Origin of the sequence: Desulfitobacterium chlororespirans DSM 11544 (assembly GCF_900143285.1) — a bacterium.
Lineage (GTDB): Bacteria > Bacillota > Desulfitobacteriia > Desulfitobacteriales > Desulfitobacteriaceae > Desulfitobacterium > Desulfitobacterium chlororespirans.
On sequence record NZ_FRDN01000022.1, the window covers coordinates 1 to 57,671 of the forward strand.

The 57,671-nt window shown below is 48.6% G+C and carries 61 protein-coding genes and 3 tRNA genes (1 of these 64 running past the window's edge); 13 read left to right on the forward strand and 51 right to left on the reverse strand.

Annotated elements, in window-relative coordinates; genetic code table 11:
* The 15 genes from BUA14_RS25485 to BUA14_RS25560 all read right to left on the reverse strand — a co-directional run.
* Positions 1–899, reverse strand: an 899-nt coding sequence (locus tag BUA14_RS25485; RefSeq protein ID WP_072775158.1) for an FAD-binding oxidoreductase, incomplete at its 3' end; no start/stop codon positions are given.
* Between the two features lie 19 nt (positions 900–918).
* On the reverse strand, positions 919–2,211 hold the full coding sequence (locus BUA14_RS25490; protein ID WP_072775159.1) for an FAD-binding oxidoreductase: 1,293 nt from the start codon (positions 2,209–2,211) through the stop codon (positions 919–921).
* A 53-nt stretch (positions 2,212–2,264) separates the two neighbouring features.
* Entirely contained in the window at positions 2,265–3,509 is a 1,245-nt protein-coding gene (locus tag BUA14_RS25495; RefSeq protein ID WP_072775160.1) for a (Fe-S)-binding protein, read from the reverse strand.
* A 211-nt stretch (positions 3,510–3,720) separates the two neighbouring features.
* The gene (locus tag BUA14_RS25500) at positions 3,721–4,359 is read right to left on the reverse strand and encodes a hypothetical protein (RefSeq protein ID WP_072775161.1); all 639 of its coding nucleotides are present in this window, start codon (positions 4,357–4,359) and stop codon (positions 3,721–3,723) included.
* 226 nt (positions 4,360–4,585) lie between these two features.
* Complete coding sequence (locus BUA14_RS25505) at positions 4,586–5,359, reverse strand: IclR family transcriptional regulator (protein WP_072775162.1); 774 nt, start codon at positions 5,357–5,359, stop codon at positions 4,586–4,588.
* 348 nt (positions 5,360–5,707) lie between these two features.
* Positions 5,708–5,783, reverse strand: a tRNA-His gene (locus BUA14_RS25510).
* Positions 5,784–5,798: 15 nt separating this feature from the next.
* A tRNA-Arg gene (locus tag BUA14_RS25515) sits at positions 5,799–5,875 on the reverse strand.
* 52 nt (positions 5,876–5,927) lie between these two features.
* A tRNA-Pro gene (locus tag BUA14_RS25520) sits at positions 5,928–6,004 on the reverse strand.
* Positions 6,005–6,074: 70 nt separating this feature from the next.
* A complete protein-coding gene (locus tag BUA14_RS25525) occupies positions 6,075–6,683 on the reverse strand; it encodes an XTP/dITP diphosphatase (RefSeq protein WP_072775163.1) in 609 nt (202 codons plus the stop codon).
* Between the two features lie 14 nt (positions 6,684–6,697).
* Positions 6,698–7,441, reverse strand: a complete 744-nt coding sequence (gene rph, locus BUA14_RS25530; protein ID WP_072775164.1) for a ribonuclease PH — start codon at positions 7,439–7,441, stop codon at positions 6,698–6,700.
* Positions 7,442–7,547: 106 nt separating this feature from the next.
* Positions 7,548–8,432 carry an alanyl-tRNA editing protein gene (locus BUA14_RS25535; RefSeq protein WP_178371813.1) on the reverse strand — a complete coding sequence of 295 codons (885 nt, stop codon included), beginning with the start codon at positions 8,430–8,432 and terminating at the stop codon, positions 7,548–7,550.
* 111 nt (positions 8,433–8,543) lie between these two features.
* On the reverse strand, positions 8,544–9,194 hold the full coding sequence (locus BUA14_RS25540) for an O-methyltransferase (protein ID WP_072775165.1): 651 nt from the start codon (positions 9,192–9,194) through the stop codon (positions 8,544–8,546).
* Positions 9,195–9,359: 165 nt separating this feature from the next.
* Positions 9,360–10,583 carry an HD-GYP domain-containing protein gene (locus BUA14_RS25545; RefSeq protein ID WP_072775166.1) on the reverse strand — a complete coding sequence of 408 codons (1,224 nt, stop codon included), beginning with the start codon at positions 10,581–10,583 and terminating at the stop codon, positions 9,360–9,362.
* A gap of 68 nt (positions 10,584–10,651) precedes the next feature.
* Complete coding sequence (locus BUA14_RS25550) at positions 10,652–11,899, reverse strand: globin-coupled sensor protein (RefSeq protein ID WP_072775167.1); 1,248 nt, start codon at positions 11,897–11,899, stop codon at positions 10,652–10,654.
* A gap of 573 nt (positions 11,900–12,472) precedes the next feature.
* The gene (locus BUA14_RS25560; protein WP_084078875.1) at positions 12,473–13,198 is read right to left on the reverse strand and encodes an ATP-binding protein; all 726 of its coding nucleotides are present in this window, start codon (positions 13,196–13,198) and stop codon (positions 12,473–12,475) included.
* 196 nt (positions 13,199–13,394) lie between these two features.
* Here BUA14_RS25560 and BUA14_RS25565 point away from each other — a divergent pair, with 196 nt between their 5' ends.
* A complete protein-coding gene (locus tag BUA14_RS25565; RefSeq protein ID WP_072775169.1) occupies positions 13,395–14,465 on the forward strand; it encodes a 4Fe-4S dicluster domain-containing protein in 1,071 nt (356 codons plus the stop codon).
* A complete protein-coding gene (locus BUA14_RS25570; RefSeq protein WP_072775170.1) occupies positions 14,446–15,201 on the forward strand; it encodes a formate dehydrogenase subunit gamma in 756 nt (251 codons plus the stop codon). Before BUA14_RS25565 ends, BUA14_RS25570 begins: the two co-directional genes overlap by 20 nt.
* Positions 15,202–15,295: 94 nt before the next feature.
* Here the strand turns inward: BUA14_RS25570 and BUA14_RS25575 are convergent, their stop codons facing one another.
* The 12 genes from BUA14_RS25575 to BUA14_RS25630 form a co-directional block, all read right to left on the reverse strand.
* Positions 15,296–15,853, reverse strand: coding sequence for a Fe-S-containing hydro-lyase (locus BUA14_RS25575; RefSeq protein WP_072775171.1), 558 nt, complete (start codon positions 15,851–15,853; stop codon positions 15,296–15,298).
* A 2-nt stretch (positions 15,854–15,855) separates the two neighbouring features.
* On the reverse strand, positions 15,856–16,725 hold the full coding sequence (locus tag BUA14_RS25580; RefSeq protein ID WP_072775172.1) for a fumarate hydratase: 870 nt from the start codon (positions 16,723–16,725) through the stop codon (positions 15,856–15,858).
* Positions 16,726–16,781: 56 nt separating this feature from the next.
* Positions 16,782–17,582 carry an acyl-CoA dehydratase activase gene (locus tag BUA14_RS25585; protein WP_072775173.1) on the reverse strand — a complete coding sequence of 267 codons (801 nt, stop codon included), beginning with the start codon at positions 17,580–17,582 and terminating at the stop codon, positions 16,782–16,784.
* Positions 17,583–17,628: 46 nt separating this feature from the next.
* Positions 17,629–18,636: a 2-hydroxyacyl-CoA dehydratase family protein gene (locus BUA14_RS25590; RefSeq protein ID WP_072775174.1), complete on the reverse strand. Its 1,008-nt coding sequence runs from the start codon at positions 18,634–18,636 to the stop codon at positions 17,629–17,631.
* Positions 18,637–18,745: 109 nt separating this feature from the next.
* Positions 18,746–20,014 (reverse strand): methylaspartate ammonia-lyase, encoded by a 1,269-nt coding sequence (locus tag BUA14_RS25595; RefSeq protein ID WP_072775175.1) that lies wholly within the window; start codon positions 20,012–20,014, stop codon positions 18,746–18,748.
* Positions 20,015–20,036: 22 nt separating this feature from the next.
* The gene (locus tag BUA14_RS25600; protein ID WP_072775176.1) at positions 20,037–21,491 is read right to left on the reverse strand and encodes a methylaspartate mutase subunit E; all 1,455 of its coding nucleotides are present in this window, start codon (positions 21,489–21,491) and stop codon (positions 20,037–20,039) included.
* A gap of 13 nt (positions 21,492–21,504) precedes the next feature.
* The gene (gene glmL / locus BUA14_RS25605; protein ID WP_072775177.1) at positions 21,505–22,884 is read right to left on the reverse strand and encodes a methylaspartate mutase accessory protein GlmL; all 1,380 of its coding nucleotides are present in this window, start codon (positions 22,882–22,884) and stop codon (positions 21,505–21,507) included.
* Positions 22,885–22,896: 12 nt separating this feature from the next.
* The gene (gene glmS, locus BUA14_RS25610; protein ID WP_072775178.1) at positions 22,897–23,307 is read right to left on the reverse strand and encodes a methylaspartate mutase subunit S; all 411 of its coding nucleotides are present in this window, start codon (positions 23,305–23,307) and stop codon (positions 22,897–22,899) included.
* Positions 23,308–23,338: 31 nt separating this feature from the next.
* Complete coding sequence (murI, locus tag BUA14_RS25615) at positions 23,339–24,226, reverse strand: glutamate racemase (RefSeq protein ID WP_072775179.1); 888 nt, start codon at positions 24,224–24,226, stop codon at positions 23,339–23,341.
* A 94-nt stretch (positions 24,227–24,320) separates the two neighbouring features.
* Entirely contained in the window at positions 24,321–24,881 is a 561-nt protein-coding gene (locus tag BUA14_RS25620) for an HD-GYP domain-containing protein (protein WP_072775180.1), read from the reverse strand.
* A gap of 102 nt (positions 24,882–24,983) precedes the next feature.
* Complete coding sequence (locus tag BUA14_RS25625) at positions 24,984–25,490, reverse strand: MarR family winged helix-turn-helix transcriptional regulator (protein WP_072775181.1); 507 nt, start codon at positions 25,488–25,490, stop codon at positions 24,984–24,986.
* A 315-nt stretch (positions 25,491–25,805) separates the two neighbouring features.
* On the reverse strand, positions 25,806–26,507 hold the full coding sequence (locus BUA14_RS25630) for a GerMN domain-containing protein (protein ID WP_072775182.1): 702 nt from the start codon (positions 26,505–26,507) through the stop codon (positions 25,806–25,808).
* Positions 26,508–26,722: 215 nt separating this feature from the next.
* Between BUA14_RS25630 and BUA14_RS25635 the strand changes: the two genes are divergently transcribed.
* Positions 26,723–27,523, forward strand: a complete 801-nt coding sequence (locus tag BUA14_RS25635) for a LytR/AlgR family response regulator transcription factor (RefSeq protein WP_072775183.1) — start codon at positions 26,723–26,725, stop codon at positions 27,521–27,523.
* Positions 27,524–27,611: 88 nt separating this feature from the next.
* On the opposite strand, the gene spoIIR is transcribed toward BUA14_RS25635, so the two are convergent.
* Positions 27,612–28,262 (reverse strand): stage II sporulation protein R, encoded by a 651-nt coding sequence (gene spoIIR / locus BUA14_RS25640; protein WP_178371817.1) that lies wholly within the window; start codon positions 28,260–28,262, stop codon positions 27,612–27,614.
* A gap of 136 nt (positions 28,263–28,398) precedes the next feature.
* On the opposite strand from spoIIR, the gene BUA14_RS25645 reads away from it, so the two are divergent.
* The gene (locus BUA14_RS25645; protein WP_072775184.1) at positions 28,399–29,133 is read left to right on the forward strand and encodes a ZIP family metal transporter; all 735 of its coding nucleotides are present in this window, start codon (positions 28,399–28,401) and stop codon (positions 29,131–29,133) included.
* Between the two features lie 73 nt (positions 29,134–29,206).
* On the opposite strand, the gene BUA14_RS25650 is transcribed toward BUA14_RS25645, so the two are convergent.
* The 10 genes from BUA14_RS25650 to BUA14_RS25695 all read right to left on the reverse strand — a co-directional run bounded on the left by BUA14_RS25650 (position 29,207) and on the right by BUA14_RS25695 (position 39,981).
* Positions 29,207–29,893 carry an SGNH/GDSL hydrolase family protein gene (locus BUA14_RS25650; protein ID WP_072775185.1) on the reverse strand — a complete coding sequence of 229 codons (687 nt, stop codon included), beginning with the start codon at positions 29,891–29,893 and terminating at the stop codon, positions 29,207–29,209.
* A 98-nt stretch (positions 29,894–29,991) separates the two neighbouring features.
* A complete protein-coding gene (locus BUA14_RS25655; RefSeq protein WP_072775186.1) occupies positions 29,992–31,047 on the reverse strand; it encodes an Ldh family oxidoreductase in 1,056 nt (351 codons plus the stop codon).
* 39 nt (positions 31,048–31,086) lie between these two features.
* Positions 31,087–31,809, reverse strand: coding sequence for a FadR/GntR family transcriptional regulator (locus tag BUA14_RS25660; protein WP_072775187.1), 723 nt, complete (start codon positions 31,807–31,809; stop codon positions 31,087–31,089).
* Between the two features lie 197 nt (positions 31,810–32,006).
* Positions 32,007–33,749: a methyl-accepting chemotaxis protein gene (locus tag BUA14_RS25665; RefSeq protein ID WP_072775188.1), complete on the reverse strand. Its 1,743-nt coding sequence runs from the start codon at positions 33,747–33,749 to the stop codon at positions 32,007–32,009.
* A gap of 150 nt (positions 33,750–33,899) precedes the next feature.
* The gene (locus BUA14_RS25670; protein ID WP_072775216.1) at positions 33,900–34,898 is read right to left on the reverse strand and encodes a tripartite tricarboxylate transporter substrate binding protein; all 999 of its coding nucleotides are present in this window, start codon (positions 34,896–34,898) and stop codon (positions 33,900–33,902) included.
* Between the two features lie 41 nt (positions 34,899–34,939).
* On the reverse strand, positions 34,940–36,436 hold the full coding sequence (locus BUA14_RS25675) for a tripartite tricarboxylate transporter permease (RefSeq protein ID WP_072775217.1): 1,497 nt from the start codon (positions 36,434–36,436) through the stop codon (positions 34,940–34,942).
* 67 nt (positions 36,437–36,503) lie between these two features.
* A complete protein-coding gene (locus tag BUA14_RS25680) occupies positions 36,504–37,016 on the reverse strand; it encodes a tripartite tricarboxylate transporter TctB family protein (RefSeq protein ID WP_072775189.1) in 513 nt (170 codons plus the stop codon).
* Positions 37,017–37,133: 117 nt separating this feature from the next.
* Positions 37,134–38,408 carry a nickel-dependent malate racemase, LarAH5 family gene (gene larAH5, locus BUA14_RS25685; RefSeq protein WP_072775218.1) on the reverse strand — a complete coding sequence of 425 codons (1,275 nt, stop codon included), beginning with the start codon at positions 38,406–38,408 and terminating at the stop codon, positions 37,134–37,136.
* A 132-nt stretch (positions 38,409–38,540) separates the two neighbouring features.
* Positions 38,541–39,695 carry a UxaA family hydrolase gene (locus tag BUA14_RS25690; protein WP_072775190.1) on the reverse strand — a complete coding sequence of 385 codons (1,155 nt, stop codon included), beginning with the start codon at positions 39,693–39,695 and terminating at the stop codon, positions 38,541–38,543.
* On the reverse strand, positions 39,685–39,981 hold the full coding sequence (locus tag BUA14_RS25695; RefSeq protein ID WP_072775191.1) for a UxaA family hydrolase: 297 nt from the start codon (positions 39,979–39,981) through the stop codon (positions 39,685–39,687). Before BUA14_RS25695 ends, BUA14_RS25690 begins: the two co-directional genes overlap by 11 nt.
* Positions 39,982–40,188: 207 nt before the next feature.
* Here BUA14_RS25695 and BUA14_RS25700 point away from each other — a divergent pair, with 207 nt between their 5' ends.
* From BUA14_RS25700 to BUA14_RS25710, 4 genes are read left to right on the forward strand one after another with little or no spacing between them, the layout of a single operon-like run.
* Complete coding sequence (locus BUA14_RS25700; RefSeq protein ID WP_072775192.1) at positions 40,189–40,698, forward strand: YlbF/YmcA family competence regulator; 510 nt, start codon at positions 40,189–40,191, stop codon at positions 40,696–40,698.
* Positions 40,699–40,709: 11 nt separating this feature from the next.
* A complete protein-coding gene (locus BUA14_RS28830; RefSeq protein WP_282433399.1) occupies positions 40,710–40,835 on the forward strand; it encodes a hypothetical protein in 126 nt (41 codons plus the stop codon).
* A gap of 19 nt (positions 40,836–40,854) precedes the next feature.
* Complete coding sequence (locus BUA14_RS25705) at positions 40,855–41,442, forward strand: hypothetical protein (protein WP_072775193.1); 588 nt, start codon at positions 40,855–40,857, stop codon at positions 41,440–41,442.
* On the forward strand, positions 41,439–41,648 hold the full coding sequence (locus BUA14_RS25710; protein WP_005816973.1) for a hypothetical protein: 210 nt from the start codon (positions 41,439–41,441) through the stop codon (positions 41,646–41,648). The genes BUA14_RS25705 and BUA14_RS25710 overlap by 4 nt, the downstream gene beginning before the upstream one ends.
* Before the next feature lie 92 nt (positions 41,649–41,740).
* Here BUA14_RS25710 and BUA14_RS25715 read toward each other — a convergent pair whose 3' ends face one another.
* From BUA14_RS25715 to BUA14_RS25765, 11 genes are all read right to left on the reverse strand, one after another.
* The gene (locus tag BUA14_RS25715; protein WP_072775194.1) at positions 41,741–42,766 is read right to left on the reverse strand and encodes a hypothetical protein; all 1,026 of its coding nucleotides are present in this window, start codon (positions 42,764–42,766) and stop codon (positions 41,741–41,743) included.
* 109 nt (positions 42,767–42,875) lie between these two features.
* Positions 42,876–43,736, reverse strand: coding sequence for a cell wall hydrolase (locus BUA14_RS25720; RefSeq protein WP_072775195.1), 861 nt, complete (start codon positions 43,734–43,736; stop codon positions 42,876–42,878).
* 204 nt (positions 43,737–43,940) lie between these two features.
* Complete coding sequence (locus BUA14_RS25725) at positions 43,941–44,279, reverse strand: MazG-like family protein (protein WP_072775196.1); 339 nt, start codon at positions 44,277–44,279, stop codon at positions 43,941–43,943.
* Between the two features lie 51 nt (positions 44,280–44,330).
* Entirely contained in the window at positions 44,331–45,995 is a 1,665-nt protein-coding gene (locus BUA14_RS25730) for a S41 family peptidase (RefSeq protein WP_072775197.1), read from the reverse strand.
* 87 nt (positions 45,996–46,082) lie between these two features.
* Complete coding sequence (gene mutY / locus BUA14_RS25735; RefSeq protein ID WP_072775198.1) at positions 46,083–47,309, reverse strand: A/G-specific adenine glycosylase; 1,227 nt, start codon at positions 47,307–47,309, stop codon at positions 46,083–46,085.
* 93 nt (positions 47,310–47,402) lie between these two features.
* Entirely contained in the window at positions 47,403–48,290 is an 888-nt protein-coding gene (locus BUA14_RS25740) for a D-amino acid aminotransferase (RefSeq protein WP_072775199.1), read from the reverse strand.
* Positions 48,291–48,382: 92 nt separating this feature from the next.
* Positions 48,383–48,559, reverse strand: coding sequence for an aspartyl-phosphate phosphatase Spo0E family protein (locus BUA14_RS25745; protein WP_005816981.1), 177 nt, complete (start codon positions 48,557–48,559; stop codon positions 48,383–48,385).
* A gap of 258 nt (positions 48,560–48,817) precedes the next feature.
* Entirely contained in the window at positions 48,818–50,743 is a 1,926-nt protein-coding gene (locus BUA14_RS25750) for a methyl-accepting chemotaxis protein (protein ID WP_072775200.1), read from the reverse strand.
* A gap of 32 nt (positions 50,744–50,775) precedes the next feature.
* Positions 50,776–51,078 (reverse strand): STAS domain-containing protein, encoded by a 303-nt coding sequence (locus tag BUA14_RS25755; protein WP_072775201.1) that lies wholly within the window; start codon positions 51,076–51,078, stop codon positions 50,776–50,778.
* Positions 51,079–51,097: 19 nt separating this feature from the next.
* A complete protein-coding gene (locus BUA14_RS25760; protein WP_072775202.1) occupies positions 51,098–51,547 on the reverse strand; it encodes an ATP-binding protein in 450 nt (149 codons plus the stop codon).
* Positions 51,548–51,600: 53 nt separating this feature from the next.
* Entirely contained in the window at positions 51,601–52,659 is a 1,059-nt protein-coding gene (locus tag BUA14_RS25765) for a SpoIIE family protein phosphatase (RefSeq protein WP_072775219.1), read from the reverse strand.
* 349 nt (positions 52,660–53,008) lie between these two features.
* Between BUA14_RS25765 and BUA14_RS25770 the strand changes: the two genes are divergently transcribed.
* The 4 genes from BUA14_RS25770 (at position 53,009) to BUA14_RS25785 (ending at position 56,568) form a co-directional block, all read left to right on the forward strand.
* Complete coding sequence (locus tag BUA14_RS25770) at positions 53,009–53,353, forward strand: LapA family protein (RefSeq protein ID WP_072775203.1); 345 nt, start codon at positions 53,009–53,011, stop codon at positions 53,351–53,353.
* A gap of 30 nt (positions 53,354–53,383) precedes the next feature.
* Positions 53,384–54,310, forward strand: a complete 927-nt coding sequence (locus tag BUA14_RS25775) for a M23 family metallopeptidase (RefSeq protein ID WP_072775204.1) — start codon at positions 53,384–53,386, stop codon at positions 54,308–54,310.
* 4 nt (positions 54,311–54,314) lie between these two features.
* Positions 54,315–54,878 carry a bactofilin family protein gene (locus tag BUA14_RS25780; protein ID WP_072775205.1) on the forward strand — a complete coding sequence of 188 codons (564 nt, stop codon included), beginning with the start codon at positions 54,315–54,317 and terminating at the stop codon, positions 54,876–54,878.
* Positions 54,879–55,053: 175 nt separating this feature from the next.
* Entirely contained in the window at positions 55,054–56,568 is a 1,515-nt protein-coding gene (locus tag BUA14_RS25785; protein ID WP_072775206.1) for a VanW family protein, read from the forward strand.
* A 105-nt stretch (positions 56,569–56,673) separates the two neighbouring features.
* On the opposite strand, the gene BUA14_RS25790 is transcribed toward BUA14_RS25785, so the two are convergent.
* Positions 56,674–56,907, reverse strand: coding sequence for a helix-turn-helix domain-containing protein (locus BUA14_RS25790; protein ID WP_072775207.1), 234 nt, complete (start codon positions 56,905–56,907; stop codon positions 56,674–56,676).
* A 150-nt stretch (positions 56,908–57,057) separates the two neighbouring features.
* On the opposite strand from BUA14_RS25790, the gene BUA14_RS25795 reads away from it, so the two are divergent.
* Positions 57,058–57,429, forward strand: coding sequence for a helix-turn-helix domain-containing protein (locus tag BUA14_RS25795; protein WP_005816998.1), 372 nt, complete (start codon positions 57,058–57,060; stop codon positions 57,427–57,429).
* 68 nt (positions 57,430–57,497) lie between these two features.
* Here the strand turns inward: BUA14_RS25795 and BUA14_RS25800 are convergent, their stop codons facing one another.
* Positions 57,498–57,671: the final stretch of an aminotransferase class IV gene (locus BUA14_RS25800; RefSeq protein WP_072775208.1), read on the reverse strand. Its footprint extends 642 nt past the window's final position; 174 of the gene's 816 nt are visible here — the last part of the coding sequence; its start codon lies beyond the right edge, outside the window — the gene reads right to left on this strand; the stop codon is at positions 57,498–57,500.

Below are 57,671 nucleotides of genomic sequence, written 5' to 3' on the forward strand. Positions count from 1 at the left end.
TTCTTCGTCACGTCACGGATGGTTTCGATTTGCTCATCCATGTCTTCCGGATAGCCGTCAATCTCAATAATCAGAATAGCTCCCGCATCCCGGGGCAGTCCGGCATGGCAATAATCTTCCGTGGTATTGATCAGCAGGTTATCCATCATTTCCAAGGTTGTCGGGATAATTCCGGCGGCTACGATATCGGCAACCGTTTGCGAAGCATCTTCGACTTTATTATAAATGGCCAGCATGGTTTTCTTGGTGACAGGCTTCGGTAAGATCCGCAGGTAAGCCTTGGTGACCAAGCCTAAGGTCCCCTCAGAACCGACGATGATGCGGGTCAAATCATATCCCGGCTCGCTTTTGAAGTTCCGCCCGCCGGTCCGAATCACTTTTCCGTTAGGCAGGACCACTTCCAAGCCCAGAATAGAATCACGGGTTACCCCATATTTGAAGCAACGGGGTCCGCCGGAGCACTCCCCGATATTTCCGCCGAGAGTCGAGGCTTTCCAGGAAGACGGATCGGGGGGATAGTAAAATCCGACCTTCTCCAGTTCTTGCTGAAGGTCAAAGTTAACGACTCCGGGTTCGACCACGGCGACGAAGTTCTCCGTATCGATCTCCAGCACTTTGGTCATGCGGGTAAAGTTAATGACGATGGATTTTTCCGAAGGAATCGTACCGCCGCTGACATTGGTACCGGCACCCCGTGGGACCAGCTTGATATCCTGCTCATTCATATAGTTAACCAGCTCAACCACTTGGTCTGTAGTTTCCGGAAACACTGCGCCGATGGCATCGCCGCTGAGCAATGTACCATCATAACCATAAGCGAAGAGTTCTGTTGGTTTGGTCACCACGTTTTTCTCTCCGACAATCTCTTTCAGTCGATCAACAATCGTTTGCGATAACATTTTCAGCCCTCCTTCTCTATTAAGCCAACAGACTTACACCTGGATTAAGAATCCCGTTGGGGTCGAATTTGCTGCGCAGTTCACTGAGGAGACCGGTGGTTTCCGACCACATTTCCCCGTCATTGAACATCTCACACATCAGTTTATGACCAAGGAGGCCGGTAACATTGCCGCCTAAGGACATGGCCATTTTGTTGACTTGGGCAGCCACAGCCATTTTGTCGGCATCTTTGGGCAGAACCACACGGGCAACTCCCAAGAGCCCTTCGATGACGACTCCGCTGTTCAGCTCCCCTTGTATTCCTTTTAATTGTGCCAAAGCCTGAGACATCTTCATGGGACCCACTGCAAATTCCAGGACATGGTCCGGAGCATTGTTCAACCCTTGACGAACCTTAAGCCAGCCACTCATAAGCTTCTCATAAGCTTCTTTATCTTCGACGATCGAGACGTCGGTGCCGCCGCCCAGGGTGAGAATTGCCACGATTTCATTGGCTAAGTTGGTGCCGGATTTATTGAATCCCTCCAAATCGATGAGAACCAGGTGTCCTTCTCCGGGAAGAATCTCCTGGGCCAGATCCTTGCTGACGAGATTCATCCGATCGGGATGGATATGGCGTTTAAGCAAGGTGCTGAAAGTGGCATTGGCTTTTTGCAGACAATCAAACCGGGCCACGATAGCTCTCTTGGCAGCAGGTTGGGGCAAAAGCTTAATTAACATTTTAGTAAAGATGCCAAAGGTGCCTTGGCTGCCCACCGCGAAGTGAATGAAGTCATAACCGGAAACATTTTTAATACATTTATTGCCGATAAACATCATGTCACCGGTAGGTGTAACCATTTCAAAGCCCATTATAAAGGTTCTTGTCGGTCCGTAGTTAAAGGATTTGGAATCTGAATCCCCGATGGCAAAGCAGCCGCCCACGGAACTGGTATCCACCGCATAGGGCTCTACCGGGAACAAATATCCGTCAGCCTCCAGCTTTTGGATAAAATCCTGATGAAGCATGCCAGGCTCTACTGTGACGACGAAGTTTTTCTTATCGATCTCGAGGATTTTATTCATGCGATTCATGATCAGGGCAATTCCGCCCTCTAAGCCCTTTGTATCAGCGACCGCTCCGGCAACTGAGATCTTAAGCTGTTGTCCATTGGCATATTTAACAACTTTGGCTACTTCTTCGGCATCTCCGGGGAAGACCACAGCCACCGGCTTACCGTCTCCCTTAAGATATTGTGCCATATCAGCAGGATTGTCCAAGACGTAATTATCGCCCACAATCCCTTTTAACTCACTTAGTGTATTGCTCATGACTACCCGCCTTTCCACTCATTTACATTAGAAGCAGACTCATCTTCAAGATTCTAGTCCCCGTAAGCTTTAGCCATCAAATCTGCCACATGCATTACTTTTTGTTTTTGACCGGCCATGCTGACTCCGCCTTGCAATCTCATGATACATGCAGGACAGCTGGTGGCCACTACTTCCGCTCCGCTGTCTTGAATGTTCTTGGCCTTCTCCCGGGTAACCTTGGTGGACATTTCATGGTAGAATGCCTGAACCAATCCGGAAGCTCCGCAGCAGCGGTTGGCTTCAAACATTTCAATATATTCTACTCTCGGCAGGCTCTTTAACATCTGACGAGGCTGTGCTGTCACTTTAATTCCCCGCACCATATGACAGGGATCATGATAAGTTACCTTGACCGGAGTAGAGTTATGGAATTTGCTCTCATCAACGCCGATTTCCGCCATATACTCGGAGAACTCTTTAACTTTGGCACAGAAGCTCTTTACTCTGGGAAGATAAGCCGCATCATCGGCAAAGAGTTTCAGATAATCTTCTTTGAGCATGGCTGCACAGGAGCCGCAGGCGGTAATAATGGCCTCCACATCCTTGGCCATAAAGGTATCAATGGTCTTACGGGCATTGACTTTAGCGGTCTCGAAATCTCCATAGGCGTATTGAGGCAATCCGCAACAGACCTGTTCTTTGGGAATAATGACTTCACAGTCATTTTTAGTTAACACTTTAACTACCGAGTGAGCTGTATCATCAAGTGAAAAGTTTAAGAAGCAACCCACATAAAAAGCAACTTTATGCTTGGGTTGAGCTACGAGAATCCTTTCGGGAACTTGGTTTAAGAATGGGACTTTAGCCACATTCATGCCTTTAATATCCACGCCGCGGAAATAATCCATGCCGTCGACTTTATTAAGGACATTTTTACCAAGACCACCAAAGAGTTTAAAGGCTCGTTCCAGCTTATTCGGGTTTGCTAAGGTCTTAAGTGCATAAGATTTAACGAAAGGTTTAACGCCATGTTTAAGTTTCAGATCCCGTCGGGCCGCCATGACCAATTCCTTGGCACTAACACCACTTGGGCAAGCAACTGCGCATTCTCCGCAAAGCAAGCAACTGTTGATGGAATCCTCATAATCTGCATCAGCCTCAATGACACCATCCGCGACTGCTTTGATTAGTTGGACCCTTCCCCGTGAAACCATGGTTTCAGCGCCATCCACTTTGTATGTTTTACAAGCAGTATGACAGAAACCACATCTGTTACACGTGTTTAGCATTTCATAGACTTCTGCTAAAACCCCCACTTTTAATTTCCCCCTTCACTGTTAGATGGTCAGACCACCGAATCAAATAGTTAAAATTGCGTAACAATTCAAGTTACTGAGACTATTATAACTCATCCGTATTTTCTTTCAACCCATTGTGAAAATGTTTATTAATTTTTAGGGATCTTTACAAAACAAAAAAACGAGACAGGCCTATCCTGATCTCGTTTTTGACATCTAACATCATTAATTAATTCATATGTCTAATCGGTGATGGGTAATTTTGACAGAAACGATAGAATCCAAAGACATAGGCAGCCATCTTTTCAGGGCGCAGAGCAAACCAGTCTTGGAGATTATACCGTTCTCCAAAACGATTCTCCATTACCCCATCGGAACTAATCCAGCCACGGAGAGTTTCATCGCCTAAAGCTAACTCCCAACCAGCAAGGCTCTGTCCTTTTTCGCATTGGACAATTCTCAGGCCACAGCGAGCGTGATAGATCTCAATCAATTTAACGAAAAGGCCCAATAGTGGATCTTGAAATTCACCACGGCTGTCCGGTAAAGCAAAATCCTTGCTGATTTCTTCCGCCAATTCATTGAGACCACGTTCCACGCTGTATCTTGAAACAATGGATGTCCGGATGGTTTTATATCTTAAGACACCTGTATTCAACTCAAAATGCATGGGGTGAGCCGCACCTTCTAATTGAAGGAGAATCTCATCTTTCTTAACCTGCCAAGTTCCCGAATAACGCTTCAGCAAGTGATAAGCAAGTTGGTAGGACAGAATCTGTGCCGCTACCTTAGTCTCGTCGTGTTGGGAACATCCTTGACATAGTTTTACTGGGTTGTAGTTTGTTAAAGGTAATCTCATGGCGCTCATTCCGTCACTCTCCTCTTTTTTATTCTCCTCTGTTTCTGTCCCGCATTATGAAACCACGTTTCACAAAATCTTTAAAAAAAAGAAAATGGGTATAGAAAAATGATGGTGGGTAAGAAATATTGAACTCGTTCCGCTCTTTAAAACGGAGTTTCAATATTTCTTGTGGCTATATTATCATCTCTGGCCTTAAACGTCAAGAATAAAATTTTCTAAACATTTTAACATTCTATCGTTTAAAATAGCTATATCCTAACTTAGCAGAAATAATTTCCCCGCTGCGCTTCAGTTCCTGTCCTATATGCTCGATACCTTTTTCTCTTATCCTCGCTGCCGGACCGGAGACACTGATAGCTCCAATAGCCCGTCCGGAAAAATCATAGACAGGTGTGCCCAGACAAATAATCCCAATTTCATTTTCCTCAAACTCAACCGAAATCTGGGTATTGCGGATTTCATCCAGATTTTCCAAAAGCTTCGCCGGCTCTATCAGGGTATTGGGTGTAAAGCCAGGCATTCCCTTGGTCTCCAGAATTCTCATGACTTCTTCCTCAGGCATTGTCGAAAGGAGAGCTTTCCCTACGGCAGTGCAATGCATAGGGGCCCTACGCCCAACTTTGGAGCGCATACTTACCACATGGGAACTTTCCCTTTTGTCAATATAGACTACTTCACCATCATCATGAAGGACTAAGTGAACCACTTCATCCAGTGCCTTCGCTAAATCCTCCAGGATAGGTCCAGCCACTATGCGAATCTCCAGATCATTAAAGAAACGAATTCCCAGTTCCACTATTTTAATTCCCAGTTTATAGCGCTCACTGTTTTTTTCTTTTTCCACATATCCCCGGTAACACAGGGTCTGCAAAATCCGGTGCACCGTACTTTTATGAAGACTGATTCGGTTACCGATTTCGGTAACCCCCAAAGGCTCCTCAGTGTGGGCCAGAACTTCGAGTATATCCAACGAACGTTCTAAGGTTTGTACATATTTTTCTGCCACTGCAAAATCCTCCAATCGGCTGCTAAAGTTTCATCAACCGAAACTCTGTTTCGAATTACTACCTATTGCCTAGTATGACTTTTTTAAAAACTGAAGTCAAGTCATGAATTTGCCTAAATGTATAATTTTCATACAAAGACTTAAATAGAAAAGCGTCAAGAGTAATCTCTTGACGCGATTTCGACGTAATGGGGTGGATGAGGGGACTTGCTCCGCTCGCATTCACTCGCTATCACGCCGGGGCGGGAAAACCCTCCTCAAGGTCGGCTTTTCTTTCTCCGCCCGTTCAAGTCCCCTCATCCTTATTTCGCACTAAAAAGCCGTGCGATGCACGGCTTTGTCTTCATATGGGGTGGATGAGGGGACTTGAACCCCCGAGTGCCGGAGCCACAATCCGGTGCGTTAACCACTTCGCCACAACCACCATGTTAAATTTAAATGGTGCGCCTGGAGAGATTCGAACTCCCGACAACCTGCTTAGAAGGCAGATGCTCTATCCAACTGAGCTACAGGCGCCCAACAATGGGATACTCTCCGCTTGACCTGGGAACTTCGGACACAATAAAAATGGTCGGGGCAGAGGGATTTGAACCCCCGGCCTCCTGCTCCCAAGGCAGGCGCGCTACCAAACTGCGCTATACCCCGTTTTCGTGACAATGATTATTCTATCCGATTCGTTCACCAGAGTCAAGCGTTTTTTAAAGTTTTTAAACTATTAAGCGTCTTCATCCCGCTGGGCAAGCTCTTTAAGTATGGGAACAGCCTGGCGGAATGCCTGAGCCCGGTGACTGATTTTATTCTTTTGACTTAGATTCAGCTGAGCCATGGTTCGGCCAAAATCCGGCAAATAAAAGAGCGGATCATAGCCGAACCCTTCTTTACCACGACGCTCATTAAGAATGCGCCCTTCCACCGTTCCTTCTGTCAAATACTCTTCTCCAGTGGGGCAGGCAATCACCAAGGCACAGCGGAAACGCCCCGTCCTTTGTTCTTCCGGCACTCCTTCCAGCTCTTGAAGAAGCTTATCATTATTTTTGTCATCATCCTTTGGCTCTCCGGCATAACGGGCCGAATAGACTCCCGGTGCCCCTTGGAGAGCATCCACTTCCAAACCGGAATCATCGGCAAGGGATACCAGTCCTGTACGCTGGGCCGCAATTCTTGCCTTCATGGCCGCATTCTCCGCAAAGGTCGCCCCCGTTTCCTCAACATCTTCCCACTCACCCAGATCTCCTAAAGAAAGCACCTCAATATCTTCGACCAAAAGAAGATCCTGAAGCTCCTTGACTTTCCCCCTATTTTGTGTCGCCAGCAAAACCTTCATAAAACAACCCGCTTTCAATTTTGAGACAAAGGGCCGGTCCGCACTTGCGCAGCAGCCTTTTGCATGCCCATAAGTTCTTGGATACCCTTCTCAGCCAACTCCAAAAACTGATTCAATTCCTCCCGGCCAAAAGGAATATCCTCAGCCGTTCCTTGAATCTCCACAAATTTCCCCTGCCCGGTCATTACCACATTCATATCCACTTCCGCTTTAGAATCTTCTTCATAGGCAAGATCCAGGAGGGCCACATCATCAACTTTTCCTACCGAAACTGCAGCCAGGGAGTCGAGAATGGGGTTTTCTTTGATCAGCCCCTTGGCCAACAGGTGATTGACCGCATCCACTAAAGCCACATAGGCTCCGGTAATGGAAGCGGTCCGGGTCCCCCCATCAGCCTGAATCACATCACAATCCAGCCAGATGGTTCTTTCACCGAGTTTTTTAAGGTCCACCACCGAACGCAAAGCCCTCCCGATTAAACGCTGGATCTCCATAGTCCGGCCCGTCAGTTTACCCTTGCTGGACTCACGGGGATTTCGAGTCTGAGTCGCTCGGGGAAGCATGGAATACTCTGCTGTAACCCAGCCAGAACCTGTGCCTTTTTTAAAGAGTGGTACCTTCTCTTCCACAGTAGCAGTACAAATCACCCTTGTCTGACCAACCTCGATAAGCACAGAGCCCTCAGGAATATGGGTAAATCCCCGGGTCAGCTTAACCGGTCTTAGTTCAAAGGCCTCACGGCCATCAAAACGCTTCATTATAATTATCCTCTTTTCATTCGTTATCCGGCACCATGGCTTTAAGCTATTATGGCAAACCCATGGTAAATCCTAGTCTATTTTATCAGAAATTCGCTGATTCAATTCATAAAGTCAGGAGAGAACGGTTAGGGCCTTCTGCCTCCCCGACGATTCCGGCTATAGTATACAGACGTTCCACCGGATCAAAGCGGAATTCTTTAAGCAAGTGAAATCCCTTAATCTCCGATGTTCTCTTAATATGGATCCGCGGGCCTGTACAAGGGTAGAGCATCTCCCCCAGCCGTATGTGCTCATCATCGGAAAAACTAATGGGCCAATCCGCGTCAATCAGCTCCAACACCCGTTGTTCCACAATATCCAAATCGATGTCCGGTTTTTCGGGAAACTCCAAAACAAATCCATGCTTAATATCACTATGAACCTCAGGGCGCTCCAAACCCATTTCCTCAAGAATCATTGAAGTAATATCTTCAGCGCTGTGGGCCATGCGCCGATATTTGATCGATTCAAAGACAATGTCTGCTATGCTTTCGGGCTCCGGACCAAAAACCGTGGGACGGGTCACAATCACCTCTTCTCCCACCCCAACAAGCATCTCTGCATTAATACCTAAAAAAGGATAGATTAAATCAAAATGTTCCACAACCACCCGGCGCCCCTTGCTGAGAGCGGCTTTGATGGCCTCGGCTATTTTCCAGGGTTGCGTAAAAGCTGATTCAAAGCGCACGTCCAAATGGTAAGTATGAGCGCGAAAATGGCCGCGATCCGCATCGTCCATCAAGGGGAGGGGCCGTATGTTGATTCCCTGATCATCATTGGTCAATTCCAAACCAGGAAACATACCGCGAATGAGCACAGACTTTCCCGCCCCCGCATCACCGAGAAAACCAATCAAATGATCGTCAGGGCTAAGATACCTCTGCTGAAGGTTCATTCCCAAAAAAAGCAGCCGCTTTTTCCCCCGTGGAGCAAAATATACTGCCTGCATTAAATGGTCATGGACAAAAAGTTTAGAAATCTTTGCCACCACCCCTCAAGACCAGTGTCTACCCTTCTATTGTAGACAGGAAACGGGCATTTGAAAAGCAAAGTTTTTGGGTTAAGGACATTTGCGGATACTCACGGCAAGACCATCACCTAAAGGAAGAATGCTGGTTTGCAGCTCCGGGTTCCCGGTCAGCAGCTTTAGAAATTCCCGCAAATGGCTGACCATACGCTCATATTTCGGTTCATACTCGGAGCCGGGTACCACCCAGCCGCGAAACAGGACATTATCCACGACCATAATCCCCCCATCACCCAGCAGGGGAGTTACCAGCTCTAAATATTCGAGATATTCCCCTTTGGCCGCGTCCACAAAAATAAAATCAAATTCACCCCGGGGAAAATCCGGCAAAATTTTTCGTGCATCTCCCATAACCACCTGAATCTTTTCCGCCACCCCTCCGCGCTTAAAATACTCGATCGCCCGAGTGGCCCGCTCCACATTCAGATCCAGAGTGACAATCTTTCCTGCCCGCCCTGCCAAGCCCTTAGCCAGCCACAAAGTAGAATAGCCGATGGCCGTTCCCACTTCAAGAATCCGGGATGCACCACTAACCTTAACCAGCCAGGACAAATAATTTCCCACAGGGGGAGTTACCACCGGAATCGTCTCTCTGAGCGCCTGCTCTTCCATCTCCAGAAACAAATCATCCCGGCTGGGCAACAGCTCACCGAGATATTGCTCTAACTCAAAAGAATAAAACACATTGACACCTTCTTTAGCACCAGTAGTTTAATGTAAGAATACATACAGGAGCGTTCTTCTCAATGGGTATCATAACCCGGATTTATTAAAATAACAATTCATAATCAGAGCCTTTCTTGCCCATAAAAACAGGACAACGTTTGCCTTTCCTTGCCCCCACTGATTTTAAGTCAATATTTTGCGTGCATGCTCTACGAGAACCGGATCCAGTGCGGTCCCAGCCCCACGCTGAATAATAGCCAGGGCTTCACCTGGGCTGAGTGCCTTCCGATAAGGCCGATCCTCAGTTAAAGCTGCAAACATATCCGCTATAGCCATCAGGCGGGCACCCGTGTCCAATCCATCGGCACCAATGCCAAAAGGATAACCCTTCCCGTCCAAACGTTCATGATGGTAGGCAGCCCATTGCGTCACACGCTGAGGGAAGCCGGCCCCCGCCAAAAGATGATAGGTATGATAGGTATGGGTCCTGATCATCTCAATCTCATCAGAATCCAAAGGCCCCGGCTTATCCAGTATTTTTTTCGGTATGGCCAGTTTTCCCAAATCATGAACCATACCTGCCACCCAGATTTCTCTGGTGTCCTGCTTTGCCCAGCCAAGATCCTCCGCCAGTTTTTGGGCCGTGTCGGCCACCGAGCGGGAATGGCGGGCTGTGAACGAACTCTTTTGGTCAATCAAATCTGCAAAGGTAGAAGCTAAGACACGGGTCTCTTGATCGCACACTTTAGGTACTGGTTGAACATCCTCTTCGTCAAAAAGAAGAGCCAGGGAGATCTTCATCAGATCTTGATGTTCCAGATCAAGCCAAAAGGCCTCCGTAGCCGCCACTTCGATAAAGGCAGGAATAACTTCCGGATAAAACTGTTTTCCTTCATGGTCTTTGATCCACTGGATTAACTTCTCGCGTTCTGCACGGCTCAACACTTTACGGCTTAAGTTTACATCCACCCTATCCGCAAGAGAAATAATCCTGGCCATAATACTGACCTGAGCCGGTTCAATCCTCAACACACCATAGTTCGGATGAGGAGCCTCATGATGATGGCGGACAATCTCGGACAACACCTCTCCATCCGGAAAACGATGGACAATCTCCGCCCCCAAAAGGGTGTGTTCCTTCATCCAAAAAGGAGTACCATGAAATTTATGAAACCCTCCCACAGCACCAATATCATGCAGTAAACCCGCAATGAGAAGCTGAATCAGCTCTTTGTGGGGCAACCCCAAAACAATCCCCATCTTTAGAGAAATATAACCGACCCTTTCCCCATGCCTTAAACCAAAAGGGACATGTAATCCTTTCTTAATCTCCTCGTCAATCAAGGCAAGATCCAATGCTTTAGAAAAATTCCACATCCTGCGAATATAAGATGCCTCTGATCGCACACTATCCCTCTTTCTCAAACCAAGCGCTTTCATGTTTCATCATTGTTTAAGTTTAGCCTCATGATCACTTACTCCCTTAATCCCATCTGGGCCAGGGATGTTGCTGAATTGGCCACATCTTCGGAAGCAGCCCCAATCTGGCCGGCCGTCATGGTCAGAGCGTCGATCTGGGTAGCGATCTCACGAACCTGCTGAATACTGGATTGAATAGCGCTCATAATGTCCCCAAAACGAGCGACTACTTCCTGGGCTTCAGATGCCGCCTCATGCATCGCCTTGGTCGTATCTTCAATCACCCTGCTCACAGCCGTGGTATTTTGCCGGGTTACTGCAATCATAGTGCTGATTTCCTTAACCGATTGCTCAGAATTATTGGCGAGTTTCTTCACTTCCTCCGCCACCACCCCAAAACCTCTGCCGGACTCTCCGGCCCGAGCGGCTTCGATGGCTGCATTAAGCGCCAAGAGGTTGGTCTGGGAAGCGATTTCTTTAATGACATCCGTAATATTGGCAATCCGAGCCGAACTGCGATCAAGCTCCGACATCTTTTCCTGCATTTTTTCCGACATCCCTGCCAGCCCTAAAATACGCTCGGAAATCTGTTGAATCTGCTGAGCCCCTTCCTGAGCCAAGTTATCCACTTTACGAGAAAAATCTGCCGCATCACCGGCATTTTGCGAAATGAGCTCAGTCGCCTCATGCATCTGAGCCGCCGAAGCAGCGGTCTGTTCCGAAGTCGCTGCCAGGGCCTGGCTGGCTTCACTGACGCGACGCTGCAAAACGTCAATCTCATCGTAGGCTTTTTCCAGCTCCTCCTTCTTATCAATATCCGCTATGTAAGACTGGATATAGCTGGCCATCACCACTTGCTGATCAAAGCTGAAGATCCGCAGAACGGCAAGGCTTAACCGCAAAGCCTGATCCGGCTTCTTCCGATAATGAGCAAAAATTCTTGGCAAAATCAAGTCAAAGAAGGTTTGATAAGAGCTTAAATAAACAAAGGGCGGCAGATTAATACGCTTATGTACATCACCAATCCTGATCCGGCTCATAATATACCCTTCGTCGATGATATCGGGAAAAATCGAGAGCAGATAGTTTCTCTGCAAACCTCTGAGCCGCTCCACAGAAGAGAACTCCTTGATTATCCCATTCAGCTGGGAAATCTTCGTGATATGAGCATAGAACTGATCAACGATTTGATCGACATCCCGCTCCATAATAGGCTTGAATTCTTTCAGCAACAGCAATTGGTCCTGCTCTAATTTTAAAAGCTTTATAGACTCATTCAGGTCGAATTGATGGAGGTTAATCATGCAGGTTTCCCCTCTTCACTCTAAATTTCCTTTTATTTTATAACATTTATGTACACTTACTTCTTAAGTGCGAGCAATTCACTGCTGCACGTATATAACATTCTGTTCATTAAGCAAAAATCCTGCAGAATATGTAGTCTACAGGATTTTTTCCCAAAAGATTGTTATTAGAATTTATCAATAACAGTAATGCTATTCTAAAGAAAAAAGAACCTTTAATCAGCTTGCTGCTGTTGACAGATTAGCCGAGTTATTCCCCTTGCGCAAGCGTACTATAGTCCCGTCGCTGGTGATTCTATATACCGTTATATGTCCTTCAGTCTCAACAGTCCATTCATGACAACATTCACCGCAAAAAAATCTTCCCCGATTTATTTTACCAATCTCTCGCGAATTACACATTGGGCAGACATTCAAACCAGCCATCTCCTCTCATTCCGGTCACTCTCAAGCCTGATTTGCCCAGAGTTCAATAACCAAAGTATAGCAAATATTTCTTAACTTCTTCTTAAGAAAGTGTGAAGTTTTCGTGAACAGTTTCCGTGAACAAATGAGAGAATTTGGCCGAATTCTTTAAAATTCGCGGGGAAACTTCACATAGACTATGGTGCCATTTTCACCTGTTTGAGCCTCAATACTCCCCTGATGTTTAGCCACTATCTCGAAGCATACCGATAGACCAAGCCCTGTTCCCTTCTCCTTCGTCGTTAAAAAAGGAGTACCCAGCTTCTTTAGAATATGGGGCGGTATTCCTTCGCCCTGGTCCTGGACAGCCAAAACAACTTGTTGATCTGCGCAAAAGGTACGAATCGTAAGTTTGCCTCCCGCAGTCATAGCTTCCAAGCCATTGCCGGCCAAGTTCATAATTATTTGCCGAATTTCCTTATCATTGAGTTCAAGATCAGGGATCTCTGTCAACTCTATTAAAACTTGTTTATCCAGTTCACTGGCAAAAGCCTGCAGCAAGGGCAGAAGGGCACGGATGATTTCATTCAGGTTGCATAGGACCGGCTCGCCTCCGCTCAACCGGCCAAAGGCCAGAAACTCATTGATCATGGACTCTACCCGGTCTATTTCGGAAATCATCAGATCAAAGTATTCCCTATAGAGTGACAGATCATTTTTCCCTTTTAACATTTGCAAAAAACCTTTAACCACACTGATAGGGTTACGAATCTCATGACTTAAGCCAGCTGCCAGCTGTCCCACTGTATGCAGTTCTTCCATTCTTCGCATCTTTTCACTGATGAACTTTTGTTCAGCACCATCCACATGATCAAAAATCTTTGGGCACCACATATTGAACACCTCTTTTTAATAATGCCTTTTCACCTGTTAAGGAACAAATATTTCCACAACTGATGTATATTTATGGCAGATCATCTGGATTTATGACTTTTTTACGACAGGTAGTTTTTAAATTTTATTCTTGTAATATCGCCTGAAATATGATAAAAAGTAACTAACGCTTATTATACCTATAGGGGGTATCCGTATGAACAATAATTTCTCCCGCCGTACTTTTCTCAAGCGGGCTACCGCAGCCGGCCTGCTGGGAGCATTGACAGCAACCGGACTAAGCGAGCCGGTTAAAGCCGCTGAGCAGCGCGGGGAAAAGCTTGGCACATTAATCGATTTAACCCGGTGTGACGGCTGCCCAAACAGCCCGACCCCACTTTGCGTAGCCGCCTGTCGCCAACACAATCAAAGCCGATTTCCGGAACCGCAAAAACCGCTTAAGTATTATTGGCCTCAAAAAAAGGTGGAGGATTGGTCTGACAAAAGAGAGCTTACCACTCGTCTCACTCCCTACAACTGGACTTTCGTCGATAAAGTCAAAGTCGATCATAACGGCCTCCAACACGAGATCCATGTGCCCAGGCGTTGTATGCACTGCGATAACCCAACCTGCCTGAAGCTTTGCCCTTTCAGCGCTATCTCCAAGGAGAGCACCGGGGCCGTTTCCATCGATGATGGAGTATGTTTCGGCGGGGCAAAATGCCGTGACGTCTGCCCCTGGGGTATTCCCCAGCGCCAGGCGGGGGTGGGGCTATATCTTCAGATTGCTCCCGATTTAGCGGGAGGCGGGGTCATGTATAAATGTGATCTCTGCAGCGACCTTTTAGCCGTAGGCAAGAAGCCGGCCTGTATCCAGGCCTGTCCCCGGGAAGCCCTGACCATTGGCCCCCGTGAGGAGATTCAAGCTCTGGCCCGCAAGAAAGCCCAGGATATGGGCGGCTATGTATATGGCGATCTGGAGAATGGAGGAACCTCCACCCTCTACATTTCCAGCGTTCCCTTCGAAAAAATTGACCAGGCTATAAAGGCTGATAAAAAACAAAAGGAAGACAATTCTCCCGGCCGGCCAGGTATGCCCGTTAAAGTGGATAATTATCTCGAAAGCGAAAAGGGGCTATTCTACAGCGCACTCCTGGCACCCTTTGCCGGAGCCGCCGCAGCCGGTATCACTGCCTATCGCACCTTGAAAGGGGATCAAGCCAATGGCTTATCCGCAAACCCTGTCAACCCGGGAGAGGAGGAAGAACATGGCCACGACAACCCCTAAGTCAAAAAGAGAAAAGCTCTTAAGGCAGAATTTGATTAATCGCTTTGTCCACTGGACAACTGCTCTTGCCATCTTCCTGCTGATTCTGACAGGCTTTGGCCAAATGCCTCTCTATAACCGCTATAATGTCACGAAGCTTCCCGGTGCTGAATGGCTGGGGGACTACTTCATTACCATCAACCTTCACTACCTGGCGGCTGTTCTCTTGATTTTTGTCGTCTTTTTCCACATCATTAATGCCTTTATTCGCAAAGAATTTGATATCTTTCCCCGCCGCGGTGACTTTAAAGAATCCTATTTGATCATTAAAGCCATGATCACGAAATGCCAGGAACCCCCTTGCGGAAAATACCTGGCAGAACAAAGATTGGCCTATTTCTATATTGGCTTTAATGTGCTCCTGCTCATCATTACCGGCTTAATCAAAATGTATAAAAACCTCTCTGGTGTGGATCTGCCTTATTCTCTTCTTTTTTGGACCACTATGCTGCATAATATCGGCACCGTATTGCTGATCCTCGGTATAATTGGTCATCTGGCAGCCTTTATATTTAAGGAGAACCGCGCCCTTCTCCCCGGAATGTTTACAGGCTATATTGACCGCAACTACGCGGAACACCGCCATGTCTTGTGGTGCAAAAAGCCTGAATCAAAGGAACAGGTCCCATCTTTCACGGACGAGGAACCTCACGGTAGGGAACAGGGCAGGAATGAAACCGGCCATCCGGGTTGTTAACCTTGATCCCTATGCCGCGAAGGACTCCGGCAGAGAATACAATTAAGCAGAAGGCCCCGGGATTTGTTCCCGGGGCCTTCTGCTTAAAATAAACTTACACTTGCCGATACTGGGCCTTTCCTGACTCATAAAGGTTATTGCCATGCTTATCAATGACCACCATCACCGGGAAATCCTTGACCTCCAACCTGCGGATGGCTTCCGGTCCCAGTTCCGGATAAGCGATAACTTCTGCCGAAACAATCCGCTTCGCCAACAGCGCTCCGGAACCCCCGATGGCTCCGAAATAAACCGCGCCATGCTTCTTCATGGCACCAATCACTTCCTCAGAGCGCAATCCTTTGCCAATCATGCCGGTCAGTCCCCGTTCAATCAACATCGGAGAATAAGCATCCATCCGGCCACTGGTGGTGGGACCCGCTGAGCCGATAACCTGTCCCGGTTTAGGCGGGGTGGGACCCACAAAATAGATCACCTGATTGCGTACATCAAAGGGAAGCTCTTCCCCCCGGAATAAGGCCTCCACCATCTTTTTATGGGCGGCGTCACGGCCGGTATAGATCACGCCGCTAAGCAGCAGACTATCCCCCGCTTTGAGATCAGCCACTTTGTCCTGGGTCAGGGGAAGTTCCAAATGAAGTGTTTCACTCATTTTCATTCCTCCCCTTCTTGTCTGCCCTTTAAGACAACTTCTTGATGGCGGGCTGCATGACATTGGATATTTACCGCAACGGGCAGGGAGGCAATATGGGTGGGGTAAACTTCCAAATGAACTCCAAGAGCAGTATTCGTACCCCCAAACCCTTGAGGGCCGATTCCCAGCTTGTTCACCCTTTTCAGTATCTCTTGCTCGATATCCGCCAGACGTTTTTCTGCATTGGGTTCCCCCACTTTACGCAGGAGGGACTTTTTCGCCAGATAAGTGGCTTTCTCCATGCTTCCACCTACACCTACGCCTACGATAATGGGAGGGCAGGGATTTCCTCCGGCCTTCTCCACCGTATCCACCACAAATTGTACAGCCCCCTCCAAACCTTCCGAAGGCTTACACATTTTCAGAGCACCCATGTTCTCACTGCCTGCTCCTTTGGGGGCAACGGTAATCTTCAATTGATCTCCGGGCACGATGTCATAATGAATAATCGCCGGTGTGTTGTCCCCGGTATTCACCCGGTCAAAGGGATCCTTCACCATCGATTTGCGCAGGTATCCCTTTTCATACCCGCGCCGAACGCCCTCATTCAAAGCATCCTTTAAAGCTCCGCCGGTGACCATAACCTCCTGCCCCAACTCCACAAAGATCACCGTCATGCCCGTATCCTGGCACATGGGAACCTGCTCCTCATGAGCAATGGTGGCGTTTTCGATTAACCTCTCAAATACTTCACAGCCCAAGGGAGATTCTTCAGTTTGCAAAGCCTCCCTGAACTTCAGCATCATATCGTCGCCAAGATCATAATTGGCTCCGATACAAAGCTCTTCCACTGCCTCAACAATCTGATCCACATGGATAACCTTTGGCACTTCTTGAGCAACCTCCTTTCACAACTCCTCTTACTCCCCTTACTTCTCTTACCCCTCTAATCCTCTTCTTCCCCGAGCTCCTCAAACCCATAGATCGCACATCCAATCGCTCCATTGAACTGGGGCTCCCGAGGAACGACGACTTCCTTAGCAGTCCCCTCCCGCAAAAGCTCCCGGACGGCTTTATTATGAGCCACTCCTCCGGTAAACACGATGATATCACTGGTATAGGAACGAAGAAGTGGGAGGATACGTTTAACGATGGTCGCATTAACTCCCGCCGCCAGGCGGGGCATAGGCTCTCCCTCCACAATCTTGCCGATTAATTCACTTTCTCCGAAGACTGCACAGGTAGAATTCAATTCCACCGGATCGGCGGCATGATCGCCCAGCTCCTCAAGAGTCATGCCCAGGACATTGGCCATGTTCTCGAGATATCTCCCTGAGGATGCCGCACATTTATCATTCGTCTGAAAATCCACCATCCGGCCGTTTTTTACAGCGATGATCTTACTATCCTGGCCGCCCAGATCCACCAAAGTAAAATCCTTCAGCCCTGTCTGAAAGATCGCCCCTCTGACATGAGCCTTCAATTCCGGTATGGTCTCTCCGCCGGCCACCTCCAGGGTATTGCGCCCGTAACCTGTTGAAACCAAACAATCCACCTCAGGAAGGCCCAAGGCTTTAAAATCAACGACCAGCTTCCCCTGAACCTTGCGGCCATATTCCCGATAAAAGCCAATGGTATCCAGCCGTTCCAAGCGCTTAAGCTGCGGCGGCAGCCCTTCTGATGAACTTTCCATCACCGCAATCTTAACACTCCGGCTTCCCAGATCTATTCCACATACTATTGCCATTCACTTACTCCTAAATTATATAACAGTTTTTACCATCAAAGAAGAATCAATCGCGGAGCATCTGTAAAAAGGATTCCAGCCTCATTTTGCTCCGGGCATCCAAACCCGTAGGATTCTCACCTTCAAGATTGAGAATCGGATAATCCAGGCGTCTGCGGACAATCAAGTCTTCAATCTGGCGATAGCAGAAGCTCTGAGTATAATGGATCAGTCCATCCAGTTGCCGCCGTTCTGCCTCCCGCGCCACATCCTCAATCCGTCCAAAGACATTATACGGATAAGTATAAAGCTGATATTGCTCCACGATATCCTCGGTGGCAAAAGGCATGCTGAATTGCCTTTGCACTTCATTAAAGACCACCCGTGCCCCATGCTCCTCCAGGAAATTATAAAGATCCGGCATAATCGGCGGCACTCCCATGAACCCAAGCCGGAGTTCTCTTTTTTTACGACCTTTAAATTTAAGGTTAAGAGGCTCCCGTTCTTTGGCCTCGGCAATGAAGCCTTCCAGATCCCGGGCAAATCCCTCCGGATCTCCATTGAAATCTGAACAGGAAACCAGGTAGAGATGATTTTCAAAGCCTCTGACCTTATTCTCTTCCCAAGTCAAGCAATCGATCTCCCAGGCCAGCTGACGAATCTGATCCAAACGGACCTTTTGCTCCCGCACCTGATCCCAGGTGGTCCCCAGAGCCGTGATCAGCTTCTCCAATTGGAGTCTGAGCATATCTCCATCCCGATCATAAGGAAAGGCAAAAGGAACAATTTCGATTCCCTCTTCCTCCCAAGTCTCCATCAAGGCATGGGTGTTGCTGCAATCCCCCTGGGTTACCGCCACGATTTTCTTAATTTCCGGACTCTTAAGAGCCGTCGCATACAAGCCCTTAATCCAGCCGCACACATTCCGCGGGTACCCGGCCAGCTCCGCCTCCTCAATCCTCAGCATCGCTTCCCTGGTATCCGAGATAAAAATATTATTCAAATCCACCGGTGTATCTCCGGCTGCATAAATCACTTCGACCGGTACCGTCGTAGTCAACCCAATTTTGCTCATTCGCTTCCAAGCCTCTCCACATAACTTCTGTCATCATGCCCTATGTTATTATCTTATAACTATCCGGAAGAAATACCAAGGACTTTGTATAACCCTAAGATTTATAACCTTAAGATTTACAGCCTGATGATTTCAACCCGGTTTTATAGCGCAAAAGCTCCAACGTCCGATTCATCTCATTATGCACAATCATATACCCTTCATCCACACCCATTCCCGGCTTGGCCAGCATTTGGTCAGGACGGGTCGCCAACGCTACATGGACGGCAGTCCGGCCGCCGGCATCCGTCTCATTGCAGGAACCGCCCACATAAGCACCTACCCCAAACTTCCTGGCGTAAAGCACTGCTTCGATGGTATTCTGAATCCCACCCAGATCCGGAGTTTTAATCTGAACCATATCCGCCGCTTGGGCATCTACGAATTCCACAATATCCTCATAGGTATTGCACCATTCATCAGCAACCACCTCAACCTTTACACCCGCCTCTTTAAGGGCTTCACGCAACCCCTTAAGCCGCTTCAGCTGTTCTGCTTTGTTTCCCGCATCCATCGGGCCTTCAATGCGCAAAGGAAAGGGTTCCGCCGCTTTTTCCAGATCCCCGAAGTACTCCACCATGCGCTCCACATCATCTGCAAAAGCCATCCCGATGGTCCCATAGACATCAATATGCAGAATAGGTCGGTAAGCTCCATCCCCCAGGCGAATCACCCGATCCCTCAGCCAATTCACATACTCCAGCAGCAGTTCGCCATGCTTGCCCAGCTTAGTCTCCACATTGTTGATGAGAGCATGGGGCAGCACTCCGGCCCGTTTGAGTATGGCCTTATCCACATTGGCATACCGCTCATCCCCGGTCTGTGTGAATATGGGCACCGGCTCCAGCACCAAAGGCAGCTGATACTCCCCGAGGATCACTTCCGTCATGGTCAGCTTTTTGGCTTTTGCCACCCCATCCAGAATCGCCTGGCTCACCCCATAGCGAATGGCTGTATGATAGGATTCCCCAGTGGGCCGCCGGGAATGCTCGATACTGTCTGCCAGCTTCCGGAAAGAATCCAGTTCCTGCCCCACAAGCTTGGGACGGAGCTCTTCCATAATCATCGGGATAAAATCATGAGCCAAAAAAAGAGGATCACGCCCCCCAGCCCCTGAGTACTGAACCGCTGCACAATCCCCAAAGGCCACCTGCCCATCCTCCAGGATGAGCATCACCGAAATCGACTCCCCACGTTGACGAACAGCACCAAACCCAGAGGTCATGGGAGCCCCCGTATAGGCAAACCCATCCTGACCCGCCCCTGCTTTGATCGCCTGCTGATCATCAAAGTAAAACCCTGTTAAGCCCGGTGAAGCGATCATATCAACAATCTTCACAGATAAGACCTCCTCTGTCTGATTAGCTGCGTGGCCTCCCCACCAGCATCCCTTTGCCAATGGCATAGATATCATCGATAACCATCTGGAAGGAGGGCTCCCTGCCTTCATCCCTTCCCCGCCGGGCAATCCGCTCCCGGTGGAATTCCTTGATCTCCTCAGAGAAAGGCAGATTCCCAAAATCCAGCACCCGCACAGCTCCCTGGGAATCCCGTGCCGGCAGAATCCTCCCCCCATTATAACGGCTGGGGGCAAAAGGCACATCGATAACCCCCGCCTGGAAGGCACGGACTGCTCCCACAGCCATATCCCCTTCTCCTAAATCAAGGGTTCGATCCAGGATCGCCCGGGTCTCTTCCCCGATCATCTTTTCCTCTAAGGCCAACTCCTCAGTCATCGGCAAGCTCTGGTCCTTCAGCATGTTCAGAATCTGCTTCGTCGTGCGGATCCCCGCTGCATTAGCCTCCTTGGTGGGGATGCCCAAGGCTTCATGAGGCGATTTGACAATAACCTTCGTGGCTTTTCCTAAGGCCGCAGCTGCGGCTCCCCAGGAGATGACACCGTAAGCCTTGGCCTCATCCTGAGGGAAACCGCCCATCCACTGATGAAAGACCGTAGTAATATCAAAATCAGTATAGCCCAGCTTGTTGAGATATTCAGCAGCCAATAAGGGCAAAGTCCGGATTGCCGCCACATCCTGCAGGAGATTGCCGCACTGGCCGTAGCCCAAGGTCAGACTCCGCACTCCCTGGGCAACCGCTAAGATACCTTCGATCACTGCTACTGCATGGGATACAGAAGGGGGCACAAGAGTGCCGGTCAAAGGACCAAAAGGCTCCCGATTAATGCTGACACCTTTTTCTTCATACATGCCGACCAAGCGATCGACATACTGCCAATATTTAATCGATTTCTCGAGCGAAACTTCTTTAGCATAAGGAATATTGTAGGAGATACCTCCCCCTTCATAAGCGGTGAACCCTCCCGCCAAAGTGATCTCAGCCAAAAGCCGGGCATCCGGAGTGCCATGCCGAACCTGAACCGGCACCTTGAGATGTTCAATCAACTGGCGGCAGGCAGATACCCCATGATTAACTGCCGGGAAACCATTGAGCATGGAACGTCCCACCAGGCGGCTCTCATCAATTCCGGTCTGAGCCTCCGCATAACGGTTTTGCCGGGTATAGGAATCGATGGTGGTCGGGAGAAAATCCGCCTCTCCTTCCTCCTCTAAAAAGCGCAGGAGCTCCAAATGCTCATTGAGAAGAGCGACTCCGGCCCGGGGCTGAGCAAAGGTGATTCCCCCGGCTTTACCCTCTGCCAGCTTATAGCCAAAGTTCTTGCTTCTGGGCAGGTTTTTATGATAAGCCACTGCTTCCTCGAAATCCACGTCCCTCCCAGTGGCCCATTGGTTCAGCACCTCTTGACGCTGGCGAGCGAACTCTTCCGGCTCCATCATCCGATTCGTTAGATCCACTGATCTGACCTCCTTAGATCTTTACACAGTATTTCTTCAGCAAACGCAGGGCAACAAGGGGATTAACCTCCCGCAACAGTCCCATGGAGGCCAAAATATAGTCTTGATCCAAATAGAAATCCGGGTTTTGAGGCTTAAGAAAAGTAGGTTCTGCGGCATTGAAAAGGGCGCCGCGCAAAACTGCCAAGGGTTCTGAATGATGCAAAAGGACTCCGCCGGTTCCCACTACCACCGGTAATTGAGTTAAGTCCTTGCCTTGCTGGGCATAGGTGACACCAAAAGGAGTATAGACTACCTCAAGGGTTCCTACATGGCGCTTCATAGAGAGCTCTACAGCCATCCTGCCCATAGCCGTATCAAAAGTGGCTTCCCGTTCATTCTGGGGAACCCGCCAGGGATCGGCCTGAAAAAGGCCCAACTGCTCCTCTATCTCCTCGTCCCGCCAGCCCAAAAGCTGATGCAAGCGTTTTCCTGAGGCAGCGACCAGAGCTTCCGCGCTATAGCGCATCCCCAGATCTCCTTCCACCGTGCGCTTGGCATAGGGCTCCGGCAGCCCCTTCAGCATCACTCCCGGCTTGCTGGGATCCCCGACGGCAATGGAATGAATATCCGTCGTGGCCCCTCCCACGTCAATAATTAAAAGCTCACCCAAGCCTTTTTCATCACCATAGCCCTGAGACAATAGCTCTGCAGCAGAAAGGACAGCCGCCGGAGTGGGCATCATCACCCGTTCAATAAAGATCTCCGCCTTATCCAGCCCCTTGGCCTGGACAATCTGCTCCAGAAAAATTCCCCGGATAGCACCCCGTGCCGACTCCACTTCCAGCACATTAAGCTCCGGCATGACATTTCCCGCCACCACGACCGGATCGTGTTTACAACGCACTATCTCCGCCGCCCGGGAAGAAACAACCTTATTTCCCGCCACCACCACAGGCAGCGAGAAGGGCAGCTCCAGGATCTTTTCCGCGTTCTTTAAGAGAATCTCTTTATTGCCGCCATCCGTGCCTCCCGCTAAGAGAAGAATATCCGGTTGAGCCTGGGCTATTCTTTCAATATCATCAGAAGTCAATTCATAGCTGAAAACTTCCAACACCCGGGCGCCTGCTCCCAGGGCCGCCCGGCGGGCGGCTTCAGCAGTCAATTCCTTGACAAGTCCGCTGGCCATCATCCTCAATCCCCCTGCAGCACTGCTGCAGGCCAGCTTCCGGACAAAATTCCAGCCCCCCGGGGGTTCGGGAATCTGAGCCAAGGCATGGCTAAGTCCTTCCATAATATTGCTTGCAATGGTTGTCCCAGCGGCCGCCGTCCCGATAATCTCTTCCCGCTCCAGGTCCACGATGGTTACTTTGGTGTAGGTGCTGCCAAAATCGATGAGAAGGATTTCCTGCACCCTTCATCCCCCCTATAGCTCCAAATCCTTGCGCAGATCTTCAATGGCCACCTCAGGCATGGTTCCGGGGGGATATACCCGATTGAACCCCATCGCTAAAAAGCGCTTTTCAACCTCACTGAATTCCTGCTTCCCTACGACGAGATTCCCTCCCACATAGAGCAGAATATCTCCGATCCCTGACTCCTGGCACTTTTCCCGGAGTCCCCGACAATCCAGCTCTCCGTGTCCATAAAGGGAGGACACCATAATCACCGAGGCAGCCGTCTCAATAGCCGCCCGGATAAACTCTTCCTGGGATGCCAGAACCCCTATATTGATCACCTTAAAACCTGCCTGAGTGAACGCATAATCCAGGATGCGATTCCCCACAGCATGAACATCCGCTCCAATAACCCCCAGCACCAAGGTTTTCCGTTCCACTTACCATCCCTCCTCCGGATAGCTCATCGGTCTATCGATTCCAGTTCACCTGGTTTACATCGTGAATCTGACCAGGAAGTAAAGTATTCCCTACCCGCTCAAACAGTACCGGGTCCCCGCTGACAAAAAAACGGTGATGGCCGGGGGCCTTATGGGTCTCTCGTCCACTTTCCCGGTTACACTCCAACTGTTTAAGAACTTCCTTCAACTCCTCCGTCATAGCCTGAGCCGGATCCACTAAAATTATTTCTTCCCCGAGGATTTCCTGGATAACGGGTGCCAGGAAAGGGTAATGGGTACAACCGAGAATCAACGCATCAACCTGTGCCTCCTGAATAGGGGCCAGATAAGTACGGGCGATCCCTCTGGCCTCCGGTGAATGGAAAAGCCCCGCTTCCACCAAGGGGACGAAAAGAGGGCAAGCCTGGGCCTTCACCAATTCAATGGCATGCCCGCCCTGTCGCTTGCTTAATATCCGCCTCACCGCGGAGGAATAGGCTTTGCTGCGCACCGTGGCTTCTGTGGCAATCAGCCCGATGTTCCCTGTCGCCGTTGCTTGAATCGCCGCCTTCGCCCCTGGTTCAATCGTTCCAATCAAAGGTAAATTGAATTGTTCCCTCAACACCGGCACCGCATTGGCCGAACTGGTATTGCAGGCCACCACAATAGCCTCTGCTCCCTGCTCAATTAAAAACGAGATAATTTCTTCTCCGAAATGAATCAGTTCTTCCCTGCTCCGATTTCCATAAGGTACACGAGCCGTATCTCCAAAGTAAATGATCTGAACATCCGGAAGCTGGGTCACTATCTCCTTCATGACCGTCAAACCGCCTACTCCCGAATCAAACATCCCAATCACATGCTGAGCCAATTTAATTCCTCCCCTTGGTCCCGCTTCAATTATCAACTTAACTTCCATATATATGCTACTCTCTTTTCATCCAAAAAACCACAGAATCAAGAAAACTTTAGCCAAACAAAAAACGAGGAATAGCTCCTCGCTTTCACTTCATTTATGCAATTAACTTGACGAATTCTTCGACTAAGTCGGGATGGAATTGCTTGCCGCCCTCATGCTGCAAAATCCTTTTGGCCTGTTCCTCCGACATGGCACTGCGATAAGGACGATCCGATGTCATAGCATCATAAGCATCGGCGATGGAAACAATTTGAGCCAGAAAAGGGATCTGCCTGCCGCTTATGCCCGCCGGATATCCGCAGCCATCAAACCGTTCATGATGATTGAGGATAATTTCAGCCACACGCAGCCAGTCAAGATTCCTTCCGGCATTATCTAAGATCATCTCAGCACCCCAAAGAGGATGGCATTGGATCACCTTAAATTCCTCCTGGGTTAAGGAAGCCGGCTTCCCAAGAATTTCATCGGGAACTTTAATCTTACCTAAATCATGAAGGGGGGCAGCAATACTTAATACTGCTAATTCATCGGCGGCCAGAGCGATGTTTTTACCAAGAAATATTGCATACTCAGCAGATTTACTGCAATGGCTGCAGGTTAAAGGATCCTTCTTCTCAATCCATTCAATATACTTGATGATGTCCCAGCTCGTCATGCTGATTTCCTCCGTATGTCCCATGATGCTTTTAAGTGAATGGGTTGGTTTCATCCAAAGCTACATGAGTCGGAGTATTCGACACCTCGTCATAAAAAACCTTTATGAGGGACTTAAAATTAACTTTTTCTTTATATTTCGAATGGCTTCCAGCTCTACGGGATAGGTCTTATCCGTTCTCTCCACCCGGTCAATCAAGTGTTTAAGGCTTTCGAGGATGAGCCGGTGCTCATCAGCTGTATAGCCCGCTAAGACTTCTTCCAGGAAACGATAGCGCTCGTTCATAATCACTTCAGCCATCTTTTTCCCTTTAGTAAGCAAATGCATCCTGACAATGCGGCGATCCTTAGAATCACGAATCCTTTCTACCAAGCCATCCCGTTCCAAACGATCGGCCAAATCCGTGGCGGTACTGCAGGCAGTAAACAAATGCTTCCCCAAATCTCCCATGGTCAATGGCCCAAACTCATAAAGAGCCAGCAACGTATTGAATTGAGGATTTGAAATGCCCATCTCCGCCAGCAGGGCTTGCCCCCTGCGATAGATGACGGTATTCGAACGGCGTATGGCCTCCTCAAGTTCTCTACTTAACTCCTCATTAACTTCCATTCCTCTACCCCCTCTAAGTAGAAAATTTTTATAATTTTCAATCTTTTTATTTTTTCTATTCTAGCATAAATTGGAGAAAAAAAACATGCTTAAAAATCTTTTTTATGAAATTTTGCACTTTTACCAACTTAAAAAATCAATGGCCTACATAGAATCATCCAGGCCAATGAAAGCCTGGATGATTAAAATATTTTCACTTAGCTCTATCCAAAATGGAGAATTTATATTATAATATTTTTCAAACTTAATGATGAGCTTTTTCTTTTTATCCTTACAATGAAACAAGGTTTCACGTATTGAAACATTCACAAGTCACTAGCTGGCCGATAGCTGAGAAGAGAAAATATTGAGCCCACTGGGAGAGTCCATTGTATTGGTATTGGTATTCGTATTGGAGGGGAGTGCAGGAGATACTATGCTGTTGCCGCCTCCCGAGAGGGTTCCTCCGCCTTTGACCAACCCTTCCCGATAGGATAATCGGGTCACATCAAGGCTGCCCAATTGGGTCAAAGGTTTGCCTTCTACCCTAAAGGTGACCTCCCGAACGGTGGGAAATTGAGTGAGAGTATTCACTAGGCCATACACTGCAACTTCCTGGTTGACGTTGCCATGCATTTGAGTGAATTCCCGACTCAGATCAACAATAGCCACTTCATCTTTTATTGCAATATCCAGCAGGGTTGTGGCGGGATCCACTGCCGCCTGGGCCTCCCCCTGAACTGCAGGCCCCATTAGCCATTGAGTTACCGTCTCGCGGGCCAGACTTAAGGTTTTCGGGATATTCCGTTCCTCTTTGATAAGCTGCTTGCCCGTTGAATCAGGAAAATAAAGGCCGATCATTTTACCATCCCCAAGATTGCTGGTGGCCGGGACATTCACTTCTTCATTGGCACTGCCTATCCAATCTGCAAAAGAAGAAGGTTCACTGTCTTCTTTCACCAGAGTTTGCAGTGTTCCACACCCTACAAGAAAGGTCGCTATTAAAAGCACTCCTAAGTAAAATAAGTATTTTTTCATGCTTTTTCCTCCTATCCAACTTCATGGATCTCTGTCGCACCGGATATCGGCTTCTTCTATTTAATGCTATGCTTTGTCCGGAGAAATAGTACAGGTCCTCCAGGAAATCCTCATTTTAATTTTTTCACATTGAAAAGAAGGAATCTTAGAATATTATCAGAATAGTATGAAAAAAGAATCAGTTTTTCAGTCCACCGCAGAAAGGAGTGGGACTCTTGAAGTTACGTGCATTACTTGTCGACGATGAATCCCCCGCCCGCAAAGAGCTCCGCTATTTACTCCAAGACTATACGGATCTTCAGGTTATCGGAGAAGCTGCCAACGCCATCGAGGCCTTAGAACTGATCAATAACCTGGAGTATTCGGTAGTTTTTCTGGATATTGATATGCCTGGACTTAAAGGAATCGACCTTGCTCGACAACTCAAAGAGAAAGAGAGTTCCCCAGCCATCATCTTTATCACAGCCCATGAAGAATTTGCCGTAGATGCCTTCTGTGTAAACGCCCTGGACTATCTATTAAAGCCCATTAACCCCAAACGCCTTGATCAAGCCATCAAAAAACTTTTCATTCAACATGGAGCCGGCAACCCGGCTGCCTCACCCTCTTTATCCGAACCTGACGAACCCGCCACCGACACCCCCCTCCCCAAACAACCTCCGGAGAATAACACCATCCGCCCTCTGGAAGTCATCCCGGTAGAGCAACGGGGCAAAACCATTCTTCTCCGCCCTGAAGAAATTGTTTATATCTATACGGATAAAGACAATGTCTTTGCCAAAACTCAAAAAGAATCTTACCTCACCCGCTTTACCCTGAGAGAATTAGAAGCCCGCCTGAATCCGAATCTCTTTTTCCGCACCCACCGCTGTTACCTGGTCAATATTAAACGCATGCGCGAGCTCATCCCCTATTTCAACGGCACCTATTCCATCGTAGTGGATGACCATGAGCGCAGCGAAGTCCCTGTCAGCCGTACCCAATCCCGCAAACTCAAAGAAATTCTCGGTCTTTAGCAAATTATCGGATCTGTCCTTCTGATTCTTTCCTGCCAGAAAGAGGGCTAACTACGCAGATAAGCGTAAGTTAGCCCTCTTTCAGCACTTATAACTTGAACAGTTGAACAAGTTTCTCCACGATCCAAAATCTTACCTTAGGCTTCTCATAGGGTATCCCAGGTTTCCCATCCACAGGCTGGGCTGTCGAATGGCCAATATCCACAAAGCATAGAGGTGGGAAAAGCACACACCACCAATTGGAGCCTTTTCCTTCACCGATGACAACTCGTACTGCCTCATACTCCCCTGCCGGGAGAATCAAAGAACCATAAGACTTCGTCGGAAAGATAAATTTGCCATATTCGGTTTTAACCGGATAATCTTTGCTCCAAGTCTCAATAACTTTCCGGCTGATTTCCTCCATAACCGGACGCAATTCTGTCAAGATCCGGCGGGACTGTTCCAAGGACTGGGATTGGGCCAGCTGTGGGGATATCTCCTCAAGAATGGCATCCCGTACAGCCCGCTTAAGAGCCTGATCTTCCTCGGCATCCGAATTGGCTATGACATGAAAACGAATAAGGTCTTCTCCACTCTCCGCCATCTGCGCAACCTCCAGCAGATCCTTTGCTTGCTCGACAGAGCGTGCATAGGCAAAAGAAGCATGAAAAACCTCCACCTGAAAAAGCACCGCCAGAAAAATAATAAGTATTATCTCTATCCTTTTAACATAATCAGCATGTTTAAACTCTTGCACGCCCAGAACCCTCTCTCTCCTTGCCACAAATCCTTCTAATTTCATTATGTCCAAGGTGAGTATGGGTTTAGACATAGTTTAATCCTTTTTTTCATAAAGTAGACTTAGGTTCTTACTTTTTGAGGAGGAATAGCTCATGCAGGATTGGCTCCCTATCCTCTGGGTCAGTACCATTGCCGGGCTTGCCACAACCCTGGGCAGCCTCTTGGTGTTAATGTTCGGCCGCCCTAAAGAGCAGGTATTGGCGATGCTGCTTGCCGGGGCCGGAGGTGTGATGCTTGCTGTCGTTTCCCTGGACCTGCTCCCTACAGCCTGGCAGATCGGCCCCCTAAGCCAGGTCATCCTTGGCTTTATCATCGGTTTAGCCTTTATGAAACTGGCTGATCAAAAGCTTAATGCCTCTCCCCCTTCCCTGCCCCTCCCGCGGCGCCAACGGCTGAAACGCATCGGGCTCTTAGTGGCTGCAGGAATCGCCCTTCATGATCTCCCTGAGGGCATGGCCATCGCCCTTGGGCAAGAGGCCACAGGGGATTTAGGGTTTCTTATCGCTATGGCCATTACCTTACATAATCTGCCGGAGGGCATGGCTACCACAGCTCCTCTAAAAATGGCTGAAATAAAAAGCTGGAAAATACTCCTTTTGAATTTTGGGATTGCCTTTTTTACCCCTTTGGGAGCCCTGATCGGTTTATTGGCTATCGACAGTGTGCAAAATTCCCTCTCCTTTTTTCTGGCGCTGGCCGGAGGTGCTATGGCCTTCCTGGTTTTTGCGGAGCTCTGGCCCCTTTCCCGTGAACGCCATCCCCGCTACGCCCTCTTAGGAGGAGTCCTGGGATATCTCTTCTTTGCCGGAATAAGCTTTCTCCACTAAAAAAGCTTCCCTTAGTTCCAGACTGACGGAAGCTTTTCTTTGCCGGACCATTTCACCTGTTCCCTTGATTCACCTAATCGAGTACTCGTGAGGCATATTCCCCCATAACCTTATAGCCTTCTTTGGACGGGTAATTGGCCTCCTTGGATAATAACCCCTCCAAGTATACATTGTCGGTATCCATGAGCACGGTCGCAAAATCTAAAACGAGGATATTCTTTTCTTTAGCATAGCTTGATTCCCATTCTCTGAATTCCTTAATGGTGTTTTGAACCCCTGTATAAGGTAAGGGCAAGGCGAGAATCGGAATAATATGATTGCTCTCAGCCTTTTCCACCATAGCCTTTATATGCTGTTGGAAGGTCTCAAGCGGTACCTCTTTAATGGCATCGCCGTTCCCCACAAAAATGATCACCCGGCCCGGCTTTTCAGCGAGCACATCCGCCTCAAAACGGGAGTAAAGGTCCTGGGCAGTCTGACTTTTCAGCCCTTTGTTCACCACTTCAATCTGGGAGGTCTGCCCCAAAACCGCCGGCCAGGAATTTTCCGTATTGCCAGGGTAACCAAAGGTAAAGGAATCTCCTATGGTCACGATCTTTGTATTCTCCAAAACGGGTGCCGGTTCTTCCTGCCCGGGAGGAGCGGCAGCCTGCCCCTGGTCTTTATTGTCCCATAATCCAAAAAAGCCGGCAATCACTACAAGCACACTTAAAAACACCGAAAGTTGAATTAAACGAATTTCAATCCGATACGTCCGCATACTGTGTGGTCATCCCCTTTTGCAATGTTTCAATAAGCCAGTATTCTACGTATCTCTTCCCAATCCCTCCCTCGCCGAGAATTTCTCTCATATAATTACTACCCATGAGGGCAAAATGAGAGTATAGGGATTGCCAATTTTTCAGCCAGCAGATTAAGCTCCTGCAACAGCCCCTCAGCAACCGGTATTCCGTCTTGTTTGCGTTGATCGGCGTTGGCCTGCCGCCTTTCACCCGGAATCCGAATTTCCGTAATCCCTTCAGCCTTCGGTATTTCCTTAACTTCCCGGATCATATCACCCATCCTTTGGCTGAATTCTTCAACCGGCATCAGTTTGGCAATATCTATGGCCAAAAAGCTATGACCGATATTCACGGGTTCTCTGCCTTCATCATAAATCCAGCCCACATGGGAGCCGTAAGCAGAACCGCTGATAATGCCCGCCATCACCTCGGCTGCCAAAGCCAAGGTATAGCCTTTCGCTCCGCCGATGGGCAAAACCGCACCCTCCAGTGCGGCTTTGGCATTTGTCGTCGCTTTCCCGTCTTTGTCGATCGCCCAGCCCTCCGGAATCTCCTCACCATTTTTAGCCGCTAAAATAATATTGCCGCGAGCCACCGTAGATGAAGACATATCAACGACAACCGGATACTCGGCATGAGGAAATCCATATGAGATTGGATTGGTGCCAAAATAGGGAGCCCTCCCTCCCCAAGGCGGAATACCGCTGGGTGAGTTGGTATAGGCTTGCCCGATCATTTGTTGCGCGGCAGCTAATTTGCAGTAGGTAGAAGCCGCTCCAAAATGATTGCTGTTCTTCACCGTCACAAAACCTATACCATAGATTTTTGCCAGGTCGATAGCACTATTCATAGCTCGATAGGCAACTAATTGACCGAGTCCGTTATCACCGTCCACACAGGCCACGGCAGCATCGATGGTTTCCTGGATCTTGGGCTTTGGGTTGATGCGCCCCTTTAACAGACACTTCAGATAAACCGGTAAGCGGCTAATTCCATGGGTATCAATACCCTCCAGACTCGTATCCACCAATATGGATGAAACAATTTCGGCATCAGTTGCCGGCACGCCACTTGCTTCTAAAAGTCTTTGACAAAAATCATTTACTACCTGACCAGAGAACATCTGACTCATTCCCGCAACCTCCTCCTTAGCCATCATCCCGCCCTTGTATTATTTCCCAATATCCTCTTTCACTTGGGCACTGGAGCGAATATCTTCTTTCACAGCTTCAATATGCTTGATCATTTCCTGAAACGCCAAATCCGGATCACGCTGTTTGATCGCCTCATAAATCGCTTCATGCTCCAGCACGGATAAATATTGACGTCCGGGAATCTTAAAGCTGCTGTCTCTGATTTCTCCCGTCAAATCCAGGATGTTGATCATCAGACGCTTAAGGACTTTATTACCCGATGCCTCAGCAATCTTAAGATGGAATTCCGCGTCAAGCAAAGCAAGTTTACCGCCACTTGCAGAGCCCAGCTCTTTTCCCCTCTTGACGATTTTTCCAAGCTCTGCGATATCCTTGTCATCAGCATTCTGAGCACACCATAATGCCGCATACCCTTCTAATATTACTCGAACCTGAAAAATCTCATCAAAAGTACCCTGGGTTATCTGGAGCAGTGCCGCTAACCGTGATACATCTTCGACTTGTTCATCCACCTCATTGACATAAGCCCCCAGGCCATGGCGAATCGTAACCATGCCCAGTCCTGCCAAAGTCTTCAAGGCATCACGGACCACTGTTCTGCTTACTGAAAATACATTGCACATTTCCCGTTCAGCAGGCAGTTTATCCCCTGGCTTAAGTTCACCGTTACTGATACTCTGGACAACTTGTTTCACGATTTCCTCGGACAGATTACCATGTGTTTTAACTGGTTCAAACACTACTATACCACCCTTACAATACTCTCTGGTAATATATAATACCACTTCCCATGGTAAAAGGGCAATAAACGATTTACTTTTAAGTTTATTGACCCTTGCATTTCCATCTTTAAAAAAATTATACACTATAGTTAATCCGGGGTGATAATTAACGATTAAGGAGGGTTAATAAGCTATAGCTATCAATCAACGAAGCTCTATATTTTGAACTTCTCCACCATAGTATTCAGGTTCATGGCATGTTCAGCCTGGCTATGGGCGGCTCTGGCCACCTGCTCCATCACCCCGGCCATCCGGCTCATATTGTGGGCGATTTCCTGGGAACTGCCGGTGCTTTCCTGGACGGAAGCGGAAACGGTTTGGATGGCGTTGCTCATTTGCTCGATGGCGGCCAGCATTTGTTCTGATGTGGCGGCGAAGTCTTCCACCAGGGTTCCTACCCGATGGGCATCCCGGGCATATTGTCCTTCTGCTTCTACGAGCACCTCATAATCGGGAATGACTTTTTCCTCCATAAAGCTTAATACGTCGGAGGAATTGCGGGAGAGCTGGCTAAAGGCTTCAGTGACTTTGCTGATCACGGCATGGATTCCCGCCACGGTCTGGGCCGATTGTTCAGCCAGCTTCCGCACTTCTTCGGCGACTACGGCAAAGCCCCGCCCCTGCTCTCCGGCCCGGGCTGCTTCGATGGCGGCGTTCAAGGCCAGGAGATTGGTCTGCCCGGCGATACCGTCGATGGTTTCGGCCATGATCCTGATTTCCTGAACCACTTCACCGTTTTTGATGGCGGCTAGGATCTCTGCTTGTTTCTGCTGATACATGCTCAGGGTCGCTCCCCGTGATGCTTCAGCATTGGCACGCATCTGCTGGGCCTTCTTCTCGATGTCCTGGACGATTCGGCTGCCCTCAGCGGCTTTCCCGGCCAGCCGGCCGGCCCCGTTGCTGATCTCCTCCCCCGAGGCCAGCATTTCTTGGGCAGAGGCTGCCGTCTCCTCCATCCCTGCCGCAATCTGCTCCGCTCCGGCGTTGATGTTTTGTCCCTGGGCGTTCAGCTCCTCAGCCGACACCGATAGTTCCGCTCCCACTGTCTTGAGATCTTCGGCAGCCGCCATCACCTGTTCCAGAAGGCGGCTCATATTGCTGTCGATCTCATCATAGGCCTGGGCTAATTGACCGATTTCGTCCTTCCTGCCCAGGAAAGCTCTTTGCTGATCTGTGGAAAAATCCCCTTGGGCAAATAATTCAGCCTGTTCAACGGCGGCCAGAATCGGGCGGCTGAGCATTCTCCCCAGAAGCAGACTGAATAACAATGCCAAAACAAAACCGCAGGCGGTCAGAATCATAATGACCATGCCGGCCTTGGCAAAGTCCTGTTCCGAAGCGCGCTGAAGCTCCTCATTATAGGCCAGGGAACACTCAATCATCTGATCGATGATTCCTTCGACTTTAGCCTGCTGCAGGCCGGCTTGCTGATTGAAGTCACCGGCTAAGGCATAACTTTTTAATTCAACGGCGGTCAGCGCCTTTTCCCGCAAGTCGCGGTAAACCGCCTCCTCACGTTTGAATTCCGCTAACAGTTCTTTTTCTTCGTCAGTTAAATTAAGCGTTTGAAACTGCTGGAGCAATATGTCGTTATGTTCATTATCCTCGATAGACCGGGCAATCGCCCGGCGGGAATCGCCAATCAGTGCAGAGTCTTCTGCAACCTGGCTTTCCCAGACCACGCCGGCCAACTCCGCAGCTCCTTTGACAAAGCTCTTATTCAAGTCTTCTAAAATGAGAATGGGCTGGATGCCATCCATGGTGATTTTTTTAATATTATTGTTGACTTTGCCCAGGTTAAGCAGCCCGGTGATGCCAACAGTCAGGATTAATAGGGCCATTAGTAAAAAGCAGATCAAGAGTTTTCTACTTGTTTTTAAATTAATAAACCATCCCATTTCTACTAATCCCACTTTCTTTTCTAAATTGCAGTAGCATTAAAGCATTTTTATGGTTTAGTTCCCAAGAATGCCGTGCTTCAGGGGTAATGATCAAAAGGAATGAGAATGGACTTTGCCTGTAAATCCATTCTCATTAACAATCATTGTTTAATTGGTTTTGTTAAGCCCATATTTTTCGACAAGAGGTGTGACCGTCTTGGTATAGGTATTAACAATTTCCGTAAATTCTTCACCATTCAGATACTCATGAGGCTGTCCGATTTTCTCCATTTCCGCAATATAGTCAGGGTTCGTACAGATCTTTTCAAATCCCTCCCGGAGTACCTTTAATACAGCCGGATCAATATCTTTCGGAGCTGCAAAGCCACGGCGAATATCAGAAATGAAGTCAACATTTTGTTCTTTGAAAGTAGCGACATCTTTCATCCAGGGATGACGTTCTTCGGAGGCAATGGCCAGGAATTTATACTTGCTCATATCCCTCATCACATCATTGAGGTTTCCGATCATGGCGTCCACATGGCCGCCCATCAAAGCCACATTCTCGTCAGCAGCTCCAGTGAAAGGAACAAGGGTTAATTTGATATCAAGCAAATCCATCAGCTGCAATGCTGCAATATGATGTGCGGTAAAGGTTCCCACTACCCCAATGGTCATTTTGCCATCTTTTTTCTTGGCCTCGGCAACGAAGTCGGCGACAGTAGTCATCGGGCTATTAGCTTGAACAACCAGAAGATTGGGATCATTGACAACTTGGCAGATAAAAGCGAAATCTTCGATCTTATAGGTGCCTTGAGGACTCAACGCCTGCAAATTGATGTGGGGAACATTGACCCCACCGATGGTATATCCATCCGGCCTCCCCTTCGTAATCGCTGTAAAACCAACTTGTCCACCGGCCCCTACCTGATAATCGAAGGTTAAGGGCTGGCTATTGAAATTTTCTTTCCAGTACTTCTCGACGATGCGGGCCTGAACATCACTTGAACCACCGGCTGTGAAGGCGATAATCATGTTTACAGGTTTCTTGGGAAAGTCCGCTTTCTTCTCGTCAGCAGTTGTTGCCTGAGTGCCACCTCCGCACCCTGATAGAAGCAAGGCCCCGATTGTAACCAGGGCAGCTGTCAATTTGGTCCATCTTTTCATCTTTTTACCCCCATATCTTAATTTATTTAACCGCATGATGATCACTCAGACTCCTCAGCCAAAGCGTCTTGAACGGCCCCCGGGTTTTTAATGCGAGTATACAATGAGGCTGCCAGTAAAACTGCAGCAACAGCGAGCAGCGTCAGAGAAATTGGTCTCGTGAAAAAGATCACCAGGCTGCCATGGGACATGTTCAAGGATTGGCGAAGGGAGGTTTCAAAAATTGTTCCTAAAATTAAACATAGGATCAAAGGAGTTGTTGGTATCTCTATTTTCTTAAACAACCAGCCAACCAGACCGAAGAAGATGGCCACACCGACATCAAACAGCTTGAATCTTACACTGTAAGCGCCGATAAAAGAGAAGACCAGGACCATCGGTGCTAAGATCCCATAAGGTACCTTGACAAGCTTGGCCCAGAACGGGACCAAGGGGAGGTTCAGGATAATCAGGATAACATTGCCGATATACATAGAAGCAATGACAGCCCAGACCAGATCAGCGTTCTTCTCGAAAAGGGTGGGACCCGGCTGCAGGCCATACATCATGAACCCGCCTAAAAGAACGGCCAAGGCCGGTCCGGAAGGAATGCCAAAGGACAGCAAAGGTACAAAGCCGCCGCTGGTTGTCGCATTGTTCGCCCCCTCGGGAGCCGCCACTCCTCTCAGGTCACCCTTACCAAAGGTTTCCGGATGCTTGGAGATACGTTTTTCAATGTCATAAGACATGAAAGAGGTAACCCCCGGACTGCATCCCGGCAATAAGCCCAAGAAAAACCCAACAACCGCTGAGCGAATCATCGTTGGCGTAATATAGAAGAACTCTTTGGCCGTTAAATAGAGCCTTTGCAGCTTGGCGTTGTAGACAGGTGCACCGATATGCTCAAGATTGGAAAATATCTCCCCTACGGCAAATAAGCCAATGATCACGCTGATAAAATCGATCCCCGACATGAGATTAATATTGCCAAAGGTAAAGCGCGAATAGCCTGTCACGGATTCCATGCCGACCATAGCGATCAGGAATCCGATGAGAGCTGAAATTAAGCCTTTAACCAGCGATCTCCCGGTAAGATTAATAACCACACTCAAAGCCAGAATCATCAATGCGAAATACTCCGGAGGGCCAAAGCGCAGAGCCACATTGGCTAACGTCGGTGCAAAAAAAGTCAATCCAATCAGGCTGAGCGTTCCCGCCACGAAAGACGAAATTGCCGCAGTCGCCAAAGCCGGGCCAGCCTTCCCTTGTTTAGCCAGTTGGTAGCCATCCAGGGCCGTTGCCACGGAACCTACCTCGCCGGGAATATTAACCAGGATAGCTGTCGTAGACCCTCCATACATTGCCCCGTAGTAAATCCCCGATAGCATGATAATCGCTGGAATTGGGGGCAAAATTGTGGTTAAGGGCAGCAAAATAGCAATTCCTGATGTAGGTCCTAATCCGGGCAATACCCCGATCAATGTTCCGGCTAAACAACCTATGAACCCAAACAATAAGTTTTCGGGAGTTAAAGCAGTAAGAAAGCCATTGATTAACATTGAAAAGTCCACAGACTCACCTCACTTGTGTGAAATTCATGTTAGAGTCATTTATGATGGTTGAACTTTAGAACCCCAAAAAGCCAATGGGCAGAGGAAGGTCCAGCAAAGTCCGAAACAGGTAAACAATAAGTACCCCTGTGATCGCACCCAATAGAGCACATTTCCACAAAGCATATTTGCCGAGTTTATGGGCCAGATACGTGACAAGCATAAATGTGGTTATACCAAAGCCAAGGATCTCCATTAACCCCAGGTAGAGAACCAGAACCAAAAACAATCCTGCGACGGGAAGCACATCCTGCCGCCGCAGCACAGAGGTTGTCGTATTCTTCTCACCTAAGGATTGAATAAGCAAGATAATGCTAAGAACAGCAAGAACAACACCTAACCCCAAAGGAAGGATCCCCGGCCCGAAATCCACACCCGGCATGCTCTTGGGCATTTGTCTCGCTTGGACAATGATAAAGATTGATAAAATCAGAAAAGTAATTCCTATTTTAAAATCTGTCTTTTTGGCAAACGGAATCTTTCCGGTCATCTTCTTGTCGTCAACTTCGGCGATACTATTCTCACCCATTCCCTTCCTCCTTTAACGCTCACTATGCGGGCACTTGTTCTAATACTATCTTTCACGTTCCTTAAAACAAGCGCCTACAGTCAGATACTAAGTGCTTCATTGAACGAAGCACTTAGTTTATGGGACCTCATCTCTCAGTATCGGAATAACAGAGTTGGCGTTCGGTAATACCGTTATTTTCAAACCAGCTGTATCATCAGGGAGAACATCATCTATGGCCTCTTGCAGGCTCTTCGTAACCTTAACCATGAGAATTTTGGCTAATTCCGGGGATACTTTGTCAGACACCAGGATTGTTTTCGCTTTCAGAAATGTTCTGGTCCAGAGATAGGCTTTATGAGGACCGATCACAAACTCTTTTTCTTTAAAGGAAGTCACAAGGTCTGACGGATCATCATATAAGGACATGGTCTTGGCAAAACTTTCTTCTCCAGACCCTTCGCTGCATTGAGCCACTAAAATGATGACTCCTCCCGGCTTAACCAGCTGCAAGGCAGGGGTTAAGGCTTTCTGAGCCTGATAGGCGTTGATATCTTTCGGAAACCCTCCCGGAGATGCAATGACAATGTCAGCTGAACTCATCGGTACACCAAAAATACTCCTGGCAAATTCAACTGCTGCACCGTGGGCTGCCCTGGGATGGCCGGCAACAGCTTTAACGACCTTCTTTTGGGTATTAAGTACGACATTGACAACCATATCAACCCCAATGATCCGGCCACAATCCTCTAAATCGATGCGCGCCGGATTTCCTTCCATTTGCCCCAGTTCAGCACCGGGTTGAAAAAGCCGGACATGATTCCCCGTGATCGTCTCTCTTCCGCCTAAGCCAATGACCGCACCTTTAACGCCTGCGGTGAATCCCATAAATTGATGGGCATCAACCATACCGGTCACAATTTTAAAATCCGCCTGAGCAAAATGTTGATTGACATAGACAGGAGTTCCTAAAGGAGATGTGCCCAAAAAACTTAGACAGTCTCTGTCATCCGCATCGTGGGGAAGAACCTGTTTCACTCTTTTGGGCAATTCCTCACCAACTATATAATTCATCTCTTCCTGGGTTGCCGGATGATGCAATCCGCCGCCCACAAGCACCGTAACTTGGTCTCCATGGATTCCAAATTCAGCTAACCAGGGTAACAGCTTCTCCAAAATGAGGCGAGAGGGCACAGGACGTGTCATATCACTCACAGCGATAGCCACTGACTTGGCGTTTCTAAGTTTATCAAAATTGATATCCCCTATTAAATTTAGTAAAGCTGCAGAGATTTGTTCGCCGGCTTCCATACTAGGCTCTACCGATTTTAATCTGCCATAGACACAGTCAATATCATCCGGTATCGAGCAAGATTGTGTCCCATGCCCATAAGGCAATTCAATTGTCTTCACACTTTCACCCTGCCTCACTTATGTTTAACGTTACACCCTCATTCCCATTAGTTTGCGCTATTTTCTTTTTCACGTATAATTTCTATAAATTCGAGGAAAATCGACACATTCCTTTATCGGAGTTATGAGGCTTTAAGCGCTGGGATAGAGACGAGTAAGCACAAATTCCTTATGATTGAGCACTTCGGCATCAGTTAAGCAGCCACGTGCCGTTTTCACGACGCATTCCATCACTTTATCTGCTGCCTGATCAAGAGTCAGCTCTCTGCTGAGCACGCCGCTGATATCCACATCGATATGCTCAGCCATAAATTCACAAGTTTTCGGATTCGCCGACATCTTGATTACTGGTTCAATGGGATTGCCAACGATATTACCCTGTCCTGTAATGAAAATGTGAAGGGTTGCTCCTGCTGCCATCATGAGTGTGACACATTCGGCTGCCGCAGCCGATGTATTCATAAAATAACGCCCTGGTTTTGTCGGCTCTTCAGCCATTTCCAAAAGACCAATAATGGGGACCTTGCCGGCCTTTTGGATATTGCCCATGGCCTTTTCTTCAATCGTTGTCAAACCGCCGGCAATGTTCCCCTGGGTTGGCTGTGTTCCCAAGAGATCGGCTCCTTTGGATTCGATCATGTCCATATAGTCTTTATGGACTCTCAAAAATTCCTGCGCAAGTTCAGGTGTAGCAAAGTGCTTGGCAAGAATATGCTCTCCTCCCGTTGTTTCAGGTGTTTCTCCAAAGATAACCGTTCCGCCCATTTCCACCAAACGATCACCCACTACACCTGCCGTTGGGTTTCCAGCGAGACCGGATGTGGTATCGGATTCACCGCATTTGAAGCTCACAACCAGATCTTTCAAGTCACACTCGACTTTTTCCAAGGAGGTGGCGTATTTTACATATTCATGGGCTTTACGGGAAGCCATTTCGATGGTTTTTAAGTCGCCATGTCCCTCAATACCGAAGTAGGTTACGGGTTTACCGGTTTCAGCAATGCCATCGGCGACTCGCTTCGCCCAGTTTTGCTCAATACCAATGACGACGACAGCCGCCACATTGGGATTACGTCCCGCTCCGATAATGGTTTTGAAATGCAGCTCAAGGTCGGCTCCGAATTGGATACGGCCATAGGGATGGGGAAGTGCCAGAGTTCCGGCAATATTGTTGGCAACTGCTTCACAAGCGGCGTTGGACAAATCATCAACGGGTAGAATAAGTACATAGTTGCGAATACCGATACGCCCATTGTCCCGACGATAGCCTAAGATCTTAGTTTCCATAATCCCACCTCGCAGTCTTTAAGTTATGAGTATGTACCCAGTCCCCCACCTTAATATCCTGAGTTACTTTGCCCACATTTTCACCATACTTGATTAAGCTTTCACCCTGTTTCTTGCCCTTGAGAGCAATCTTGTGTCCCAGTTGGATGTCATGGTTTGCTGTGACATGAAATTCTTCCCCGCTATGAATGTCCACACCCATGACTTTCTCGCCGGCCTTAATATCCTGCACGGCGACGCCAACATCATCTTGAGCCTCATGCAATAAGAATTTATGGCTGCTCATCTCATTTCCTCCTTTTTGCTTTTTACCACTCGTCCCAGTGGTATGTTGTATGTGGTATTACCACTAGCCTCAGTTTATACGATTCGTCATGATCTGTCAATATGTATTAAAGAGTTTTTTCACGAATTATTGATAAACCTTTCTTTCTCACCTTCACCGCCTCTAAAGCATACTTTAGTATAAGGAATCGAAGGAGGTGCCCCATTAATGAGCTACATTGACAAGGCCAGGGTACTTGGGGAAGCGCTCAAACAAACCCCCGAAGTACAAGCTATCCTTTCCGCAGAGGCGGCCATCAAAGCCGATCCGGAAGCTAACGAAGCATTTCTCCAGTATCAAGAAAAGGAACGCCAAATCGTTACCACTCAGATGATCAGTAAGGTCATTCCCGAAAAAGATGCACTGGCCCTTATCGATCTTAAAGTCCGTCTGATCAACAAACATCCCCTGATTCGCACCTATTTCCAGGCCCAGCAAAGCTTTGAACGGGTCATGGCCATGGTTAATCTCACCATTACCACGACCATCCATGGCATGCCCAGCGCCGATCAGCTTCCCCTGCCTGACGAAATCAAAAATATGGCTCAAAAGGTTTTGGAATCCATAGGAGGGGGCCAACAGTCCAAGACCATGGAAATTCCTAAGGATATAAAGCTTCCTCCCGGATTAAAGCTGCCCCAGGGCTTTAAAATTCCCGGTCTGCCCGAAGAACGCTAGAGAATCTTCTGATGCGGCCTCAAAATTATTGCGGTCCCCGCTTCGAAAACCAGATTCTCCACCCTATCACCCTCCTGGCCTTTCTGATTGTGATCACCATCGGAGGGTTTCTTATCCTCTACACCTGGTTTTTTTAGTCCTCGAGCAAGATAGGAGGTGAGTGACTTGGCTATAGCGAATGAATCCATCTGCCCCTTGCCTGTCGCTCCCCTCTCCCTTTCCCTGCTCGTCACCAGCCCTATCCAGCGCAACATCCCCTTCGTCCCGGTTACGGCCGTTCTCTTCCCCCTGGCCAGGGTGGAACTGCCCTATGCCGGCCTGGTGGTGGCCGGCCTGGATATTCTTATGAACTTTCTGGTCAAACGTTCTCTGGTGGCGGCACCCCCCTCCCCCCCAAAGGCTCCATCAGAGTCCTATACAGTCACCCTGACTCTGGATCAACTGGCTGATCTCATTCAGAAGACCTCTCAGGGTCAGGCCATACGTCCAGGCAGTGCCTTTCAGACCGCCTCTTCGGCGGCATCCTGGGGAGATGAACCCCTCTTTCCTGATCACCTAAGTTTTTCCCTCTCCATAAGCGGTCCCTTTGGGACCTTCGATGGTACACCAGACTCAGTGTTCAATGTTCCCTTATTTCAACTCCCCGGGGTTCCAGGAAATTTAATCGTCTCAGTCATCACCATCATTGCTCAGTTCTTAACCGAACAAGCCAATATTAATAACAATGGAGGGGGTAATTTATGAGTCAGGGCAGGAATTTTGGCATTGTCTTCAACACGCCGGCAGCAGGAGCCAGCTTCATTGCTCTTACCCTCTTTTTCTTCATTGTCTTTTCGGCAAACTCAATATTATCCTCCATCCATTTGAAAACTTTAGGCATCATCATCACCTTAAGCAGTATTGGCTTTCTGTTCTTGATCATTATGATTGCCTTTTTCTTATGCCAATAAAGAAAGGAGCTCAGATATAACCGAGCTCCCTCTGACCCCAAAACTATCATGTCACCTTCACTGGGTTTTACATAAACTTTGGCTGATGCTGCTTACGGCTGGGTTGGTTCTATGATCGAATCTTCAGCGGCAACCCCCTCCATAACCTCCGGGGCTGGGGAACGTCTCTGCACCAACCCGGTAACCTTACCCCATACAGACCCTCCAGCTTTCTTAATGGGAGCCAGAAAACGGATCGGTCCCGGTGCTTGTCTCACCTGCAGAATAATAGGGCCTTGGGGAACATGGCCCAGCTGTTGAGGATTCTCTACGGTAATAATGACCCGGCTGTAGTGATGGAGAGGAACCTGACTGCGAAACTGTGCTTGATACACGCCATTGCCCACAGGCCTTAAGACACCGGCCAAAAATCCGGTTTGACCCTTGCTGTCCACAAGATAAGCCGCATACGTGCCAACCCCTCCTACTAAAGAATTGGGCGACGGCAAATTAGCGATACAAGAAAACACATTATCATTGGAAATAGAGGCAATACCATTGGCATTTACCCCTGGCTGAGCAGCCTCCAAAACCAATTGACGGGGCTGCATCCCCGGAGCCCCCGCTCCACCCCCGCTGCTTAAGAATGAAAAAGGACCTGTCATAGTTCTTCCTCCCTGGGGTTGTGTCGCTGGTTTGTAGGATTTGGCACCAAAAACCCCGCCACGTGAGTTATTGATTTGGCCATCCTTCTGGAAAAACCCTCGCTTTTTTAACTCCGATCCTAAATTATTGCGAATACTTCCTCCCGGAGAAGGACCCATTGGACCCATGCCCTGCATTCCGGCAGACATACCCATCGGCGGCATTCCCGCTGACATCCCGGCGGGGGGCACTCCCGGGGCGTTTCCCCCGGGATTCATTCCCGGGGCCACTCCACCCGGAGCCATTCCACCCGGGGCCGACCCATAGCTATAGCCCCCCCCAGCCGTGGTTGACGGATAAACGCTTTGGCCCCATCCCGGGCTTTGTCCAGGCATCCCTCCCATGGACATTCCTTGGTAGGTATCAAGCCGGCGGGGTACTCTCGGGTCCATCTGTCCAAAGGAACCATTTCCCTGATCCCAGGTAAATCTCACATTTCTCCCTCCCGACGACAAACTTCTCCCTTTAGAATATGTGCCACCTTGATATTTGGTGTTAGGTAGAAATGATATTTGAATCAAGGGACCTGTCCCCCTGATTCACTTAGATGCTGAAGGTATGGTTGCCGATGGTTTTTACCACAGGCCGGGTCTTAATCCAACGATCCGTGGCTGTCCTGGGGTTATAATAATAAATCGCCCCTCCGGTGGGATCTTCGCCGTTTAAGGCGGCTTCTGCCGCACGATAAGCACTTTGGTTGGGGGTAAGATGGATTTGCTTATCGAGAACAGCCGTAAAGGCACCCGGCTGATACACTACATCGTGGATCGTATCGGGAAAACGCTGATCCTCAACCCGATTGAGCACCACTGCCCCTACCGCCACTTGACCCTCAAAGTCTTCCCCTCTTGCCTCAGCATGAATCACACGAGCAAGGAGTTCCAATTCTTCCTGAGTAACTTGAACAACTGGAGTTCTGCCGCGGGATGGTTCCGCGGCTGAATCCGCCATTGCATCTCCTTTAGCGGGAATACGCAAGGTTTGACCTGCGCCGATGGTGTTGGGTTCATTGATCGTATTGAGCTTCATCAGTTCGGCAATCGTTGTTCCATACCGATGAGCAACTGCTGATAAAGTATCTCCACTCTGTACTACGATCATCTGTTCATCCTCTGGGACAGCCAATTCATCACTGAGGGCAGCTTCCTCTTGTTCAGTTATCGTTTCTTCCATTGCCGTACTATTGTCTGTTTCCATGAGCCTATTTTCCGCTTCGCCGCGGTTGACACCCATTGCTTGGAGATCAACGATTTGGACTGGATCCAAAACTTCGATATCCACTATTTCAAAAGTATTCGTACCTAATTCCCCATTGACTGGACATACCATCCCTTGACACCAGAATAATGTCATGACCAAGCATAGGAAAATCGCCGTGGTTTTTCGGCATCTTCGGTGTGGCAAACAAAATCACCTCTTGAGTTCATAAATTATTTCTAGTCTTTCCCAAGAAGGACGATTTTTATAACATTCACCGAAATCTTATTGTAATTTTATGCACTTATAAACCTTCGCCGCCTGGCGAAAGAGCTAAAAATAGTACAGGAGCCGTCTCCTTACTTTTTGCCAAAAGTATAGAAAACAGCCCCCGTTTTCATCAATCACATATTAATCACAATAGCCCTTTTGCTTAAGTTTACAGACATGCTCCTCTAAAATCTTTTCAATGTCGATACCGTACTGTTCCTCTAAAACAAACATCATCGTCACCGCCGTCTGAGCCACATCGATAAGTTCCTGAGCCACCATCTGCATGGCCTCAGTCTCTTTGACCCTCAACCGCTCCCCATTAAGACCGCGAAACTTCCCAATGGCCTGAGCCAGTTCTCCCGACTCCTCCATAATCTTCAGCGCCGTACTCTCCAAAGAGGGGTTAAGCCGGTTTAAACGGGGTAAGGTAACCGTCTTGGAGCAGCACAACCCAGCATCTCCACTCCTCTTTTCCATCAGCTCACTCCCTTGCGTTAACACACCTATCAATAAGCCGCTGCCCGGAATTTAATGGCCTGCCCCGGTGGTCCCGACGGTCAGCGCTCCTTCTTTCAGGATAGAGCCATCCTTAGCGGCAATTCCTTGATGGGTAAGGAGCCAGTAGGTTTTCTCCGGTTCGAGAAGGCTTTTCGGGATCACTTTAACCGAACGTTCATCCACTTGCTCAAAGGTCACAGGCATGCGCTTGCCGCTCTCACTCTCAATCAGCTCGAAAGAATTCTCGGTCACACTCTTAAAATCGATGGGAGCTGTAAACCGCACTGTAAAGGTCTTATCAACGGCAAGGTCCTTAAGCTCACTCATCCCATGATAACCCGGATAGAATAAAGGCCATACGGCATCCTGTTCACTCTGGGAAACGGCTGCCCAATCTGAGTTATGCCGCCAGGAAAATCCTCCGGGGAAGGAGTTGTTTTCAATAAGTTCCCGATAAGCCGACCAGTATTCAGGATCCCTCGCTTGCTCAAGGGAGAGATTCCAATCCTTACCCCCGGCGGTGAACTGAACAAGGTCCGTGACTTCCTGTCCATCACCCTTCTCCTGAATAGATCCTTCCAACATCAATACAGCCATCTCCAGGGGATCATTTTCCAGAATCTCCACATCGGGAGAAATCCCTACCCCATTGATCTCCTTTCCATAAGGAGAATAGAACTTAGCCACTGTAATCTTCAGAACATCGCCATCGGTGAGCTGCCATAAGCTCTGGACAGAGCCCTTGCCATAAGTATTGGCTCCTACTACCACCGCCTTTTGGTAGTCTTTAACCACTGCCGTCAAAATCTCCGAGGCACTGGCACTGTTTTCATTCGTTAAGAAGACTACCGGCTCATCAATTACAAATTCCTGCTTTTCTGCTTGGTAAGGTTCAAACTTCTGTGAGCGGTCTTTCGTTTGCAAGGCTGTCTGTTCACCGATAAAATATCCTGCCAGGCTTAAGGCTGAGTCCAGATACCCGCCCGGATTATTGCGCAGATCCATGACCCAGGCATCGGCCCCTTGTTTGTCCAATTCCTTAACGACTTGCTCAAATAGGTCTTCAGTGGTCTCCCCAAAAGACTCTATGGCCACATAACCGATGTCTTCATTGAGCATTTCTCCGCTCACGGTAGGAACTTCCACCGCTCTGCGGGCCACCTTTAAACTAAGGCGCTCTTCTCCCCGCAGGACCACGATATCTATAGTGGTCCCTTCGGGGCCTTTGATCAGAGCGGTCGCCGCATCCTGAGAAAGCCCCGCCAGGCTTTGGCCGCCGACTTGAGCAATAATATCCCCTGTTTTGAGTTTGGCTTCCTCAGCCGGTGAACCCGGGATGATACCGACAATCTCCAAGCCCCTCGGCTCCAGTTCAATATATACTCCGATCCCGGAAAAACTTAAGTCCATGGAATTAAGGAAATTCTGGTACTCTTTTTGCGTAAAAAAGACAGTATGCGGATCGTCCAATCGCTTAAGCATCTCCTCAACACTGGCAGCGCTGAGCACCCAGGGATCCACCGGATCCACATATTGGCTCTCCAATAAGGATCGCACATCGTCTACCGGACTCCCCAAAGCCGCAGCCGGAGCGGATACGGTTAAGATCAAGGCCAAAGCGGAAGCTGTAAGGATTCTTCCCGCCTTTGTTTTGGCTTTAATCAATTTACTGCAAAACATACTGAATTTGGTCATCACTTTATCCCCCTTATCTCAACTAGAATTCGACGTGCCTTCTGTGAATCCTGTCGGTTAAGAGGCATCTCCTCTAAAAATCTCCTCCTATGATCCTTCAGCTGATCCCTCAGCTTGTACTTTTGCCCAAACTTTTTGAAAGGCCACGGGTAAAGCGATTTTGTCCAATTCCTTAACATCCAGCCAACATAGACCATCCCGCTTCAGGGAATCCTCATTCTCCCTGACCTGCGCCGTTTTGTCCATCACCTCATCAAGATTGAGGACCAGCCAATAGATTTGCCAGCGTCGATGACTAAATGTATGAACTAAGGGACCCTTCCGGCTGGGCCGGCGGCTAAGCAGTTCTTGCACAGCCTCATCACAAGCGGAATCCCCTATCTGATTCTTATACAGTTCATACCAGGAAAAATCCAAATTGTATTCGTACCGGCTTATCTCTTCGCCAACTCTCTCCGCAACCTTCACAGCATCACCGGAGAATTCCTTGCCCCCTCTATAGCTTTCCAGTCTGGGTACCATCATCTCTTCCCCGGGGAACTCCCACAAATCAGCCAAAAGCCCTGTGGAGGGCCTCTTCTTCAGGAGCACCCGCCCCTGGTGCAGCAGGATCAAGGTAGGCCGCAAAGCCGACCCGGGTTTCTCTTTGCTTTTTTTCACAGGGTACACTTGGGGATCACCCAGAGCAAAGCCCTCACAGTCCTCCTGGAGGGGACATTGCTCACAGCGGGGGTTCTTCGGAGTACATACCGTTGCCCCCAACTCCATCATCCCTTGATTAAAATCCCCCGGACAATCTCCGGGTATCACTTCCCCAAGGTATTCAAGAAAAACCCGTCTTGATCGGGCTTTCTCCACATCCTCTTCCCAACGGAGCAGGCGGCTCACCACCCGCTTCACATTCCCATCCATGACGGGAACCTGCTCTTCATAAGCAATGCTGGCAATGGCTGCCGCAGTATAGTCACCGACACCTTTAATATGAAGAAGGGACTGATAATCTTTCGGCATGCTTCCCTCCGCCATCTTCACCACGTAGCGGGCCCCCTCCCACAAGCGTCTGGCCCGAGAATAATACCCTAATCCCCGCCATAACTCCAGCACTTCCTCCTGCTCCGCCTCCGCAAGGTGAGAGAGGGTGGGGAATCGTCCCATAAACCGCAGATAATACGGAATAACGGTAACTACCTGAGTCTGCTGAAGCATCACCTCAGATACCCAAATTGCATAGGGATCCTTTGTCCTGCGCCAAGGCAAATCCCTCTTGACCTGATTAAACCATTGGACCAGTTTTGAAGAGTCTATTACGCCCACTTTATCCCCTCTTCTTTTGTCGACTTTAAAGAGAAATCCCGAGGATTAACCCTCGGGACCCAGTCTATCCCTTGTGTGATGAAAAAACAACCCTCAAGATTTTACACTTGTCAGTCTTTTCTCCCATCCTGCCATAAAAATCTCATACAGTCTCTCAGTCATAGGACCGGCTCCCCCTTCTCCCACTGTCACACCATCCAGTTTTCCTACGCCTAAGACCTCGCACCCCGTACTGGTAAGAATAATCTCTTCAGCACCGCGCAACTCCTCAAGGGTAATCTCCCGCTCCTCCACTTCGATTCCGGCTTCACGAGCGGTCTCCAGCATGATCGCCCGGCTTACACCAGGAAGGATTCGTCCATTAAGAGGCGGGGTCACAACCTTTCCCCTGATGACTGCAGCCACATTGCTGCTGGAGGCTTCCGTAATCAGCCCCCCACCGGGTTCTGTACCCAGCACTAAAATCGCCTCATAGGCGCCCTGCTCTACCGCAGTTTGCTTGGCCAATACATTGGGCAGAAGATTAAGGGTCTTAATATGAGGATGAGCCCATCGCTCATCAGGTACGGTAACGCAGCTTACCCCTGCCTTACGTACTTTTTCTTCCACAGAGGTCATGGGGGCCACAAATAAAGTGACCATCGGCTCCCCTTCCGGCAGGAAAGCATGCATCCTGGGTCCAATCCCCCGGGTAACCTGCAGATACACCATGGCATTGGGGAGGCCGGCTTTTTCCACACTCTCTAAGACAAGGGCTGTCAGCTCCTCAGTGGTCTTAGGCGGAGTGATACGAATCTCCTTCATGCTCCTTTCAAAACGCTTCAGATGCTCCTGCAAAGCAAAGAGCTTGCCATCACAGACTTTGACCGCCTCATAGACTCCGTCACCAAAGAAATATCCTCGATCCAAAAAAGGAACCCGGGCCTCCTGCAAGCTGGAAAATTCACCATTAACCCAGGCAATCCCTGTATAATCCAACATACTTCATCCTCCCTTTTTTCCTTGTTTTAATAAAAATAATAACACAAAAATCCCCAAAGCACACGCTGCTTTGGGGTGAGTAACCCAGCCCTTCAGCCAACTTTCCGATAATCTCGTGAAAGGCAGGTCCGGTAATATAAATTTAATAGGCTGTCCAATTCCTGGCTCATCCGGACCACCTCAGGGTCCGCCAGATCCTTATCACAGGATAAGGTATAAAGTTGACATCTGAGCTCTTCAATTTCCTCAAGTAAATCGACATGTTCCATAGCATTCAACCACTTTCTCTTCGATGGTAACAGCTTCAGTTTACAAGACAGCAGAAACACGAATGTTGATGCAATGCATATTACGAGAGTTATTTTAGTCACACTGGCATTGACAAATTTTCCAGAAACAAAGCCGCAAGTTCTGAAGTTATTCTAAACTAAATATTTAAAAAAATATCGAAAATAATGTCGAGGTTTAGCCGACGTTTTTCACCAAAATGAGACAAGGTTCCTGTCCCCTTGTCTCATTGCGCAGCCTTATTGCTTTTCTCTAGCTTTTTCCTTTTCGATCAGGCCATTGATGCATTTAATGACCTTGTTGGAGTGCTTATCCAGCCTCTTCAAGCAAGCCTGAGCCAGCTTAACGTCCCCTTCATGGTAGGCCTTGGCCGCCTCCTGGGCCATTTTATGAACTTGATGATGGGGTTCATCCAATGCCTTAAATTCCGAATAGCCTTTGAGGGTATTGTCTTCCCGGAAATACCATTTCCCCAATCGGCAATGCTGGTGAGAGGTCACTTCTTCCGGGGCCACTTCCTCAAGGCCTTTAAGCATGTTGACAATCCGGGATTTCCACAGCAAATGATCGGTTTTAGCTTTCTCCAGGATCTCCACCGTAGTTAGGTTTGAATTGGCCAGCTTAAAATGCTCCACCTTCTGATTCAGATCCTGAGCCAGATAGGCGGTACCCTGAATCGTTGTAGCCACCGTCTCCAGGGAGGCATTGATCTCTTCAGAAGATGCCGCCACTTGTTGAGCATGAGAGGATGTATTCTCAATCACCGTTGCCACCGAATTAATCAAGGCCACGATTTTTCCCGAACTGGCCACCTCTGAATCAGTGACTTCCACACTGGAGCGAACATCCTCAGCTGTCTTTTTGACGGCGCCATAGATATTATTCAGGGCATTGCCGGCTTGGTTCATGATCTGGACCCCATGTTCCACCTCTTGGCGGGTTAACTTGGTAGCCTGGACCACATCCTCCACTCCAAGCAGAACTTTTTGGACCAGGCCCGCCACATCTTTCGCTCCTTGAGTGGACTGCTCGGCAAGTTTCCGGACCTCTTCCGCCACCACAGCAAATCCACGGCCGGACTCCCCGGCCCGGGCGGCCTCGATGGCTGCATTTAAAGCCAGCAGATTGGTCTGATCCGCCAACCCGGTAATGGTCACCGTAATGGAATCGATCTGCTTGGAGAGTTCACTGAGCTGCTGCATTAATTCTTCTGTCTCTGACGTCTTGGCGTGAATAGTATGCATCCGGTTGATGGCATCATCCACCGTGCTTTTACCTTGGTCAGCCGTATCCATGGTCTGCTGGGAGTTCACCGCTGCCGACTGGCTTTGGGTCTTGGCGATTTGGGTCAGGGAGGAAAGCTCTAAAAGTACCTGTGACGCTTCCACGATGGATTTTGCCCCCAGATCGGACTCGTTGGCTACATTCTGCATGCTTTCACTGACCTCAGCCACGGCTACCGTTGCTTCTTCGCTGGTGGCAGCCAATTCCTCAGAGGTCGCCGCCAGATTCTCCGTCAGTTCCCGGACATTTTTCACCACATCGGACAGACGGGTCATCATCACATTAAAGGCGGCACTCAAATCCCCGAATTCATCACTGGAATGGACAGGTGCCGAAACCGTCAAATCCCCTAAACCAGCCTTGCTCATGGTTTCCTGCAGTTCGCTGATGGACCGCAAAATATAGCGTGTCAACAGATAGGCCATCAACAAAGCCGCCAGAACTGCAACCAGAGTTCCGCCCCAGCTCACCCAGGTCATCCTGTTAATATTCTTATGAATTAATTCTTCATTAGCGGCTAAAACCTCTGTTTGTCTCTCGATCAGGGCATCCAAAGCCTGGAGCAGAGGAGTCGCCTCATAGGCAAGCAACATCGTTTCGATTTTATCTAAATCCTGCCGATCCTCGGCAGACAAGTACTCATTCTCTCTCATCCCCTCAAGCCATGTCCTGGCAGCTGTGAATTCGCTCTCATTCCGGGCACTGCTGACCTCAGTCTTCATGGCTTGTGCTGAGGTCATCAAGGCCGTATGGCCAAAGATATCGTCAACTTCGTCATTGATCTTAATCTGCAGATAATTGGTGATCACAATGGCTATGACAAAGATGGAGATAATGCCAATAAATGCTCCCAAAACACGAAACCGGACCCCAATTTTCATGCTCTCACCTCATCCCAGGGCATAATACCCCCCTATCGTATCTCAAATACCTTGTTCAGACGGGTTAATTGAAAAAGCTCCTTAACCGCGCCCTGAAGTCCTTGAACAATAATCCCGCCCCCGCGCTCAATAGCACGCTTATGAATGGCTACCAGCACACCCAGACCTGAACTGTCGATATAGTTTAATTTATGCGTATCAAAAACAAAATGAGACTTCCCTTGTTCAATCAGGGGAAGCAGCCTTTCTCTCATGACAGCAGCGTCTTCCACATAAATCTTGCCTTCTAATTCCACAAAAACCTCTTGCCTATTCACCCGAATATCTATTGACATGATTTTTCCTCCCTATTATTTAAGCTAATGTTTTTAAAAGAACCACAGAGTTGCCCTTGGCATTATAACGAACTTCATCCATAACCGCTTCCATAATGTATATCCCCCGGCCGGACTCCCCCCACTCCCATTCTTCCTCGTCTTCTTCCAAGGCCGAGACCTTAGCCATCACTTGATCTGCCCGGAATCCGCTCCCATTGTCCTTGACCCGAATGACCAGAAATTTGGAGTGAAGCACATACATACTCAGCGTTACCGCGGGAGCAGAGACCTTGCCCTGGGCGTACTTAAACCCATTGTTTACCGCCTCATTCAGGGCAACTTCCAGCATTGTTACTTCATTCTCAGATAAGGTTGTCCCCCCACCCCTATTCCCTAAAGCCTTTTGCAGACATTGGTGCAATTGTTCCCGATCATGGCGATACTCCTGCGCTGAATGAAAGGTCTTACGCATAAGCTTTTGCCGCATATCCCCCACCCACCTTTTCTCTCATTACGCTCCTTCGCTGCAACTACCGGCGGTTAGCAGCAGATAAATCCTAACGCAGTGGCATCATCGTTCAGTTCGTTGCCTGTGGATAAGGAATCCAGCCAATGCAAAGTGCTTTCTATGGTCATGACCTGAAGAGGGCATTCTTTCTCTTGAACCAAATCATAAAATCCATCTGTGAGAAGAATCATCCCATCCCCAGCTTTAAGGGAACACTCATGCTCTTCAAACTCCGCGTGCTCTGAAATCCCCAGGAAGAGACCCGGTTGGCTTAAGACCCTGATCCCCGGTTGTCCCCTTTCCGACGAATAGTACAGCAAATGATTGATCCCGGCCATGACATAGCTGAACTTGCCCTGACCGATGTCGATATCGAAAAAGATAGCCGCAGCAAAGCTATCCTCCGGGAGAATGCTTTTTGCCTCATGGTTCACCCATTCCACCTTCTCCGCCAGGGGAATTTTGCGTCCTACCACTTGACGAAAAAGAACCCTTAATGCAGTCACCTGCAGCGCTGCCGCCACCCCATGACCCATGACATCAAAGAGGAATCCTTTCAGGATCCGGTTCTTCTCATCCCAGCGATAATCGTAATAATCCCCGCTCAGATGGTGGTAAGGGAGATAGATGCTCCTCATCTTGAGATGTTCATCGGAGAAATCCGACCTTAAAATATTTTTCTGAATCTGTCCCGCTAATTGAACCTCTTTAAGGATCAGCATTTCATCAGTCATATCCCGAAAAATAGAGACATAATGGGTGAGCACGGCTTTCTCATCGCGAACCGCATGAATATTCAGCCATTCCGGGTAGATCTCCCCATTTTTCCGCTTATTCCAAATCTCCCCCTGCCATTGGCCTTTCTTGGTCAAATCCTTCCACATCTGAGTATAAAACCCATAGGAATGCCGCCCGGATTTGAGTATCCGCGGATTTTTCCCGAGAGACTCTTCCAGGGTGAAGCCTGTGGTTTTCGTAAAAGCGGGATTGACGTAGATAATATCCCCTTGGGCATTGGTGATGCAGATACCCTCCTGAGCAAACTCAAAGACCTGGGCAAAAATATGCTGGGTGGATTGATCATAGTCCATCACATTCAAGGGCCAATTCCAGGACAAAGACCTTCGATTCTTCTCCTCTTTCACTATAAATTCCTCACAGTACGATACTTCTTCGCCTTTATAGCACGCTTATTAACCTAATATCTTCTCGCTAATTTATAGTTATTCCTGCACGCTTTAGTTTAAACATGGGAAATAATTTGCAAATAATTTTACGCTTGATTCCTGGCTAAACTATGCAGAACCAAGAAAATTTTGCAGGTTTTTCGTCTTGTGGCAGGATTCCCCAAGGATAAGGTCGAAAATGAAGGATGGTCTCTCTATTAATTTCTTATTATTTTTCAGTATGCTGAATAAGATTAAAGAAAGGGGTGCTTAGATGATCTTCTTGATATTCACCCTGCTGGTTGCTTTATTCGTCGCCATTTTTGCCGTACAGAATGCTGCCCCCGTGGCCATCAACTTTTTTTGGTATGTGGCCGAGGTTCCTTTAGTATTAATTATATTAGGAGCGGTTTTAGCCGGAGCTCTTATCGTCTTTTTCATGGCTATCTGGCGCGAGTTCCGCTTAAAAGGAACCGTCAGAGCCCAGGCTAAAGCGGAAATCAAAGCCAAAAGCGAACCACAGGATCATGCCGTACCAAAAAATCTGGTGCCAAAGGATATGGTCCCCACGGAAACTAACCCTGCCGACCAGGAAGACACCGCTCTTCCTCCTGGCTGACCAGGATAAAAGAAAAAGGAGTCTGGATTCGTGAAGAACAAATATACCTTTTTAATGATACCTCCGGATCATGGCCCCACCCGACAATTTCAGGTAACCCTCAAGGGCAGGCGCCTCGTTATCACCGGCTTGTGTTCATTAGGTCTGCTTGTGATCAGTTTATTTTCCTATACTCTCTACCTTTCACATACTGTAGGGTCTCAGCAAGCCCAGCTGGCCGCTATGGTACAGCTGCAACAGGAAAATGAGGTCAAGGACCAAGAGATCGCCCGCCTTAAGGAAGAATCTCTTCAGGTAACTCAAGATATTTCCCAAATCCAGGAGTTAGAACTTAAACTGATGTCCATCCTGAATTTGGATCCCAGTGAGACCCCTTCCTTTGCCACCACCGGAACGAAGGCGACAGCGTCCGCAGGCCTGAGCCGGGGAGAAGCAGCTCCCTTTGCTCCTCAGGCCGTCATCAGTGATCCGGAACAAATCTCCCAGGAATTAAACCTTCTTCAGGACTACTACAACCTGGCCTTGGCATATCAGGAGGAAATTGAGCACACTCCCAGCCTCGCCCCTTTAAAGATACCGCTCACTGTGGCTTCAGAGTTCGGTTACCGCCGCAACCCTTTTGGCGGATATTCCAAAGAGTTTCATAACGGTGTGGATTTTCCCTGTAATTATGGTACTGAGGTCTATGCCACAGCATCCGGTGTCGTCTCTGTCTCCGGTTATGATCGGGTTTACGGGTATTTAATCGAAATCGATCATGGCAATGGCATCGAAACCATCTACGGCCATAATTCCCGCCTGCTGGCCAAAGTGGGGGACAAAGTAGAAAAAGGCGGCCTCATCGCCTATAGCGGGAATTCCGGTCGCAGCACCGGTTCCCATCTTCATTATGGAGCCAGAGTCAATGGCAAGACTGTCGATCCTCTGCAATTTACTGATTTTACAAAGGAGCAATGAGAGCATGTGGGGTAAACCAGAAAGTCCGAAACGCACTTCCAGTACTTTTTCCGCCACTTCAGGTGAGACGACCTATATCGCCGCTGATGCCGAATTTAACGGCAAGCTTACCTTAAAAGGCAATGCCCGTATCGACGGAAAAATCCAAGGACAGATTGCCCTGAACGGAGACCTGATCATTGGGCCCAGCGCTGTCATCGACGCCAATATACAGGCCGGTGCCATCAGCATCTCGGGGGAGGTCCGGGGAGATATCGTCGCTCAGGAGTCCTTGGAACTATGTGCCACTGCCCGTATGAAAGGGAATATCTTCAGCAAGCAGCTTAAGATCGACCAGGGAGCCCAGTTTATTGGGACAAGCCGCCTCTTGGAGGATGCGAAGCAGCCGGCACGGCCTTCAGAAGAAGTCCCGGCAGCAGCAAGTCATGGCAAAGAAACCGAAACAGAGGCTGACATGGAGGATATTTTAAAGCCTTTGGATCCCCTTGAGGAAGAACAAACCGACTCAGATAACCCGACCGCAAGCAGAAATGTCGCTTATGGAAAGCCAAGATCCCGACGCAGATAATCAAATGAGTGTCACCGACTGCTTCAGTGGTGACACTCCTCTTTTAACAGGCAAAATTTCTTGCAGTCCATTACAAAAATAGGCAATCCATGCATTACTTGTATAGAGGAAATTTCTTTTTTGCGTGGAATTATAATAAGTACGTATGACAGATGACTAATTTGGGGGAAAAGACTTGAAAACCAAAAAATATGTAGGATTAGCCCTGCTGTTTATCAGCCTCACTCTGGCCATCACTCTGGGAATTAATTTTATGCTCTACGCCAAGGACGACCACCTTCTCAGTGAAGGCATCACCATCTCCGGGATCGACGTAGGCAACCTGACCAAAGAGCAGGCCCAGGAAAAAATCAATCAAACCCTTGAAAAGTGGTTAGCCCAGCCCCTGGAGTTCCAGGCGGGTAGAGAAGTCACTTCCCTTCCCCTGACCGCTCTGAATCCCCAAGTAGATTTAGAGACCCCGCTCAATGAAGCCTATAAGATTGGCCGCAAGGCCTCCCTTTTCGCCAGAACCCAAAAAGCAACCACTGCCCAGGATGCCCGTTTTGAGCTGGGACTGACCTGGGATGAGCAACGGCTCTCCGAAACCCTCGCCGAAAGCCTTGCTCTATTCAATAAAGAACCTGTGGATGCCACTTTTAAAATCAGCGCCAATAATCTCATGGAAATCCAGCCCGATCAACCAGGGCAAGCTGTTCAGGCGGATACCCTGGTAAGCCAGATCAAAGAGCTGGAGCCTTTCCAAGATCCTGCACCGCTTAAAGTCGAGCTTCAGGAAGTAGCACCGGTGCTCCGAGCAGCGGATCTGGAAGCCAAAAAAATTGACGGACTGATTGCCAGCCATACCACTTGGTTTGATGCCGCCAATCTCGAGCGTACAGCCAATGTTCGTCTCGCTGCCGAAGCCTTGGATGGAACCCTTATCGAACCTGGAGAAATCATATCCTTTAATGAAATCGTTGGCGAACGGACCGGCGATAAAGGCTACCAGGACGCTCTCATTGTAGTCAACGGTGAATTCGTTCCCGGCCTGGGCGGCGGAATCTGCCAAGTCTCCAGTACCCTCTATAACACCGGACTTTTGGCCAATCTGAAGATCGAAGAACGGACGAATCATGGTCTGGCTGTAGCCTATGTCCCCCTTGGACAGGACGCTACCGTGGTCTATGGGGCCATCGACCTGAAGATGCGCAATACTACCGGCGGCTATCTCCTCCTCCGCTCCAAAATCAGCAACGGCTCCGTAACCATTGAGTTCTACGGGAAAAAAACTTCCGGACAGGAAATCGTTATCACCAATCAAGTGGAAAAGGTGATTCCCTTTGAAACCGAAATCATCCATGACTCAACTTTAGCCCCCGGAACTCAAATCGTTAAACAAAATGGCCAAAATGGCTATATAGCTACTGCCACCCGTACCATCAAAGTCAACGGGCAGGTCGTGGAAACCCAGAGTCTGGGCAGAAGCTCCTATATCCCCTCCAACAAGATCATCGCCAAAGGACCGGAGCTGCCCGCCAAACCCAAGCCGGACCCCAAACCTGAGCAGCCGGCACCTGAAACTCCTCAGGAACCGGAAACACCTGCCGAACCTGACCCCACTGAACCGGAAAGCACCAATTCAGGAGCCGAAGCTGCCGGGACTGAGGGTGAATCCGGAACAGAAACCCCAGGGGATGCGGAAGGGTAATACAGTATAAAGCCTGTAATTTTAAAAAGAATTACAAAGAAAAAACTGAATGCTTCCTGCTCACAAATTGTAGGAGCTCCCCTCAGACGAGGGGAGCTCTTGTTTTTACCCAAAACATGAATACTTAGCTCCGGCTTCCTTAATCTCATCGGGAAAGAAGGTCTTAGCAGGCACCTGCAGCTCTTTCGCGATTTTAATCCAGGTGTTGGGGGTCCCTTTACGCAATCCCCTTTCCAGTTGGCTCAGGTACCTATAATCAAGACCAGTCCTCTGGGCCAGCTCTTTCAATGTCATACCATTGGCTAAACGCCATTCGCGCAAATTATTATCCCTCTCCATCTCTGCTATCCCCTTCACGATGTATAATATTGCGAATAGTATAGCACATAACGCTTAATCTTGTAAATAATTAAAGGAAATTGAACCCTCAGCAAGAATGAAGCGTATCATTGATATGTCTAATCATCGCAAAATGGAGAGGGGTATCTCGTGCTTGAACTAGGAAAACAACTCAGAAAAATACGCAAAGACAAGAAACTAAGCGCCGCCGAGTTGTCCCAAATATCCGGCGTCGCCCGCAGTCTTATCAGCCAGCTTGAATCCGGCAAGCGCCAATCTACCAGCATAGATACAGTCTACCGATTAGCCAAAGCACTGAATGTCTCCGTGGCTTCACTATTAATAGAAGAGCCAAGCACACCACCTGCCATAGCGTATAAACAAAATGATAAGAAATCCCCGCTTTACCTTAAAGAACATTATTCAGCCTATCTGCCCACTCTTCAGAAAGCTGAAGAGGCAGGATTGACTCCTGAATTGCTGGGTAGCCTGATTGATGTCATCGCACGAATAAAGAAATAAGTCCATAAGCTAAAACCTCACGTTTATAAAAAGCGTGAGGTTTTTTGGCTTCCTGACAGCTGCCGGGTTCATCGAGAACCAGAGCAGCTGGTAATGTAATTATGATAGAGCTCATTAATGCGCAGCCTCAACGAATCCTTAACAGAATCCATTATATCAATCCTTCGTTCACCCACCCGACTCACCGGCAGAATCCCCATTAAAGCGTTGGTCAAAAAGACTTCTTCAGCGTCTTCCAGGAA

Excerpts from the sequence above, each read along its gene's own strand:
- BUA14_RS25490 (WP_072775159.1), bottom strand. The coding sequence starts at position 2,211 with ATGAGCAATACACTAAGTGAGTTAAAAGGGATTGTGGGCGATAATTAC.
- BUA14_RS25500 (WP_072775161.1), bottom strand. The coding sequence starts at position 4,359 with ATGAGCGCCATGAGATTACCTTTAACAAACTACAACCCAGTAAAACTA.
- BUA14_RS25525 (WP_072775163.1), bottom strand. The coding sequence starts at position 6,683 with ATGAAGGTTTTGCTGGCGACACAAAATAGGGGGAAAGTCAAGGAGCTT.
- rph (WP_072775164.1), bottom strand. The coding sequence starts at position 7,441 with ATGAAGCGTTTTGATGGCCGTGAGGCCTTTGAACTAAGACCGGTTAAG.
- BUA14_RS25535 (WP_178371813.1), bottom strand. The coding sequence starts at position 8,432 with ATGCAGGCAGTATATTTTGCTCCACGGGGGAAAAAGCGGCTGCTTTTT.
- BUA14_RS25550 (WP_072775167.1), bottom strand. The coding sequence starts at position 11,899 with ATGATTAACCTCCATCAATTCGACCTGAATGAGTCTATAAAGCTTTTA.
- BUA14_RS25560 (WP_084078875.1), bottom strand. The coding sequence starts at position 13,198 with ATGTGGTGCCCAAAGATTTTTGATCATGTGGATGGTGCTGAACAAAAG.
- BUA14_RS25565 (WP_072775169.1), top strand. The coding sequence starts at position 13,395 with ATGAACAATAATTTCTCCCGCCGTACTTTTCTCAAGCGGGCTACCGCA.
- BUA14_RS25570 (WP_072775170.1), top strand. The coding sequence starts at position 14,446 with ATGGCCACGACAACCCCTAAGTCAAAAAGAGAAAAGCTCTTAAGGCAG.
- BUA14_RS25575 (WP_072775171.1), bottom strand. The coding sequence starts at position 15,853 with ATGAGTGAAACACTTCATTTGGAACTTCCCCTGACCCAGGACAAAGTG.
- BUA14_RS25585 (WP_072775173.1), bottom strand. The coding sequence starts at position 17,582 with ATGGCAATAGTATGTGGAATAGATCTGGGAAGCCGGAGTGTTAAGATT.
- BUA14_RS25590 (WP_072775174.1), bottom strand. The coding sequence starts at position 18,636 with ATGAGCAAAATTGGGTTGACTACGACGGTACCGGTCGAAGTGATTTAT.
- murI (WP_072775179.1), bottom strand. The coding sequence starts at position 24,226 with ATGGAAGTTAAGTTGATAATTGAAGCGGGACCAAGGGGAGGAATTAAA.
- BUA14_RS25620 (WP_072775180.1), bottom strand. The coding sequence starts at position 24,881 with ATGACGAGCTGGGACATCATCAAGTATATTGAATGGATTGAGAAGAAG.
- BUA14_RS25625 (WP_072775181.1), bottom strand. The coding sequence starts at position 25,490 with ATGGAAGTTAATGAGGAGTTAAGTAGAGAACTTGAGGAGGCCATACGC.
- BUA14_RS25630 (WP_072775182.1), bottom strand. The coding sequence starts at position 26,507 with ATGAAAAAATACTTATTTTACTTAGGAGTGCTTTTAATAGCGACCTTT.
- BUA14_RS25645 (WP_072775184.1), top strand. The coding sequence starts at position 28,399 with ATGCAGGATTGGCTCCCTATCCTCTGGGTCAGTACCATTGCCGGGCTT.
- BUA14_RS25650 (WP_072775185.1), bottom strand. The coding sequence starts at position 29,893 with ATGCGGACGTATCGGATTGAAATTCGTTTAATTCAACTTTCGGTGTTT.
- BUA14_RS25655 (WP_072775186.1), bottom strand. The coding sequence starts at position 31,047 with ATGAGTCAGATGTTCTCTGGTCAGGTAGTAAATGATTTTTGTCAAAGA.
- BUA14_RS25665 (WP_072775188.1), bottom strand. The coding sequence starts at position 33,749 with ATGGGATGGTTTATTAATTTAAAAACAAGTAGAAAACTCTTGATCTGC.
- BUA14_RS25670 (WP_072775216.1), bottom strand. The coding sequence starts at position 34,898 with ATGAAAAGATGGACCAAATTGACAGCTGCCCTGGTTACAATCGGGGCC.
- BUA14_RS25675 (WP_072775217.1), bottom strand. The coding sequence starts at position 36,436 with ATGTTAATCAATGGCTTTCTTACTGCTTTAACTCCCGAAAACTTATTG.
- BUA14_RS25680 (WP_072775189.1), bottom strand. The coding sequence starts at position 37,016 with ATGGGTGAGAATAGTATCGCCGAAGTTGACGACAAGAAGATGACCGGA.
- BUA14_RS25690 (WP_072775190.1), bottom strand. The coding sequence starts at position 39,695 with ATGGAAACTAAGATCTTAGGCTATCGTCGGGACAATGGGCGTATCGGT.
- BUA14_RS25695 (WP_072775191.1), bottom strand. The coding sequence starts at position 39,981 with ATGAGCAGCCATAAATTCTTATTGCATGAGGCTCAAGATGATGTTGGC.
- BUA14_RS25700 (WP_072775192.1), top strand. The coding sequence starts at position 40,189 with ATGAGCTACATTGACAAGGCCAGGGTACTTGGGGAAGCGCTCAAACAA.
- BUA14_RS28830 (WP_282433399.1), top strand. The coding sequence starts at position 40,710 with ATGCGGCCTCAAAATTATTGCGGTCCCCGCTTCGAAAACCAGATTCTC.
- BUA14_RS25710 (WP_005816973.1), top strand. The coding sequence starts at position 41,439 with ATGAGTCAGGGCAGGAATTTTGGCATTGTCTTCAACACGCCGGCAGCA.
- BUA14_RS25725 (WP_072775196.1), bottom strand. The coding sequence starts at position 44,279 with ATGGAAAAGAGGAGTGGAGATGCTGGGTTGTGCTGCTCCAAGACGGTT.
- BUA14_RS25730 (WP_072775197.1), bottom strand. The coding sequence starts at position 45,995 with ATGACCAAATTCAGTATGTTTTGCAGTAAATTGATTAAAGCCAAAACA.
- BUA14_RS25740 (WP_072775199.1), bottom strand. The coding sequence starts at position 48,290 with ATGTTGGATTATACAGGGATTGCCTGGGTTAATGGTGAATTTTCCAGC.
- BUA14_RS25745 (WP_005816981.1), bottom strand. The coding sequence starts at position 48,559 with ATGGAACATGTCGATTTACTTGAGGAAATTGAAGAGCTCAGATGTCAA.
- BUA14_RS25750 (WP_072775200.1), bottom strand. The coding sequence starts at position 50,743 with ATGAAAATTGGGGTCCGGTTTCGTGTTTTGGGAGCATTTATTGGCATT.
- BUA14_RS25755 (WP_072775201.1), bottom strand. The coding sequence starts at position 51,078 with ATGTCAATAGATATTCGGGTGAATAGGCAAGAGGTTTTTGTGGAATTA.
- BUA14_RS25760 (WP_072775202.1), bottom strand. The coding sequence starts at position 51,547 with ATGCGGCAAAAGCTTATGCGTAAGACCTTTCATTCAGCGCAGGAGTAT.
- BUA14_RS25765 (WP_072775219.1), bottom strand. The coding sequence starts at position 52,659 with ATGGACTATGATCAATCCACCCAGCATATTTTTGCCCAGGTCTTTGAG.
- BUA14_RS25770 (WP_072775203.1), top strand. The coding sequence starts at position 53,009 with ATGATCTTCTTGATATTCACCCTGCTGGTTGCTTTATTCGTCGCCATT.
- BUA14_RS25780 (WP_072775205.1), top strand. The coding sequence starts at position 54,315 with ATGTGGGGTAAACCAGAAAGTCCGAAACGCACTTCCAGTACTTTTTCC.
- BUA14_RS25790 (WP_072775207.1), bottom strand. The coding sequence starts at position 56,907 with ATGGAGAGGGATAATAATTTGCGCGAATGGCGTTTAGCCAATGGTATG.